The organism is Lysobacter sp. A378, assembly GCF_054052125.1.
In genome coordinates, this window is record NZ_JBSVRK010000001.1 from 1 (window position 1) to 55,908 (window position 55,908).

Annotated in this window: 55 protein-coding genes and 1 pseudogene (1 of these 56 only partly in view); 23 read left to right on the top strand and 33 right to left on the bottom strand. The window is 64.7% G+C overall.

Annotated features, from left to right (window positions below):
• Window positions 1–235 precede the first annotated feature (235 nt).
• Window positions 236–1,462 carry a tyrosine--tRNA ligase gene (gene tyrS, locus ACW7G1_RS00005; RefSeq protein WP_456977725.1) on the bottom strand — a complete coding sequence of 409 codons (1,227 nt, stop codon included), beginning with the start codon at window positions 1,460–1,462 and terminating at the stop codon, window positions 236–238.
• Window positions 1,463–1,646: 184 nt separating this feature from the next.
• Here tyrS and ACW7G1_RS00010 point away from each other — a divergent pair, with 184 nt between their 5' ends.
• Together ACW7G1_RS00010 and ACW7G1_RS00015 are read left to right on the top strand one after the other, a co-directional pair.
• A complete protein-coding gene (locus ACW7G1_RS00010) occupies window positions 1,647–3,086 on the top strand; it encodes a peptidoglycan DD-metalloendopeptidase family protein (RefSeq protein ID WP_456977726.1) in 1,440 nt (479 codons plus the stop codon).
• An 84-nt stretch (window positions 3,087–3,170) separates the two neighbouring features.
• The gene (locus ACW7G1_RS00015) at window positions 3,171–4,283 is read left to right on the top strand and encodes an anhydro-N-acetylmuramic acid kinase (RefSeq protein WP_456978787.1); all 1,113 of its coding nucleotides are present in this window, start codon (window positions 3,171–3,173) and stop codon (window positions 4,281–4,283) included.
• On the opposite strand, the gene ACW7G1_RS00020 is transcribed toward ACW7G1_RS00015, so the two are convergent.
• From ACW7G1_RS00020 to ACW7G1_RS00030, 3 genes are all read right to left on the bottom strand, one after another.
• Complete coding sequence (locus ACW7G1_RS00020) at window positions 4,268–4,618, bottom strand: hypothetical protein (protein ID WP_456977727.1); 351 nt, start codon at window positions 4,616–4,618, stop codon at window positions 4,268–4,270. The two genes, ACW7G1_RS00015 and ACW7G1_RS00020, sit on opposite strands and share 16 nt — an antisense overlap.
• A gap of 81 nt (window positions 4,619–4,699) precedes the next feature.
• Window positions 4,700–5,995, bottom strand: a complete 1,296-nt coding sequence (locus ACW7G1_RS00025; RefSeq protein ID WP_456977728.1) for an AmpG family muropeptide MFS transporter — start codon at window positions 5,993–5,995, stop codon at window positions 4,700–4,702.
• Entirely contained in the window at window positions 5,992–6,801 is an 810-nt protein-coding gene (locus ACW7G1_RS00030; protein ID WP_456977729.1) for an exodeoxyribonuclease III, read from the bottom strand. The genes ACW7G1_RS00025 and ACW7G1_RS00030 overlap by 4 nt, the downstream gene beginning before the upstream one ends.
• A 105-nt stretch (window positions 6,802–6,906) precedes the next feature.
• Here ACW7G1_RS00030 and ACW7G1_RS00035 point away from each other — a divergent pair, with 105 nt between their 5' ends.
• The 3 genes from ACW7G1_RS00035 (at window position 6,907) to ACW7G1_RS00045 (ending at window position 8,865) form a co-directional block, all read left to right on the top strand.
• Window positions 6,907–7,443, top strand: coding sequence for a GNAT family N-acetyltransferase (locus ACW7G1_RS00035; RefSeq protein ID WP_456977730.1), 537 nt, complete (start codon window positions 6,907–6,909; stop codon window positions 7,441–7,443).
• Window position 7,444: 1 nt separating this feature from the next.
• Window positions 7,445–8,107: an orotate phosphoribosyltransferase gene (pyrE, locus tag ACW7G1_RS00040; protein ID WP_456977731.1), complete on the top strand. Its 663-nt coding sequence runs from the start codon at window positions 7,445–7,447 to the stop codon at window positions 8,105–8,107.
• Window positions 8,108–8,178: 71 nt separating this feature from the next.
• Window positions 8,179–8,865: a hypothetical protein gene (locus ACW7G1_RS00045; protein ID WP_456977733.1), complete on the top strand. Its 687-nt coding sequence runs from the start codon at window positions 8,179–8,181 to the stop codon at window positions 8,863–8,865.
• Here ACW7G1_RS00045 and ACW7G1_RS00050 read toward each other — a convergent pair.
• The 3 genes and pseudogenes from ACW7G1_RS00050 to coaBC all read right to left on the bottom strand — a co-directional run bounded on the left by ACW7G1_RS00050 (window position 8,827) and on the right by coaBC (window position 12,897).
• On the bottom strand, window positions 8,827–11,148 hold the full coding sequence (locus tag ACW7G1_RS00050) for a phosphomannomutase/phosphoglucomutase (protein ID WP_456978789.1): 2,322 nt from the start codon (window positions 11,146–11,148) through the stop codon (window positions 8,827–8,829). The genes ACW7G1_RS00045 and ACW7G1_RS00050 overlap by 39 nt on opposite strands.
• A gap of 41 nt (window positions 11,149–11,189) precedes the next feature.
• On the bottom strand, window positions 11,190–11,663 hold the full coding sequence (gene dut / locus ACW7G1_RS00055) for a dUTP diphosphatase (RefSeq protein ID WP_456977734.1): 474 nt from the start codon (window positions 11,661–11,663) through the stop codon (window positions 11,190–11,192).
• Window positions 11,663–12,897, bottom strand: a pseudogene (gene coaBC, locus ACW7G1_RS00060) (bifunctional phosphopantothenoylcysteine decarboxylase/phosphopantothenate--cysteine ligase CoaBC). Before coaBC ends, dut begins: the two are co-directional and overlap by 1 nt.
• Before the next feature lie 234 nt (window positions 12,898–13,131).
• Between coaBC and radC the strand changes: the two are divergent.
• From radC to ACW7G1_RS00075, 3 genes are all read left to right on the top strand, one after another.
• Complete coding sequence (gene radC, locus ACW7G1_RS00065) at window positions 13,132–13,806, top strand: RadC family protein (protein WP_456962890.1); 675 nt, start codon at window positions 13,132–13,134, stop codon at window positions 13,804–13,806.
• Window positions 13,807–13,905: 99 nt separating this feature from the next.
• Window positions 13,906–15,594 carry an arginine--tRNA ligase gene (argS, locus tag ACW7G1_RS00070; protein WP_456977735.1) on the top strand — a complete coding sequence of 563 codons (1,689 nt, stop codon included), beginning with the start codon at window positions 13,906–13,908 and terminating at the stop codon, window positions 15,592–15,594.
• On the top strand, window positions 15,595–16,395 hold the full coding sequence (locus ACW7G1_RS00075; RefSeq protein WP_456977737.1) for an SPOR domain-containing protein: 801 nt from the start codon (window positions 15,595–15,597) through the stop codon (window positions 16,393–16,395). It abuts the gene before it with no gap.
• A gap of 24 nt (window positions 16,396–16,419) precedes the next feature.
• On the opposite strand, the gene ACW7G1_RS00080 is transcribed toward ACW7G1_RS00075, so the two are convergent.
• Window positions 16,420–17,274: an NAD(P)-dependent oxidoreductase gene (locus ACW7G1_RS00080; protein ID WP_456977738.1), complete on the bottom strand. Its 855-nt coding sequence runs from the start codon at window positions 17,272–17,274 to the stop codon at window positions 16,420–16,422.
• An 8-nt stretch (window positions 17,275–17,282) separates the two neighbouring features.
• Window positions 17,283–19,181: an arginine decarboxylase gene (gene speA / locus ACW7G1_RS00085; protein ID WP_456977740.1), complete on the bottom strand. Its 1,899-nt coding sequence runs from the start codon at window positions 19,179–19,181 to the stop codon at window positions 17,283–17,285.
• Window positions 19,182–19,430: 249 nt separating this feature from the next.
• Here speA and speE point away from each other — a divergent pair, with 249 nt between their 5' ends.
• The gene (gene speE, locus ACW7G1_RS00090; protein WP_456977741.1) at window positions 19,431–20,282 is read left to right on the top strand and encodes a polyamine aminopropyltransferase; all 852 of its coding nucleotides are present in this window, start codon (window positions 19,431–19,433) and stop codon (window positions 20,280–20,282) included.
• 11 nt (window positions 20,283–20,293) lie between these two features.
• Here speE and ACW7G1_RS00095 read toward each other — a convergent pair whose 3' ends face one another.
• On the bottom strand, window positions 20,294–20,632 hold the full coding sequence (locus ACW7G1_RS00095; protein ID WP_456962884.1) for a P-II family nitrogen regulator: 339 nt from the start codon (window positions 20,630–20,632) through the stop codon (window positions 20,294–20,296).
• Between the two features lie 190 nt (window positions 20,633–20,822).
• Here ACW7G1_RS00095 and ubiK point away from each other — a divergent pair, with 190 nt between their 5' ends.
• Together ubiK and ACW7G1_RS00105 are read left to right on the top strand one after the other, a co-directional pair.
• Entirely contained in the window at window positions 20,823–21,125 is a 303-nt protein-coding gene (ubiK, locus tag ACW7G1_RS00100; RefSeq protein ID WP_456977742.1) for a ubiquinone biosynthesis accessory factor UbiK, read from the top strand.
• 9 nt (window positions 21,126–21,134) lie between these two features.
• Window positions 21,135–22,649 (top strand): YifB family Mg chelatase-like AAA ATPase, encoded by a 1,515-nt coding sequence (locus ACW7G1_RS00105; protein WP_456977743.1) that lies wholly within the window; start codon window positions 21,135–21,137, stop codon window positions 22,647–22,649.
• Window positions 22,650–22,657: 8 nt separating this feature from the next.
• Here ACW7G1_RS00105 and ACW7G1_RS00110 read toward each other — a convergent pair whose 3' ends face one another.
• Entirely contained in the window at window positions 22,658–22,951 is a 294-nt protein-coding gene (locus ACW7G1_RS00110; protein WP_456977744.1) for a hypothetical protein, read from the bottom strand.
• 85 nt (window positions 22,952–23,036) lie between these two features.
• Window positions 23,037–24,203, bottom strand: a complete 1,167-nt coding sequence (locus ACW7G1_RS00115) for a putative peptide maturation dehydrogenase (protein ID WP_456977745.1) — start codon at window positions 24,201–24,203, stop codon at window positions 23,037–23,039.
• 135 nt (window positions 24,204–24,338) lie between these two features.
• Here ACW7G1_RS00115 and ACW7G1_RS00120 point away from each other — a divergent pair, with 135 nt between their 5' ends.
• Window positions 24,339–24,659 carry an NHLP-related RiPP peptide gene (locus tag ACW7G1_RS00120; protein WP_456977746.1) on the top strand — a complete coding sequence of 107 codons (321 nt, stop codon included), beginning with the start codon at window positions 24,339–24,341 and terminating at the stop codon, window positions 24,657–24,659.
• Between the two features lie 48 nt (window positions 24,660–24,707).
• Here ACW7G1_RS00120 and ACW7G1_RS00125 read toward each other — a convergent pair whose 3' ends face one another.
• The 6 genes from ACW7G1_RS00125 to aceB all read right to left on the bottom strand — a co-directional run bounded on the left by ACW7G1_RS00125 (window position 24,708) and on the right by aceB (window position 31,656).
• Window positions 24,708–27,218 carry a putative peptide modification system cyclase gene (locus tag ACW7G1_RS00125; protein WP_456977747.1) on the bottom strand — a complete coding sequence of 837 codons (2,511 nt, stop codon included), beginning with the start codon at window positions 27,216–27,218 and terminating at the stop codon, window positions 24,708–24,710.
• The gene (locus ACW7G1_RS00130) at window positions 27,215–27,691 is read right to left on the bottom strand and encodes a Crp/Fnr family transcriptional regulator (RefSeq protein WP_456977748.1); all 477 of its coding nucleotides are present in this window, start codon (window positions 27,689–27,691) and stop codon (window positions 27,215–27,217) included. The genes ACW7G1_RS00125 and ACW7G1_RS00130 overlap by 4 nt, the downstream gene beginning before the upstream one ends.
• A gap of 129 nt (window positions 27,692–27,820) precedes the next feature.
• A complete protein-coding gene (locus ACW7G1_RS00135) occupies window positions 27,821–28,033 on the bottom strand; it encodes a DUF2945 domain-containing protein (protein WP_456977749.1) in 213 nt (70 codons plus the stop codon).
• Between the two features lie 37 nt (window positions 28,034–28,070).
• Complete coding sequence (locus tag ACW7G1_RS00140; RefSeq protein ID WP_456977750.1) at window positions 28,071–28,565, bottom strand: hypothetical protein; 495 nt, start codon at window positions 28,563–28,565, stop codon at window positions 28,071–28,073.
• Window positions 28,566–28,653: 88 nt separating this feature from the next.
• Complete coding sequence (gene aceA / locus ACW7G1_RS00145) at window positions 28,654–29,952, bottom strand: isocitrate lyase (protein WP_456977751.1); 1,299 nt, start codon at window positions 29,950–29,952, stop codon at window positions 28,654–28,656.
• 39 nt (window positions 29,953–29,991) lie between these two features.
• Window positions 29,992–31,656, bottom strand: a complete 1,665-nt coding sequence (gene aceB, locus ACW7G1_RS00150) for a malate synthase A (protein ID WP_456977752.1) — start codon at window positions 31,654–31,656, stop codon at window positions 29,992–29,994.
• A 160-nt stretch (window positions 31,657–31,816) separates the two neighbouring features.
• On the opposite strand from aceB, the gene ACW7G1_RS00155 reads away from it, so the two are divergent.
• On the top strand, window positions 31,817–32,785 hold the full coding sequence (locus ACW7G1_RS00155; RefSeq protein ID WP_456977753.1) for a LysR family transcriptional regulator: 969 nt from the start codon (window positions 31,817–31,819) through the stop codon (window positions 32,783–32,785).
• Window positions 32,786–32,805: 20 nt separating this feature from the next.
• On the opposite strand, the gene ACW7G1_RS00160 is transcribed toward ACW7G1_RS00155, so the two are convergent.
• The 10 genes from ACW7G1_RS00160 to ACW7G1_RS00205 form a co-directional block, all read right to left on the bottom strand.
• The gene (locus ACW7G1_RS00160) at window positions 32,806–34,254 is read right to left on the bottom strand and encodes a glycosyltransferase (RefSeq protein ID WP_456977754.1); all 1,449 of its coding nucleotides are present in this window, start codon (window positions 34,252–34,254) and stop codon (window positions 32,806–32,808) included.
• A 196-nt stretch (window positions 34,255–34,450) separates the two neighbouring features.
• Window positions 34,451–35,071, bottom strand: coding sequence for a 1-acyl-sn-glycerol-3-phosphate acyltransferase (locus ACW7G1_RS00165; protein ID WP_456977755.1), 621 nt, complete (start codon window positions 35,069–35,071; stop codon window positions 34,451–34,453).
• Between the two features lie 96 nt (window positions 35,072–35,167).
• A complete protein-coding gene (gene arfB, locus ACW7G1_RS00170; protein WP_456962869.1) occupies window positions 35,168–35,590 on the bottom strand; it encodes an alternative ribosome rescue aminoacyl-tRNA hydrolase ArfB in 423 nt (140 codons plus the stop codon).
• 9 nt (window positions 35,591–35,599) lie between these two features.
• Window positions 35,600–36,466, bottom strand: coding sequence for a pseudouridine synthase (locus ACW7G1_RS00175; protein WP_456977756.1), 867 nt, complete (start codon window positions 36,464–36,466; stop codon window positions 35,600–35,602).
• Window positions 36,379–38,076, bottom strand: a complete 1,698-nt coding sequence (gene ubiB, locus ACW7G1_RS00180; RefSeq protein WP_456977757.1) for a ubiquinone biosynthesis regulatory protein kinase UbiB — start codon at window positions 38,074–38,076, stop codon at window positions 36,379–36,381. The genes ACW7G1_RS00175 and ubiB overlap by 88 nt, the downstream gene beginning before the upstream one ends.
• On the bottom strand, window positions 38,073–38,768 hold the full coding sequence (locus ACW7G1_RS00185) for a ubiquinone biosynthesis accessory factor UbiJ (protein ID WP_456977758.1): 696 nt from the start codon (window positions 38,766–38,768) through the stop codon (window positions 38,073–38,075). Before ACW7G1_RS00185 ends, ubiB begins: the two co-directional genes overlap by 4 nt.
• Window positions 38,769–38,777: 9 nt before the next feature.
• A complete protein-coding gene (gene oleD, locus ACW7G1_RS00190) occupies window positions 38,778–39,806 on the bottom strand; it encodes a 2-alkyl-3-oxoalkanoate reductase (protein WP_456977759.1) in 1,029 nt (342 codons plus the stop codon).
• Between the two features lie 119 nt (window positions 39,807–39,925).
• Window positions 39,926–40,447 carry a hypothetical protein gene (locus ACW7G1_RS00195; protein ID WP_456977760.1) on the bottom strand — a complete coding sequence of 174 codons (522 nt, stop codon included), beginning with the start codon at window positions 40,445–40,447 and terminating at the stop codon, window positions 39,926–39,928.
• A gap of 264 nt (window positions 40,448–40,711) precedes the next feature.
• Window positions 40,712–41,545 carry a S1 family peptidase gene (locus ACW7G1_RS00200; RefSeq protein ID WP_456977761.1) on the bottom strand — a complete coding sequence of 278 codons (834 nt, stop codon included), beginning with the start codon at window positions 41,543–41,545 and terminating at the stop codon, window positions 40,712–40,714.
• Between the two features lie 857 nt (window positions 41,546–42,402).
• A complete protein-coding gene (locus ACW7G1_RS00205) occupies window positions 42,403–43,035 on the bottom strand; it encodes a hypothetical protein (RefSeq protein WP_456977762.1) in 633 nt (210 codons plus the stop codon).
• Between the two features lie 245 nt (window positions 43,036–43,280).
• Here ACW7G1_RS00205 and ACW7G1_RS00210 point away from each other — a divergent pair, with 245 nt between their 5' ends.
• Window positions 43,281–43,427 carry a hypothetical protein gene (locus ACW7G1_RS00210; protein ID WP_456977763.1) on the top strand — a complete coding sequence of 49 codons (147 nt, stop codon included), beginning with the start codon at window positions 43,281–43,283 and terminating at the stop codon, window positions 43,425–43,427.
• A 32-nt stretch (window positions 43,428–43,459) separates the two neighbouring features.
• Here the strand turns inward: ACW7G1_RS00210 and oleC are convergent, their stop codons facing one another.
• Entirely contained in the window at window positions 43,460–45,160 is a 1,701-nt protein-coding gene (oleC, locus tag ACW7G1_RS00215; RefSeq protein ID WP_456977764.1) for an olefin beta-lactone synthetase, read from the bottom strand.
• A 27-nt stretch (window positions 45,161–45,187) separates the two neighbouring features.
• Window positions 45,188–46,120 carry an alpha/beta fold hydrolase gene (locus ACW7G1_RS00220; RefSeq protein ID WP_456977765.1) on the bottom strand — a complete coding sequence of 311 codons (933 nt, stop codon included), beginning with the start codon at window positions 46,118–46,120 and terminating at the stop codon, window positions 45,188–45,190.
• A gap of 165 nt (window positions 46,121–46,285) precedes the next feature.
• On the opposite strand from ACW7G1_RS00220, the gene xth reads away from it, so the two are divergent.
• On the top strand, window positions 46,286–47,074 hold the full coding sequence (xth, locus tag ACW7G1_RS00225) for an exodeoxyribonuclease III (RefSeq protein ID WP_456977766.1): 789 nt from the start codon (window positions 46,286–46,288) through the stop codon (window positions 47,072–47,074).
• Between the two features lie 121 nt (window positions 47,075–47,195).
• Here xth and ACW7G1_RS00230 read toward each other — a convergent pair whose 3' ends face one another.
• A complete protein-coding gene (locus tag ACW7G1_RS00230) occupies window positions 47,196–47,465 on the bottom strand; it encodes a GlsB/YeaQ/YmgE family stress response membrane protein (protein ID WP_456978790.1) in 270 nt (89 codons plus the stop codon).
• A gap of 99 nt (window positions 47,466–47,564) precedes the next feature.
• Window positions 47,565–48,872, bottom strand: a complete 1,308-nt coding sequence (locus tag ACW7G1_RS00235; RefSeq protein ID WP_456978791.1) for an AMP-binding protein — start codon at window positions 48,870–48,872, stop codon at window positions 47,565–47,567.
• 287 nt (window positions 48,873–49,159) lie between these two features.
• On the opposite strand from ACW7G1_RS00235, the gene ACW7G1_RS00240 reads away from it, so the two are divergent.
• The 8 genes from ACW7G1_RS00240 to ACW7G1_RS00275 all read left to right on the top strand — a co-directional run bounded on the left by ACW7G1_RS00240 (window position 49,160) and on the right by ACW7G1_RS00275 (window position 55,854).
• Window positions 49,160–49,594 carry a 4'-phosphopantetheinyl transferase family protein gene (locus tag ACW7G1_RS00240; protein WP_456977767.1) on the top strand — a complete coding sequence of 145 codons (435 nt, stop codon included), beginning with the start codon at window positions 49,160–49,162 and terminating at the stop codon, window positions 49,592–49,594.
• A 38-nt stretch (window positions 49,595–49,632) separates the two neighbouring features.
• A complete protein-coding gene (gene rsmG / locus ACW7G1_RS00245; RefSeq protein ID WP_456977768.1) occupies window positions 49,633–50,334 on the top strand; it encodes a 16S rRNA (guanine(527)-N(7))-methyltransferase RsmG in 702 nt (233 codons plus the stop codon).
• 60 nt (window positions 50,335–50,394) lie between these two features.
• Window positions 50,395–51,222, top strand: coding sequence for a ParA family protein (locus ACW7G1_RS00250; protein WP_456977769.1), 828 nt, complete (start codon window positions 50,395–50,397; stop codon window positions 51,220–51,222).
• Window positions 51,219–52,196 (top strand): ParB/RepB/Spo0J family partition protein, encoded by a 978-nt coding sequence (locus ACW7G1_RS00255; RefSeq protein WP_456977770.1) that lies wholly within the window; start codon window positions 51,219–51,221, stop codon window positions 52,194–52,196. Before ACW7G1_RS00250 ends, ACW7G1_RS00255 begins: the two co-directional genes overlap by 4 nt.
• 104 nt (window positions 52,197–52,300) lie before the next feature.
• Entirely contained in the window at window positions 52,301–54,133 is a 1,833-nt protein-coding gene (locus tag ACW7G1_RS00260) for a DUF885 domain-containing protein (protein WP_456977771.1), read from the top strand.
• 435 nt (window positions 54,134–54,568) lie between these two features.
• Window positions 54,569–54,805 carry a 50S ribosomal protein L28 gene (gene rpmB, locus ACW7G1_RS00265; RefSeq protein WP_036191474.1) on the top strand — a complete coding sequence of 79 codons (237 nt, stop codon included), beginning with the start codon at window positions 54,569–54,571 and terminating at the stop codon, window positions 54,803–54,805.
• Window positions 54,806–54,818: 13 nt separating this feature from the next.
• Window positions 54,819–54,983, top strand: coding sequence for a 50S ribosomal protein L33 (gene rpmG, locus ACW7G1_RS00270; RefSeq protein WP_036191471.1), 165 nt, complete (start codon window positions 54,819–54,821; stop codon window positions 54,981–54,983).
• Between the two features lie 196 nt (window positions 54,984–55,179).
• The gene (locus ACW7G1_RS00275; RefSeq protein WP_456977773.1) at window positions 55,180–55,854 is read left to right on the top strand and encodes an ECF-type sigma factor; all 675 of its coding nucleotides are present in this window, start codon (window positions 55,180–55,182) and stop codon (window positions 55,852–55,854) included.
• Between the two features lie 15 nt (window positions 55,855–55,869).
• Here the strand turns inward: ACW7G1_RS00275 and ACW7G1_RS00280 are convergent, their stop codons facing one another.
• Window positions 55,870–55,908: the 3' end of a DUF4019 domain-containing protein gene (locus ACW7G1_RS00280; protein ID WP_456977774.1), read on the bottom strand. Its footprint extends 453 nt past the window's final position; only the last 39 of its 492 coding nucleotides appear in the window; its start codon lies beyond the right edge, outside the window; its stop codon occupies window positions 55,870–55,872.

A 55,908-nucleotide genomic window follows, 5' to 3' on the forward strand; every position in this document is an offset into this window, starting at 1 on the left:
GCGGATCCGGAGAACGTCAACACCTTGTTCGCCTGATTTTTTCCCGCTGCCCCGACCCGGTGTTGCTGCGTCGAGCCGACCATCTTAACCGGTTTTCAGGGCACGTCAACACCTCGTGAACCCCGCAACCCATCAACCCGCTCCGCCGTCCTGCTCATCCGGGTCAGCGCGGCCGCGTAGTCTGCACCAGTGGAGATGAACAGGGAAGCGGTTTCGCGAAAACCGGCTCCTGCTCTCAGGCTGCAACCAGTCGCACTCTGGCAAAGGTCCGTTTACCCACGGCAAGGACACCCTCGAAACCGGGGGCGAACGTACGTCCCGCGTCTTCCACTACTTCGCCATCGACCCGCACCGCCCGCTCCTTGAGCTTGCGATTGGCCTCAGAGTTGCTTGATGTCAATCCGGCAGCGGTCAACGCCGCGGCAATGCGCAGCCCTTCGGCCGGCACCACCAGGTCCCGAAGCGGCAATTGGGCGGTATCCCCCTGTCCGCGAACCACCGCGTTCCAGCCGGCGATGGCAAGATCGGCCGCGGCCGCATCATGGAACCGTGTGGCCAGCTCGCGGCCGAGCCGCAACTTCACGTCACGCGGGTTCAGCTGCCCCGCCTGGATCTGCGCCTTCAATGCGGCGACCTCGGCAATCGATATCTCGAAGCTGAGCAACTCGATCCAACGCCACATCAACGCGTCATCGATCTTCATTACCTTGGTGACGATCTCCAGCGCCGGCTCGCTGATGCCTATGTAGTTGCCAAGCGACTTGCTCATCTTCTGCACGCCGTCGATCCCTTCCAGCAACGGCATGGTCAGCACCACCTGCGGCGGCTGACCGTGGGCTTCCTGCAAGCCACGCCCCATCAGCAGGTTGAACTTCTGATCGGTACCGCCCAACTCGACATCGGCCTCCAGCGCGACCGAGTCATAGCCTTGAACCAGCGGGTACAGGAACTCGTGGATCGCAATGGGCTGTTGTGCGGCGTAACGCTTGGCGAAATCATCGCGCTCGAGCATCCGCGCCACGGTGTGGCGAGACGCGAGCTTGATCATGTCGGCCGCCGTCATCCTGGAAAACCATTCGGAATTGAAGCGTATTTCGGTCTTGTCTCGATCGAGCACCTTGAACACCTGCTCGGCGTAGGTGTCGGCATTGGCCAGCACGTCCTCGCGGGTCAGGGGCTTGCGGGTGACGTTCTTGCCACTGGGATCACCGATCATCCCGGTGAAGTCACCGATCAGGAAGATCACCTGATGACCGAGGTCCTGGAACTGCCGCAACTTGTTGAGCAGCACGGTATGACCCAGATGCAGGTCCGGCGCGGTAGGGTCAAAGCCGGCCTTGATCCGCAACGGGCGGCCAAGTTGCAGACGGGTAGCCAGCTCGTCGCGTTTGAGCAGCTCGTCTGCGCCGCGCTCGATCAAAGCCAGTGCGGCGTCCGGGGAGGGTGTGGGTTGTGCAGACACAAGGAATCTCGCTGGCTGGATCATGACCGTGTTGCAATCACGATCATAAATGTGAAATAACTTGCCGATCGGGAACCCCGTGGGGAAAACCCTATTCAGCTCAAGGGTTTGACGCATACTCCTCGCGTCCTTATCGTAACGCCGTGACAGCGTCTTCACACACTTGCGCGCAGGTAGCCTCCGAATGACAGCACCAGATTCCGGTCCAGATCGGCGCCAGCGCCTCAAAAAGCTCCGCGACGCCGCCCTCTACCGACCGGTCCTGGCCCGACACCTGCCCGACGGATTCACCGGCCGCTGGACACGACGCCAATGGATGCAGGCAAGTCTGTTTGCCACCATCGGCATGCTCGTGGCGGCAATCGTACCCGGGTTCGGAAACCTTGGGTCTGATACCTCGCAGGCGCCACGGCATCTCACTGCGCTGCCGCTGCCGCCGCTGACATTGAAACAGGCCCACGCGCATCCGGACGACGAATGGCAACTGGTGCAGGTGCAGTCGGGCCAGACCTTGGGCGCGCTGTTCCAGCAGGTCGGGGTTCCGGCCAGCACCATGTACCGGATCCTCGACCTGCCTGATACCAAGCAGGTGCTGACCCGGCTACGCCCGGGCGCGGAGCTCGCTTTCGAGCTGGACACCGACGGTGCGTTGCGCGGGCTCCGTTATGATCGCGACGCCAGCCACCGCATCGAGCTCCGGCTGGACGGTGAGCAGATCGAACAGACGGTGATCAAGCGGCCCAGCCAGCGCCGCAGCACCGTGGCCACCGGCGAGATCAGCAGCTCGCTGTATGCCGCGGCACGCAAGGCAGGCCTGTCCCCGAACTCGATCGCCACCTTGACCGACGAGATCTTCCAGTACGACATCGACTTCACCGATGCACAAAAGGGCGACCGTTTCAGCGTTGTCTACGACCAGATCTGGCGCGAGGGCGAGCGCATCGGCAACGGCGACATCCTCGCGGCGACGTTCACCACGGGCGGCAAGACCTATTCCGGCTTCCGCTTCGAGCGCGATGGCAACATCGGCTACTACACCGCCGATGGTCGACCGCTGAAGAAGGCCTTTATCCGCATGCCCATTCCCTATGCGAGGGTCACATCGGGCTTCACCACGGCACGCAAGCACCCGATCCTGGGACGCACCCGCGCCCACCAGGGAGTCGACTACGGTGCCGGCAGCGGCACTCCGATCATGGCCGCCGGCGATGCCCGGGTGAAGTTTGTCGGCTGGAAGAGTGGCTACGGTCGCACCGTGGTACTGGACCACGGCAAGGGCTACACCACGCTGTATGCCCACATGTCGCGCTTCAGCAAATACAAACGCGGCGCCAGCGTCAAACAAGGCACGGTGATCGGCTATGTCGGCAGCTCCGGACTGGCGACCGGTCCGCACCTGCATTACGAGTTCCGGGTCAACGGGGTTCACCGCAATCCGCTGACCGTGACCATGCCGCCGCCGGAACCATTGAAGGGCGCCGCCTTGATTGCGTTCCGCGCCCAGACCGCACCGGCGCTGGCCCGGATTCGCCAGGTCGAGGAGCTGCTGGAGGGCAACGCACGGGTTGCCTCGACGAAGACGCCCTCGCCCAAGCCAACGGCCGGGGCCGACCAGAAGGCTTGAGCCAGGATGGCAGGCAACGCCCGCACGGGCCCGGTTGACCCGACCCCGGTCGCCTTGGACAGCAACGAGCTGTTCATCGGCCTGATGTCCGGCACCAGCGCCGATGGTATTGATGCGGCATTGGTCCGCTTCCACGGCTCCAACTGCTCCCTGCTGCTGGGCCGCACCTATCCCTGGGATGCCCTGGTACGCTCCCGACTGGTTGCCCTGGGCCAGGGCGGCGCGGCTCAATCGGTCGAAGAACTTGGCACCCTGGATGTGCAGGTTGCGGAAGCCTTCGCAGACGCTGCGGTACAACTGGTGAGCGATGCCGGCATCGCACCATCGGGAATATGCGCCATCGGCTCGCACGGACAGACCGTGCGTCATCGCCCGAACGGGGCGCTGCTCGATGGCAACCAACCCTTTACCTGGCAACTCGGCGACGGCAACCTGATTGCCGAGCGCAGCGGCATGACCACGGTGGCCGACTTCCGACGCCGCGACGTGGCTGCCGGTGGCCAAGGCGCGCCATTGCTGCCCGGCCTGCATGCGGCGATGTTGCACTCGCCCTATGAGGATCGTGCGGTTCTCAACCTGGGTGGAATCGCCAATTTCACCCTGTTGCCCGCCGGTGATCCAAGCGCAGGCGGCATGAGTGTTCGCGGCTTCGACACCGGTCCGGCGAACGCGTTGATGGACGCTTGGTGCGAACAGGAGCTGGGCCAGCCGTACGACGCGGGCGGCGCGTTCGCCGCGCGCGGAACGGTCGACGTCGCGCTGCTGGAACGTTTACTGGCCGATCCCTGGTTTGCACTGCCACCACCCAAGAGCACCGGCCGCGAGCAGTTCCATCTGGGATGGCTGTTGGGCCGTCTGGCGGGCACGGAACGGCCCGAGGATGTCCAGGCGACCTTGCTGGAGCTGAGCGCGGCCACCATTGCCGATGCACTGCTCACGCTTCAGCCGGAAACCCGACGGGTACTGGTTTGCGGCGGCGGCGTACACAACGCTCGCCTGCTCGGACACATCGGTGCGCGGCTGCCAGGGATGCTGATCGAGTCCACCGCCGCGCATGGGTTGGACCCGGATTTCGTCGAGGCGATGGGGTTTGCCTGGCTGGCCCGACGGACCCTTTCCGGCCAACCCGGCAACCTGCCCGGCGTCACCGGCGCGAGGGGTCCGCGGGTACTGGGCGCAATCTACCCTGCCGCTTGAGGCAGGGCGTCACCTGGCGCCTCGACCGGCGCACCACCACGACCGTCATCAAGCGCATCGCTCGCGGCGTCTGCTTCCGCGCCGGAAGACTCAGCACGGCCGATCAACGAAAAGCCCGGATCGTTGTCGATCTGCTCCAGCGCCATGATCGCCGCCTGCAGCGCATCGGCGTCGGAGTCATCAAACCCCGGCCCCACACCTGCTTCACAGGAAAACAATCCGTGTTCCAGCAAATGGATAAGCGTCTGCTTCTGGCTCCATCCGTTTGCACTGGCAACCCGGCGGATGCGCTCCAGCAACAACATGTCGATATCGAGTAGCACGGTTTCGCTCATGACAACCTCCTTCGACACGGTAACGCCGTGGCCCGATCCTGCATGAACGCGTACCGCCCGTGGCCGAGGATCATCGCGCCGTCACTCCCTGGATTCGAACAGATAGGTATGCCGCCACAGCCAGGCCAGCAACATCAGGGTCGGCACGATCGATAGCGAACTGAACACGAAGAAGCCGACGTAGCTCCATTTCTCGACCATGAAACCCGACATCCCGCCGATGATCTTACCCGGCATGTTGGCCAGGGAGACCAGCAGCGCGTACTGGGTTGCCGTGAATTCCCGGCTGGTCAGCCCCGACAGGAACGCGATCAGCACCACGCCGGCATATCCCAAGGCCAGATTGTCGCCGGACAACGCCGCCACAAACGCCCAGGTCTGGCTGGGGTTCATGGCCATCAGCAGGTACAGCAGGTTCGACAACGACAGTGCCAGCGCGCCAATCAAAATGGAGCGGCGCATGCCCAGCGCCGCCACCGACACGCCGCCCAGGAAGGCGCCGGCAATCCCGATCCAGACCCCGTACAACTTCGATACGGTCGCGATCTCGGCCTTGCTGTAGCCGGTGTCGATATAAAACGGTCCGGCGACCACGCCGAGCATCTGGTCGGGCAGCTTGAACAGGCCGACGAACACCAGCAGCGCGATCGCCACTACCACCCCGTGGCGGCGAAAGAACTCGTTGAACGGGCCGACGAATGCCTCGCCAAAACTCTTGCGCTCACGCACCTGGATATCTACCGGTTCGCGCGCCAGCAGTACCGCCACCAGCGGCAACAGCAACACCACGGCCATGGTCAGGTAAGCGATCCGCCAGCCGCTGAACTCGGCGATATACAGCGCGCCCGCGCCCGACACGATCAATCCGATGCGGTAACCGAGCGTATAGGTGGCGGCCAGCGCGCCCTGGGCGTGGACCGGTGCAATCTCGATCCGGTAGGCATCCACCACGGTGTCCTGGGTGGCGCCGGCAAACGCGGTCAGCGCGGCCAGGCCGACAAAGGTGGCCAGTTGCACCGGCCCGGTGAAGGCCATCCCGGCCAAGGCCGCGATCAGCACCGCGATCGCCAGCACCAGCCAGCCGCGGCGCCGGCCAAGCACACCCAGCAACGGGGCGTTCCAGCGGTCGATCAACGGCGCCCACAGGAACTTGAACACATAGAACATGCTGACGTAGCTGAGCAGGCCGATCGTGCTCAGCTCCAGCCCGTACTCGCGCAGCCAGATCGACAAGGTGTAGCCGACCAACAGGAACGGCAGGCCACACCCAAATCCCAGGAAAAACATGGTCCCCGCCGATGGCGTGCCAAACGCGGCCAGGATGCCGCGCCAACCCTTGGGCCTGGCCGGAGCCGGGGCCGCTGCGGCAGCGCTCAACCCAACTCTCCCCGGTAGTCCACGACGAATGGCGCGTGATCGGAGAACCGCGGCTCACGCAGGATCGAGCACGCCTGCACCCGCGTCGCCAGCGCGGGCGTCACCAGCTGGTAATCGAGCCGCCAACCCACGTTGTTGGCATAAGCCGCGCCGCGGTTGCTCCACCAGGTGTAATCCTGACCCTCGGGGTGCAGTGCCCGATAGGCGTCGGTCCAGCCAGGGCGGTCGCCCTGACCCGGCCCGCACAGGCCGTTGAGCCACTCACGCTCCGGTGGCGTGCAGCCGGAGTTTTTCTGGTTCGATTTCCAGTTCCGGATATCCAGTGCGGTGCGCACGATGTTCCAGTCGCCGCACAGCACGTAGTCGCGACCGCTGGCCAGCCACTCGTCCAGCGTTGGCTGGAGCCAGTCCATCACCTCGAACTTGAAACCCTGGCGCAGCTCGCCCGAGGAACCCGACGGTATGTAGAACGACACCACGCTGAGGTTGCCAAAACGCGCCTCGATGTAGCGCCCTTCCTCGTCGAAAGGCGCCCAGCCCAGCGCGGCACGGACCTCGTCGGGCTCACGCCGGCTGTAGATCGCCACCCCGCTGTATCCCTTTTTGGTGGTCGCATCGCGAAAGAAGGCACGATAGCCATCGGGCAGGAACGCCGGATCCAGGCCGTCGGGGCCGTGAAGTTGGTGCTCTTGCGCCTTGGTCTCCTGGACGCACAACACGTCGGCGTCCTGTTCGCGGAACCAGTCGAAAAAACCCTTGCGGGCCGCCGAGCGCAACCCGTTGGCGTTGAAGCTGATAATGCGCAAGGTGCGCTCCGCGATGGGGGATTGGCGATCATAACAATGCCGCCATGGCACGCGCAGCACCACGTCCCCGCCGTGAAGGCCAACGGGTGTCTTATCATCGGTCGCATGCACGAGCCGGCGGACATCCAGGTGGTGGTGGTGGCCGACGCCACCCACGTCGCCGCGATACGGCGCCTGCGGGTCGCCCCAGGACAATCGGCGTTTGTCGGTGACATCGTCTTCAACCTGGCCGATGCGCAGCGTGACCGGCTCAGCGATGCAATGGCGATCCTGCACGCGGGCCAGCTGGTCGGCTTTTATCGACTCGATCGCGCGCCGCGCGCCGTTACCGGTCGTCGCCTCGACCGGCCACACCTGGGCTTGCGAGCATTCGTGATCGATCGCCAGCATCAGGGCCGGGGTTTGGGTACACGCGCCATCCGGGTGTGTTGCGCCGATGCATTGCGGCGTTACCCGCTGCGTCGGCTGTTGGCGTTGACGGTGAACTGCGACAATATTGTCGCCCGCGCCGCGTATGCCCGCGCCGGGTTTCGTGACACCGGCGAGCTCTATCCCGGCGGCCCTGCGGGACCTCAACGGCTGATGCTCTGTCATTTGGACAAACCCGCCACCGATCCACCCTCCCTGCCTGGACCCAGCTGACATGAACGACCATCGCACCCGATTCCTGCAACTTGGGTTGCGCGTAGACGCGCTGCGCTTCGGTGAGTTCACGTTGAAATCCGGTCGCGTCAGCCCGTACTTCTTCAATGCCGGGCGGTTTGATTCCGGTGCCTCGATGGCCACGCTGGCCGGCTGCTACGCCGACGCCATCGATGCGGCGGGGATCGAGTTCGACCTGATCTTCGGGCCGGCCTACAAAGGCATCCCGCTGGCAACGGCGCTGGCCTGCGAATACGCCCATCGTGGGCGTGACCTGCCGGTGGCCTTCAACCGCAAGGAGCCCAAGGCCCACGGCGAAGGCGGCAGTCTGATCGGTGCTTCGATGGAAGGCCGGCGGGTGTTGGTGATCGATGACGTGATCACCGCCGGAACCGCGATCCGTGAAGCGCTGGGCATTATCGACCGCGCCGGCGGCACCACGGCCGGGATCGTGATCGCACTGGACCGGCAGGAAGCCGTGGACCCGGCGCACAGCCGACGCTCGGCGGCACAAACTGTCGCTTTGGAGCACAGCCTCCCGGTCGTCGCGGTCGCCAGCCTGGACGACCTTCTCGCCCTGGTGTCCGGCTCGGGAGCGCTGGGCGACCACCACGAGCGCCTGTTGGCCTATCGCGCACGCTACGGCGGCGGCCCGGACGACTGAGCTGCGGGGCGCACGGCTTGGCCCGACTCTTGCGTTATCTGTCAGGTGATAGCGACAGGTAGATGCCCGACATGAACAATCTTCCGCCCCGATCCATCATCCAGGCGCTCGCCGTCGGCCTGCTGTTGGTGACCGCGCCGGCGCTGGCCCAGAAAACGGAAGCCAAGAAGATCTATTGCTGGCAGACCGAAACCGGCAAGGTCTGTGGCGACGCGCTGCCCGCCAGCGCGGTCGACAACGCACGCACCGAATTCAGCGTCAGCGGCATGGCGACCAAGCAGGTGCAACGTGCGCCGACCGAGGCGGAACTCAAGGTCGCCCGGGCGCAAGCCTTGCTTGGCAAGGAGGCAGCGCGCGTCAACGCCTCGCAGACCCGACAGGAAAACGCCATGGTGGCGTCGTTCGCCACGGACGTGGAGCTGGAGCAGAACTTCAAGAACCGCATCGAGGTGATCGAGTCGAACATCGAGACTTCCCGGATCGGGATAAAGAGCACGCGGCGAAGCCTGCTGAACCTGTTACAGCGGGCAGGACAAGCGGAACTGGCGGAAAAGCCGGTCGCCAAGACGCTGGCGGGCAACATCGCGAGCCAGCACCAGGCGCTGCGCGGGCACCAGCAGTTGCTGGAGGCACGGCAACGTGAGCTCGGCACGATCGACGAGGAGCTCAGCGCCGCACTCTCCCGTTACCGGGAACTGAAGCCGGCGGGCCCTGCCGGGTCAGAAGGGCAGCTCGAGGTCCTGGTCAACCGCCAATAGCTTCTCCCGGAAGACGCCCTTGATCCGGGCCATCGCCGCCTGGCTGTCGGCATCGAACCGCATCACCAGTACCGGCGTGGTGTTGGAGGCACGCACCAGCCCCCATCCGTCGGGCCAGTCAACCCGCAGGCCATCAATGGTGGTCAACCGCGCGGCATCGAAACTGGTACTGGCAATGAACTGATCGACAAACGCGTGCGGGTCGTCGTTCGGCGCGGCGACCTTGATCTCGGCCGTGGCCACGCCATCGGGCAATGCATCGAGCAGGTCGCTGGGACGGTCGGCTTGTCCACCCAGGATTTCCAGCAGGCGGGCGGCCGCATAAATGCCGTCGTCAAAGCCGTACCAGCGCTCCTTGAAGAAGAAGTGACCGCTCATCTCGCCGGCCAGCTCGGCCTGGGTCTCGCGCATCTTGGCCTTGATCAGCGAATGGCCGGTCTTCCACATCAGCGGGCTGCCGCCGTGGCGCAGGATGTAGCCTGGCAGTCGGCCGGTGCACTTCACATCGAAGATGATCTGTGCCCCGGGGTTGCGTTCCAGCACGTCGGCGGCGAACAGCATCAGCAGCCGGTCGGGGAAGATGTTGTGGCCGTCGCGGGTAACCACGCCCAGCCGGTCGCCATCACCATCGAAGGCGATGCCCAGGTCGGCATCCAGCCGCTCGACCATCTGCACCAGGTCGGCCAGGTTCTGCGGCTCGCTGGGATCGGGATGGTGGTTGGGGAAGGTGCCGTCGATCTCGCAATACAGCGGCACCACCTCGGCTCCGATCGCCGTGAGCACCCTCGGCCCGAGCTCGCCGGCGACGCCATTGCCGGCGTCAACCACCACCTTCAGCGCGCGATCAAGCTGGATGTCGGAGGCGACCCGCCGGACATAGTCATCGTCGATGGTGCGCTGTTCCAGGCTGCCTTCGACCGGCGCGACATGCAGCCGGTCCTCGGCAATGCGCGCATACAGGTCAGTGATCGCCTCACCCGACAAAGTCTCCTCGCCGACCACGATCTTGAAGCCGTTGTAGTCCGGCGGGTTGTGACTGCCGGTGACCGAGACGCAGGAGCCGGTCTTCAGGTGATAGGCGCCAAAATAAACCAGTGGCGTGGGTGCCAGGCCGATGTCGATCACATTGCGGCCCGCCCTGCGCAGCCCCGCGATCAACCCGGTGACCATGTCGGGGCCGGACAAGCGCCCATCACGGCCCACCACGATTTCTTCCAGATTCTTGTCGTGCATCAACGAGCCAATGGCATGGCCAATCAGCTCGGCCACGCCCAGGTCAAGGCTCTGGCCGACAACGCCGCGGATGTCATAGGCCCGGAAAATGCCCCGATCCAGTGCAACCGGCGCGCAAGCAATGCCAGCCGCCTTTGTCGTGGCGGTGCCGGCGTCCGGGGACGCGTTCTCCCCCATCGATTCCGCCAGGGTCAGCGTCGACTCCCCGGTATCGTCCTGCTCGTCATTTCCAGCCGCCTGACGCCGCGCCACTATCGCCGGCCCGCGCCAGCACAGCACACCCAGCAATGCCAGCAATGCGGCGAGGATGCCGCAACCCAGCGGGCCCAGGCCGAAAGGCGCAGCGGCAACGCGCGGGGCGGCGGCGGCGATGCGCATATCGTTGCCCGGTACCTTGACCGCCAGAACCTCGGCGCCGCCGGCCAGGCCGACGTCACCGCGTTCAACAATATTGTAGTTGCCCTGGCGCAGCGCCAGGTAGGTGTCATTGGCCACCGATACCGCCACCAACGGCGAGGTGAGCCGCTCCAGTGGCAGGTAGACCAAAGCCACGGCAACCGGCTCGCCGTCGCGGTTTACCGGCGCCGCCAGCGCCAGCCGGTTCTTGCCATCACCACGAATGACAGCATTGACCGGCTGGCCCTCCGCCAATGCCGACTCCAGCACCGCCAGACGGCCGTAGCCCCCTTCCGGCAGGGCGGCGTAGCCGGAATCAAGCGCCGGATTTACCAGCGCCGCGTCGCTGGCACCGGGCCAGTCCTTGACCAGCAACTCGGCCGCGTGATCGAGTTGGCCAGCTGCCACGGCGGCCGCCAGCACCGGGTCGGCCAACCGCTGGGCGAAGCGCTCCCGCTCAGCCGCCAGCGTGGCCGCTGTCGCCTGCACCGCCGTGTCGCGCGATTGTTCCAGCACCATCCGGCGGTTGGCGTCGCCATGCTGCTGCCAGCCACTCCAGGCAAACCACAGCGCCAGCAGCGCGCAGACCCCGGCCACCAGTGGCAAAAACGGTTTGAGCGGCTCCAGCGACAGCTCGGGCCGGGTAAATTTCATATCAACCATGACTTCCCCTTCAGTACCTAACGCGAGTGCGCCTAGCGGACGCCGGTGTGGCCAAAGCCACCGGTTCCACGGACGCTGTCGCCAGATTCATGTGCGGCGAATTCCTCCACCACCTGCAGCTGCGCCCGCACCACCGGCAGGACCACCAGTTGGGCGATACGATCCCCAGGCGCCATCGTAAAAGGCTGATCGCCCCGGTTCCAGACGCTGATCATCAACGGACCCTGATAATCGGCATCGACCAGACCGGTGCCGTTGCCCAGCACTATGCCGTGTTTGTGGCCCAGCCCGGAGCGGGGCAGGATCACCGCGCACAAACCGGGGTCGCCAATGTGGATGGCCAAGCCTGAAGCAACCAGCGCCGTAGCGCCCGGCAACAGGGTGAGCGCGTCGTCAAGCGCCGCACGCAGGTCCAGACCGGCGCTGGCGGGGGTGGCGTATTCGGGTAGTGGCCAGCAATCGCCAAATCTTGGATCAAGGATCTTCAGTTCCAGGGTGTGGTGCATCAGATAATCCGCGATGTCTGTGGAGGTATCGCCGGCAACTGCCTGACGACCAGGTCCAGCAGGCGGTCGGCCAGTTCGTGCTTGGATGCGGTGCCCAACGGGTACTCAAAGCCGGCGCCGTAAACGACCAGGGTGTTCTCGTCCGCCGCGAAACCCGAGCCGGGCAAACCGACCCGGTTGGCAGCGATCAGGTCCAGCTGCTTGTCGACCAACTTGGCGCGTGCATGGCGCTCGACATCATCGGTCTCGGCCGCGAAACCGACCAGCAGGCGAGGCCGCAATGGACTCCCAACCAGGTCGGCCAGGATGTCCCGGGTTCGCACCAACTGCAGGGTCAATCCTTCACCGCCGGCTTGCTTCTTGATCTTTGCCGTGGCGACCTGCGCGGGGGTGAAGTCGGCGACGGCGGCGGCGGCGACATACACCTGCGCCGGCAAGGCCTGCATCACCGCAGCGTGCATCTGCGCGGCCGAGCGTACGTCCACCCGGGTGACCTGGGCCGGGGTTGCCAGCGCCACCGGTCCGGCAACCAGGGTGACCTGGGCTCCACGACGGGCGGCGGCGGCGGCGATGGCAAAACCCATCTTTCCGCTACTGCGGTTGCCCAGGAAGCGCACCGGATCGATGTCCTCATAGGTGGGACCCGCGCTCACCACGACATGACGCCCCGCCAGCGTCCCGGGCTTCACGCTGAGGCCCGGGCCAGCTCGGCAACGATTTCATCGGGCTCCAGCAAGCGACCTTCGCCCACCTCGCCGCAGGCCTGATCACCCGCGCCGGGGCCCAGAACCATCACCGAGCGTTCGCGCAGGGTTTCAACGTTGGCCCGGGTCGCCGCGTTCGCCCACATCAGCCGGTTCATGGCCGGTGCGATCGCCAGCGGCGCATCGGTCGCCAGGCACAGCGTACTGACCAGGTCGTCGGCGAATCCGTGGGCCAGCTTGGCGATGATGTTGGCGGTGGCCGGTGCGATGAGGATCCGGTCGGGCCATCGCGCCAGCTCGATATGACCCATCGCCGCTTCGGCGGCCTCATCCCACAACGACGTGCGCACGGGACGGCCCGACAGCGCCTGGAAAGTGGCTGCGCCAACAAACCGCCGGGCATTGTCGGTCATCACCACCTGCACCTGTGCACCCGATGCACCGAGCCGGCGGACCAGCTCCGCCGCCTTGTACGCGGCAATGCCGCCGCACACGCACAGCAGGATCTTTTGTCCTTGGAGCGCTGACACGTTGGGGAAATTCCTACTGCGGGACCAAGCCTTAGCTTACCCGACGCGAAGGGCGGTTCCGATGTCAGGCACCGGGACAATGCGGCACGGTGAATGCGTCCCGAAGCGGGGACGGAAAAATGCCCGGCGCGATCCCCCAATCCGCCGGACGCCTGGGCTGTGGACCTGGTTCGTCCCAGTGGTTCGTCCCAGTGTTCCGTCCCCGCTTCACTTTTCCAGCCTTCGAGGCCACCCATGCATATACGAGATTGGCCCGCCTCCGAACGCCCACGGGAAAAACTGCTGGCGCGCGGTGTCGGGGTGTTGTCCGACGCGGAGCTGCTGGCGATCTTCCTTGGCTCCGGCCTGCGCGGACGCGACGCGGTGACCACGGCGCGCGAACTGTTGACCGCGCATGGGCCACTACGCGCCTTGCTGGAGCGCGCACCGGCGGAACTGGCAAAGCTTCCCGGGTTGGGCCCGGCGCGCGCGTGCATGCTGGCGGCAGCACTGGAGCTGGGTCACCGGCACCTGTCGGCGGAACTGGAGCGCGGTATCGCACTCAGCGATCCGCAGGCAGCCGGCCGCTACTTCGCCCAGCGCCTGCGCGGGTTGCCCCACGAGGTATTCGCGGCCCTGTTCCTGGATACCCGGCATCGGGCGATCGCCTTCGAAGAGTTGTTCCGGGGCACGATCGACGGCGCCGAGGTACACCCGCGCGAAGTGGTGCGGCGGGCGCTGGCCCACAACGCTGCGGCGGTGATCGTGGGCCATAACCACCCCAGCGGGAATCCCGAGCCCAGCGCCGCCGACCGCGCGGTGACCGCCCGCCTCAAACAGGCACTGGCGCTGGTCGATTTGCGGTTGCTGGATCACTTCGTGATTGCCGATGGCCCGCCGGTATCGCTGGCGGCGCGCGGCTGGGTCTGACGGCAGGGCAGTGATGGGATCCGCGTGAACGTCGGCAACGCCGACGACACGTTCAATTCCGGGTAAAATGACCGGTTCTGCCGCCTTTCCAGAGTTTTCGTGAAAACCACCCTCCGCGCCCTGGTCATCCAAGCCATCGAAGCGATGCGTTCCGCCGGCAGCCTTCCGGCCGATCTGGAAACACCCGACTTCGTGATCGAACGCCCGAAGACGCGCGCGCAGGGTGATTTCTCGACCAACGCGGCGATGTTGCTGGCCAAACCGGCCCGAGCCAATCCGCGCGCAATCGCACAAGCGATCGTGGAGGCACTGCCGGCCAGCGCCGACATTGCCAAAGTCGAAATCGCCGGACCGGGGTTCATCAACTTCCACCTCGACGAGGCGGCCTGGCGTCGCCAGCTCGGCGAAGTGTTCCACCGCGGCCAGGCCTATGGCCGCAACGATTCCGGCAACGGCCATCACGCCGGCGTGGAGTATGTCTCGGCCAATCCGACCGGCCCGTTGCACGTCGGTCATGGCCGCGCGGCGGTGATCGGCGATTGCATTGCCCGGGTGCTGGATGCCAACGGCTGGGACGTCGCCCACGAGTACTACTACAACGATGCCGGCGTGCAGATCGAAAACCTGGCCTTGTCGGTCCAGGCGCGAGCGCGGGGCATCCAGCCGGACGACGCCGGCTGGCCCGAAAATGGCTACCGCGGCGACTACATCGCCGACGTGGCACGTGCTTACCTGGATGGCGCCGGCGTGGAACTGGACGGCCAGACCGTCACCGCCGCGACCGACCCCGACAACCTCGCCGCGATCCGCCGCTTCGCGGTGGCGTGGTTGCGCCGTGAGCAGAACGACGACCTGCAGGCCTACGGCGTCAGCTTCGACGTGTACTTCCTGGAGAGCTCGCTGTACTCCGACGGCAAGGTCGCCGAGACCGTCGCCGCCTTGACCGCCAACGGCCACACCTATGAGGAAGGCGGCGCGCTGTGGCTGCGCAGCACCGATTTTGGCGACGACAAGGACCGCGTGATGCGCAAGTCCGACGGCAGCTACACCTATTTCGTGCCGGACGTCGCCTACCACTTGAGCAAGTGGCAACGCGGCTATGAGCGCGCCATCACCGAGCTGGGCGCAGACCACCACGGCTCGCTGTCGCGTGTACGTGCCGGGCTGCAGGCGCTGGATCTGGGCATCCCGCAGGACTGGCCGGAGTATGTCCTGCACCAGATGGTGACGGTGATGCGTGGCGGCGAAGAGGTAAAGCTGTCCAAGCGCGCCGGCAGTTACCTGACCTTGCGCGAGCTGGTCGACGAAGCCGGCCGCGACGCTACCCGCTGGTTCCTGGTCGCGCGCAAGCCCGACTCGCAGCTGACCTTCGACATCGACCTGGCACGCAGCCAGTCACTCGACAACCCGGTGTACTACGTGCAGGTGGCGCATGCGCGGATGTGCGGGCTGATGCGCCAGCTGGACGAGCGCGGGTTGTCGTTCGACCGCGAGGCCGGACTGGCGCTGCCACTGGACCTGGAGGACGCCGCCACCCACGAGTTGGTGGTGACCGTACTGCGCTATCCCGACGTGGTCGACAGCGCCGGTCAGGACCTGGAACCGCACCAACTGGCAATCTACCTGCTGGAGTTGGCGCAAACCTTCCAGTCGTATTACAACGGCCATCAGTTCCTGGTCGACGATGCCGACCAGCGCAACGCGCGGCTGGTGCTGGCAATGGCAACACAACAGGTATTGGCCAATGGACTTGGCTTGTTGGGCATCAACGCCCCGGAGGTAATGTAGGTGGCAGCACGACGTGGCAAGACACAGGCGCGGCGCAACCAGGGCAACAACGGTTTGCCGGGTTGGGCATGGATGGTGCTGGGCATCGTATTGACCATTGCCGCAATCGCGCTCGCGCCCAAACTGTTGAAGTCGGATGGCGATGGCTTCTTCCGTCCCCAACCCAACCCGGACGCCCGTCCGGCGCCGGTTGTCAGTGGCGGCGATGAGGCCGCTCCGGCGTTGCCGAACGCCGGCGAGGAACCTGCCGTTAACGCCGACGGCCCCAGGTACGATTTCTACACGCTGCTACCGGGCAAGGAAGTGGCCGTCAGCGATGCCGAACTGGCCGCGACCGAACGTGCCGAAGCCGCACGCGCCGCCGCCCTGCTGCGCGGAGAGCAACCCGCCCAGGTCGTCGCCTCCGCCAACCCCGACGCCGCCGACCTCGCGTTGCCAACCCCCGTTGATCCGGCGCCACAACCCGCGACGACGGCTCCCGCGACGCCGTCGTCCGCAAGCCAGCCCGACCGCGACACCGCTTCAGTCGCCGCACCCAAGCCGACCACCGCCACTGCCGTCGCCGATGGCGTCCGCTATTTGCTGCAGGCCGGTGCCTTCCAGGGGGCGAGCCAGGCGGAAGAGCTCAAGGCACGCATCGCCATGGTTGGCTTGAGCGCAAGAGTCGAGCCGGCCCAGATCAATGGCCAGACGATTTATCGCGTGCGTATGGGCCCCTACGACTCCGCCGGCGACCTGGCGGATGCCAAGCGCAAGTTGGGCAACAGCGGATTGCCGGCCATGGCGATCAAGGTCAAGTAGACCCCGCACCGCCACCGGGCGCGGTCAGTCGCCGCGCTTGAGCTTTATCAATACCGATGTATCGGCGTCCCCGTGTCCGCGTTCGGCCAGGGTGGTGTAGTCGGCCAACGCCAGTTCCAATGTCGGCAGGCGGACTCCCGCCTCACGCGCGATATCGCGCACGATGCGCAGGTCCTTGAGCATGTGCGCGCTCTTGAAACCCGGCGCGAACTCCCCGCGCAGCATGGTCGCGCCGCGCTTGTCGAGGAACCAGTTGCCGGCCGCGCCCGCCATCAGGGTCGGCAGCAGGCGTTCGGGGTCCAGGCCGAGCTTCTCACTCAACGCCAGCCCCTCGCAGACCGCTTCGTTGATGCCGGCCACCAGCACCTGGTTGACGGCCTTGGTCGCCTGTCCGGCACCGGTATCGCCCATGTGGCTGATCCGGCTGGCGTAGGCCTGCAGCACCGGTTGCACCGTCTGGAAGTCGGCCTCCGTGCCGCCCGCCATGACCGACAACTTGCCGTTGCGCGCACCTTCAACACCGCCCGACACCGGCGCGTCGATAAAGCCAATCCCCTGCGCCTGCAAGGTGGCCGCTGACCGCCGCGCCGTCTGCACCGACACGGTGGAATGGTCGACCACCACCGAACCGGGCCTGAGCACCTGCGCCAGTGCGTTGACGTTTTCCAGCACGTCGGCGTCCAGCGACACGCACAGCGCGACCACGCCGCAATCGGCGAAGTTGTCGGCCGAGCGTGCGGCACGGATACCCAGCTCGGCGGCCAGCGCATCGGCCTTCGCCTGCGTGCGGTTGCCCACGGCGGTCAGCAGGCCGCGTGAGTGCAGGTAGCGCGCCATCGGTGCGCCCATCGCGCCGAGGCCAATAAATCCGGTTTTCATGCAGTTCCTCATGCCAAAGGCGCGTCGTCGAGATAGGTGTAACCGGTCAGGCCCGCTTCCAGCGTCGCATTCAAGTGGTCGGCCTCATCCGCGGGCAGGTTGGCGGCAGCGACCTTCTGCCGGTAGTTCGCACGCAAGTCGTCCACCTTGTAGCCGACGTAGTCCAGCATCACGTCGGTGGTGTCGCCACGACGTTGCTGGGCCAGCCGGTAGCCGCCGTCGGCCGCGCCGTCCACCCGCACCTCGACCGCATCGGTGTCGCCAAACAGGTTGTGGATGTCACCGAGGATCTCCTGGTAGGCGCCTACCAGGAAGAAGCCCAGCCGGTAGCTTTCGCCGGGAATGAGCGAGTGGATCGGCATCGAGGTGTCCAGCGTCTCGTTGCCGACATACGTGTCGATGCGGCCGTCGGAATCGCAGGTCAGGTCGGCGATCACGCCGCGGCGCTGCGGCGCCTCGTCCAGCCGCTCGATCGGCATGATCGGGAACACCTGCTGGATTGCCCACACGTCAGGCATCGACTCGAACACGCTGAAATTGACGAAGTACTTGTCGACCAGCCGCTGGTTGAGCTCGTCCAGCACCGCCTGGTGGCTCTTCTCGCCGGCATTGAGGCGGTCGCGCACGCCGTGGGCGATCAGGTAGAACAGGTCGTCGATGCGGGCGCGGTGGGTGAGGTCGATCTGGCCGAGCGCGTACGCGGTCAGGCCTTCGTTGTGGAAGTGCACGGCCTCGTGAAACAGCTCGACCGCCGGGCGCGCGTCCAGTTCGGCGTGGATCTCGCGCAGGTGGCGGATCACCGCCGGCTCGTCGTCGTGCAGGTCGGGCACGCGGCCTTCCGGCGCCGGCTCCACCTCGGACACGTTGGCCACCAGCACCGCGTGGTGCGCGGTCATCGCGCGGCCGCATTCGGTGACGATCCGCGGCGGCGTGAGGCCGTGCTCGGCGCAGGCATCGGCCAGCGGCTGCACGATGTTGCTGGCGTACTGCTGGACGCCGTAGTTGATCGAGTAGTAGCTGCGCGAACGGGTGCCCTCGTAATCGATCCCGAGGCCGCCGCCGACGTCCATGTAACGCACGTTCGCACCCAGCTTCGACAGCTCGACCAGGTAGCGCGTGGCCTCGCGCATGCCACTGGCGATGTCGCGCACGTTGGAGATCTGCGAGCCCATGTGGAAGTGAAGCAGGCCCAGGCAATCGGTCATGCCGGCCTCGCGCAGGCGCTTCCACAGGTCCAGCACCTGGCGCGGGGACAGGCCGAACTTGGCCTTGTCGCCGCCGCTGTTCTGCCACTTGCCCGCGCCCAGACTGGCCAGCCGCATGCGCACGCCCAGGCCCGGCGTTACACCCAGTGCCTTCGACTCCTCCATCACCAGCGACAGTTCGGACGGCTTCTCGATGACGATGAAGGTTTCCATCCCCAGCTTGCGGCCAATCAGGGCCAGGCGGATGTACTCGCGATCCTTGTAGCCGTTGCAGACGATCAGCCCGCCCGGCCGGCTCAGCGCCAGCACCGCCATCAGCTCCGGCTTGCTGCCCGCCTCCAGCCCGAAACCCTCGCCGTGGTGCGAGGCCAGGGTGCCAGCGACGCCTTCGTGCTGGTTGACCTTGATCGGGTACACCGCAGTGTAGCCACCGGCATAGTCCGCCTCCGCCATCGCCTGCACGAACGCGCCCTGCAGCTTGCCCAGCCGGTCGCCCAGGATGTCCGGGAACCGCACCAGCAGCGGCAACCTGGCCCCCCCGGCACGGGCCTGATCGACGACCTCGGGCAGCGCGACCGCCGGACCACCGGCACCCGTCGGCAGCACCGTGACCCGGCCGGCCTTGTCGACGTCGTAATACCCCTCGCTCCAATGCGGAATCGAATAGGCTTTGCGGGCCTGATCCATCGACCAGTGGGACATCGGTTTGCTACCAGCAGTGTGGGGGATTGGCATTCTATCGTCCCGGTGACCCGTGGGCGTCACAACGGAAGCCGGTTTACCCTGCCGTCATCAGGCACCGACCGCTGATCATGGGACTGTCGCACAACGATCCGTCACGAAAGGACAGAGGGCGGTTCGCTATAATCGGGGTTTAATTTCGATCCCACCAAATGGCGCCCCGACCGGGACTGCCCGATGGCGGCCTCCCCGAATACTGGACGAACCGCAATGACCCCCAAACCCTCCTGGCATTACGAGAACTTCGAGCCGTCGGGCTCGGCGATCGGTTTCCGCATCAACAAGAAGCTGGACGAGGTGCAGTCACCGTTCCAGAAGATCGAGATCTTCGAGACGACCGACTGGGGCAACCTGATGCTGATCGACGGCGCGGTCATGCTGACCACGCGCGACAACTTCCTGTACCACGAGATGATGTCGCACCCGGCGCTGTTCACCCATGCCGATCCGAAGCAGGTGGTGATCATCGGCGGCGGCGATTGCGGCACCCTGCGCGAGGTGCTCAAACACCCCGGCGTGGAGCGCGCGGTGCAGTGCGATATCGACGAGCAGGTCACCCGCATGTCCGAGAAGTACTTCCCCGAGTTGTGTGAGTCCAATGCCGATCCACGCGCGCAGTTGCTGTTCGACGACGGCATCGCCTACATGAAGAACTGCACTCCCGGCAGCCTCGATATCGTGATCGTCGACTCGACTGATCCGGTCGGCCCGGCAGAGGGATTGTTCAACAAGTCGTTCTTCGAGTCCTGCTTCCATGCACTGAAGGATGACGGCATCCTGGTGCAGCAGTCCGAGTCGCCGCTGGTATTGCTGGACCTGATCAAGGCGATGCGCGCGGAGATGGGAAAAGCCGGCTTTACGTCGTTCCAGACCCTGCCGTTCCCGCAGCCGTGCTACCCCACTGGCTGGTGGTCGTGCACATTGGCAAGGAAGTCCGGTGGTTTCGACTTCCGCGAGGCCGACGCGCGCGCCAAATCCTTCGACAGCCATTACTACAGCGCCGATATCCACAAGGGCGCGTCGACCCTGCCGCCCTTCGTTGCCGCGGCACTGGGCGAGTAACCCCGATCTGCCTACAGCGCGTCGCCGTCCAGCTCGCCGGTACGGATCCGGACCACCCGGTCCAGGTCCCAGACGAAGATCTTGCCGTCACCGATCTTGCCGGTGCCGGCGGCCTTCATGATCGCCTCCACCACGGTGTCGGCCTGGTCATCGGTGATTGCGACCTCCAGCTTGATCTTGGGCAGGAAGTCGACCACGTATTCGGCCCCGCGATACAACTCGGTATGGCCTTTCTGGCGACCGAATCCCTTGACCTCGGTGGCCGTGATCCCGGCCACGCCGGCCTCTGCCAGTGCCTCGCGGACATCGTCGAGCTTGAACGGCTTGATCACCGCCATCACCATTTTCATCCGCTGCCTCCGGGGTTGGGTCGATTGCCGGCAAGAATAACGCGATCTCCCGCGCTGCCTGCGCTAGAGTAGCGGTTCCGCAGAGTCGGCCATCAGGGGTCAGACTAATCTGACCCCTGACCGCGGCACCGGCTGATGGCGCCGGACCGACCGGCACGCGAGGCTGGGAGCATTGTTGCAGGAGCCCACCATGATCGATCTGAACCACATCGACGAACTCGCCCGCCGCCTCAGTGGCCTGGTCCCGGAAAGCGTGCGCGAGACCCGTGAGGAACTGCAGCAGAACATCAAATCGGTGCTGCAGACCGGACTGTCCAAACTCGACCTTGTCACCCGCGAGGAGTTCGAGGTGCAGCGCGCGGTGTTGCTGCGTACCCGCGAGAAGCTCGAGCAACTGCAACGCACGGTGTCCGACCTGGAGGCGCAGGTCGAGCGCGGCTCCGGCGGTGCAGCGCCGTCGTCGTTTGATACTCCCGCCCAGCCGCGCCACTGAGTCGTCCCGATGAACCTGGCACTCGTGCACAGTCGTGCGCGATCGGGGGTGCGTGCGCCTGCGGTCCGTGTGGAGGTCCACCTCGGCGGCGGCCTGCCGTCGATGTCGATCGTTGGCTTGCCCGAAGCTGCCGTGCGCGAAGCCAAGGACCGGGTTCGCGCGGCGATCCAGTGCGCGCAATTTGAATTTCCGACGCGTCGGATCACCGTCAACCTGGCACCGGCCGACCTGCCCAAGTGCGGCGGCCGCTTCGACTTGCCTATCGCCCTTGGCATTCTCGCCGCCAGCGGCCAGATCCCCCTTGAGGCGCTCAGCGAGTATGAGTTTCTCGGGGAACTGGGGCTGACCGGCGAGTTGCGCGCCATCGACGGCGTATTGCCGGCGGCATTGGCAGTCGGCAGTGCCGGACGCAAGTTGATCGTCCCGCTTGGCAATGGCGCCGAGGCGGCACTGGCCAGCCAGGTCGAAGTACGCACCGCGCGTACCTTGCTGGAGGTGTGCGCGATGATGAGCGGGACCAAGTCGCTGCCATCGGCGATCGCGATGCCCACCTCGCGCACCCGCGGCCCCGACCTCAGCGACGTTCGCGGGCAAACCCATGCCCGGCGTGCACTGGAAGTCGCTGCCGCCGGCGGCCATCACCTGCTCCTGGTCGGCCCGCCGGGATGCGGCAAGACCTTGTTGGCATCGCGGTTGACCGGCCTGCTTCCGGACGCGACCCAGGACGAAGCGCTGGACTCGGCCGCGATTGCCTCCATCAGTGGTCGCGGACTGGATCCGTCACGATGGCGCGAACGTCCGTTTCGCGCGCCCCACCACACCGCCAGTGCGGTGGCACTGGTAGGCGGCGGCGCCGAGCCCCGACCCGGTGAGATTTCCCTGGCCCACAACGGCGTGCTTTTCCTCGACGAGCTACCCGAATGGGGGCGGCACGCGCTTGAGGTCCTGCGCGAGCCGCTGGAGTCGGGCGTGGTCACTATTTCGCGGGCCGCGCGCAGCTGCGAATTCCCGGCCCGGTTCCAACTGGTGGCGGCGATGAATCCGTGCCCCTGTGGCTGGGCCGGCGATCCCAGCGGTCGCTGCCGCTGCAGCCCCGACACGGTGTTGCGCTATCGCGCACGCATCTCCGGCCCGTTGCTGGACCGGATCGACTTGCACGTGGAGGTTCCAAGGTTGCCGACATCGGCGCTACGCCCGGACGCACCCGACGGCGAGCCAAGCCAAAAGGTGCGCGAGCGCGTGCTGCATGCCCGAAGCCTGCAATCCGATCGTGCCGGGAAAGCCAACGCACACCTCAGCCAACCGGAAACCACCGCGACCTGTCGACTGTCCAACGCCGATCACGATTTGCTGGAGCGGGCCATCGATGCACTCCAGCTATCGGCACGCTCGATGCACCGGATCCTGCGGGTAGCCCGGACCATCGCCGACCTCGCCGACAGTCCGCACATCCGCACGCCGCACCTGAGCGAAGCGATTGGCTACCGGCGAATGGACCGCGGCCAGGCTAACCAGGTCGCCTAGAAGCCAGCTCAGTCGCCGCCGCAGTTCGCACAGATGGAACGGCCTTCCATCGCGGCTCGCGATAACTCGCGTTCGCGTTCCCGCACCCGCGCGGTTTTGCAGATGCGGGTCTTCATGTTGCTGCCGATTCTCTTCTCGTATTCGCAGACCATCCGGTCACCGTCATCGTCCGCGTTGGTTACTGCCACGTCCTTCGCTACGGCTGCAGCGTCGGCCGGGGCACTCACCTGCCCCGCGTGGACAACCGACCCGGCCAGCAGAAGACCGGAAAAGAGCAACACAATTACACCTTTGGCTTGCATGAATATCCCCCTTTAAAGACACGCCAATTGGAAGTGTTTACGCGCGCATTCCACAACGGTCAAGACTGCGTCGTCGCGTCGGATGTTATTCCGGCTGCCATACCTCATGGCCCGGGTCGAACTCCGCGGTCTCCATGGTCCCGGCGCGCCAGCCAAAGCCGCAGATCGCCAGCGGTCCTTCCAGCAACGGGTCGAGACCGAAGCCACGCTCGATGTCGACCTCGTTGATCGCCGAGGTCACGAATGCCCCCAAGCCCAACTCGGTTGCCGACAGGTAGAGGGTCTGCGACAAATGCCCGCTGTCGAGCACCAGCGCCCGGTAGGCCTTGGCGTGGTGGCGGTATTTCCAGAAGCTGCGGCCAAAACGTGGCGTCAGCACCACCAGCACCGGCGCATTGGCGAACCAGTGCTGCCCGGCCAGGGCGAGTTTGGCGAATTCCACCAACGGCAGCGCGGGCGCCGGCAACGGCGCCAATGCGTGATCGACCGGGTGGTAGTGGTACAGCCCGGGCGAGATACCTTCCACGTCCTGCACGATCAGGTACGCCTCGGTCGGGTGCAGGCCGCCGCCGGAGGGACTGGTTTTCTTGAGGAACGCCGTGTCGTGACTGACCCGCACCTGCGCCTGCGCGGAGAACACGCGTTGCAGCATCCGCGCGAACAGGGCCTCCGGCAAAGGCCGTTCGGCATCGAAATTTCGACAGGTGGCCCGGCGCGCAAGCACATCGTCGAAATCGTTCGCCGCGGCACGAGGCAAAAACAGGCGTGGTGCGATACAGGCTTGCCCGCCCACTTCCGCGGGAGGCGCACCAAATCGTTGGCGCAATTTATCCGCGGTCACCAAGTCGTTGTCCTGCATGGCCCGCACGCCATCAATCCCGTGCCAACGACTCTGCCGATGGATGAGCGCGGCCAGGGGCCACCAGTACGAGGCGCGAAGCACATCATCACGCTCCCAGTGCACCGTGCGCTGCTCATCGGCAACCACCAACCCCTCAAGCAGCAAACGGTCGAGAGCCCCGGGCGCGTGGTCCGACAAGGTGTCGGCATCCACCCACTCGACAGGACTCAGGCTGCCGAGCAATTCGCGTTGCACAGCATCCACCTCGACCTCGTGATCCAGATGCGGCGCCAGTGCCAACCAACGCGACACGCGACTTAGTCCCGCGCCCCCCGTCAGTAGCGACGCCAGGCTGAAGCTGGCGTCCTCCCGCAACTCAAAAAACAGCACTGCGCAGCGACGCACCCGCATGCACCTGCCCCCCCGGTAATCATCCGGATCCAAGATTCACCGAGTATGTTATGAATCCGGTTCCATACGAACCGTCCACAGCGCGGCAAGACTTCAGGCCGGCCGCCAGCAGCGATTTTCAGGAAAGGGGAAACCATGACTAACCTGCACGATGGATCAGGGCACCCGCCGCTGGATCCCAGCGTCGCCGACAAGCTTCTCGAACTACTGAGCACCGACGATGAATTTCGCACCCTCTTCAAGCAGGACGCGGAGAAAGCGCTGAACCAGGCCGGCTACTTCCTGCCCGCCGGGGCGTCGCCCTTGCGCTGTACCCAGGTCGACCACCTGGCCTCGAAACATGAAGTTGCCGAATCCCGCGAAGCACTCAAATCGCACCTCACGGCAGCAGGTCCACTGACCGTGGTTTTTTGTTTCGAGGCAGGCAAGGTCTCGTCGTTTCTTCGCAGCAAATAATCCGGCTGCATCGACTCCACGAAAGCCCGTCAGAGCCTTCAGCTTCGATCAGTTGCCGTCACTGAGGGCCTGCCGCACATCGGCGACATTGATCGGCTGCAACAGCTGGCTATGTCCGATCTCCGCGTAGGCACGGCCCAGGTGGGCAGCCAGCCATCGCGTTTGCTGCCGTGCCTGCTGATCCTTTCCCGCGGCCTCGTACCCTGCGAGCAACGCCGAATGCGCCTGCAGCAGCTCGAATCCGTCAATCTGTGGCTCCAGCAAGGCGATCGCAGCCTCATGATCTCCCTTCAGGCGCAGTTGGGTCGCCTGCACGATAACCAGCAGCTTGCTGGTATTGATGTCGTCCAACGCGTTGATCGCCGCCGCGGAGTGTTCCAGGACGTCCCCGGAAAGCGCACTGTCACCACTGCGCTGGGCCAGGTAGGCCGCCATCAGCAATCGGAAGGCGTCGCCTTGGCGCACGGGTGAGTTCACGTCCTGCAACCTCGCCTCGGCCGCACGTGCAACCCGTCTCAGGCTCGGGATGGACACTTCACCGGGCTTGTCTGCCAACGCAGCCGATTGGGCGATCAATTCAAAATTGTGCCGATGGAATTCATCCAACTGAGCGGTGGCAGCCATCGCCTCGGCGGCTTTCTTGCGCGCAACCTCGAAGCGCTGCTGGTCGAGCGCGACCGATACCCGCTCCAGGTTCATGTAGAAACTGGACGGCTCGCCTTCGCGGGGCTTCAGGACGTCCAGAATCTGCCAGGCCTCGTCGTATCGGCCCAGTGCTGCCAGCGCGGCCGCAGAATACCGGGTGGGCTGACCGCTCCCGAGCCTTTCCGCAAGACGGTACTGCTCGAGCGCGGCCGCCGGATCGCCCAGGGCGAACCGTATGTGCCCGATATGCCGGATCGGAAATGCACGCAACGGATCCTGCGGCACTGCGGCCGCCTCTGCATAGGGAAGTGCTTCCTTGAAGCGATTGGCTTCCAGCAGGTACCAGGAAGCATTCGCCGCACCGGCAAAATAATCCGGATACAGCGATGCCAACATGCGCCATTCCTCCAGTGCCGTGCCGGTGCTGGCTGTCTCGGCCTTCCATGCTTCCAGATACAGGCGGTCGCGTGGTGGCAGCGCGGCGCGCAGGGACAGCGCCTTGTCCAGGTAGGGCAATGCCGCCTTGTAATCGATCGATGACCAATGCAGTCGCACCAGCCCCATGTAGGCCAACGCGAATCCGTTATCAAGCTCGATTGCGTGCTGGTAAAGCTGTTTGGCATCCTCCCAGCGTTGCTCCGCGGTTGCCTTCTGGGCCAATGCATAGGTCCGAAGCGCGTCGAGGTTGCCGGTCGTCACCTCCGGCAACGGTATTGAATCGCGCTGCACTACCTCAAGGGCTTCGCCAAGGCTTTCACGCAACGCGGCTGTCACCTCGTCGATCGACGCCAGTGCGGACAACGCCCCCTTGCCGTCGGCGTATTCGGCATACACCGTGGTCTGGCTGTGAGGGTCGATCACCTCGGCGCTGACCCGCACGCGGCCACCAACTTCGGCCACCGTGGGCAGGATCACGGCGCGGGCACCATCACGAATGGCAATCTCGGAAGCGAGGCCGCGGTCGAGCGCGGTACCGGGCTTTCGCTGCATCCGTGCCAAGGTGGCTTGGGTCTTCAGATCACTGAGTACGTTGACGTGGCGGGACTGCTCCAGGCTGATCCGGAAGGCCTGCTCAAGCGACGCGTCGAGCAGCGGTTGGTCAGTCAAGTTGCGCAGGTCGGCCAATACCACCCAGTCGCGCTCGTTGAAGGCAATGGCCGGTTGCGGCTTGGCCATCACCCACAGCCCTACGCCCAGCGCGAGGACCATTGCCGCCTCGGCCACCAAGGCCGCCGGCCTGCGCCACAAGGCGACGTCCCGCCAGGCCTTGGCGCTACTGCATGGCGACCGCAATGGCGCCAATCCCGCCTCACCTACCTCGAACACCTCCTGGGATTTTGACACCCCCTTGAACCGCCAGCGCCCGTGCGACTGCCAGGACAGGCGTTTCCCACGCTCGCCCAGCTCGCGCGCTGCACGGTGGGTCAATGACTCGGCGGTGGCCGACAACAGGATCTGTCCAGGCCGGGCCATCGTCATCAATCGTGCTGCCAGGGGCTTGGCCAGCCCTTCGACTTCGACCGGCTTGGCACCCATCGATACCGCTTCATCGCTATTGCGCCAGCTCAACACTTCGCCAACATGCAGGCCGGTGCGAGCCTCCAGTACGACGCCATGTGAAGTGCCCAGTCGGGCCAATCCACGGTTGTAATCGAGCGCAAAGGCGAGCCCGTCGACCGGTCTTTCGAACAGCAGCAGCAAGCCGTCGGAACGATCGATCAGGCGACCTGACCATTGCTGCAACAGTTCCAGTGTCAAGCGGTCGTGGGCACGGAACAGGTCGGCCGCGGCGCCATCACCCAGCCGCTCGACCCAGGCGGTCGAATCGACCAGGTCGGTCAGCAGGATCGTGCACAGCCTCGGTGCGCCGCCATTGGACGCCGCCGGAGCCGACGAGGCGGGATCGGAGATCATCTGGAAGGCTCGGACCGGGATGGAAGCTGCTGGCTGGTCGCCCGCAAACGGTCCATCGCCGCCTGCAAGTCCTGGTTGCGACGACGCAAGCGTCGAATCAACTCCCGTTCGTTGAACACGACACGCGTGATCGCACGCCGCAGGAAATAGGAGATCAGCTTCGGACTGGTGTCGACCAGTCGCTGGAACTCCTCGTGGCGCAACTCCAGCAGCTCCCCACCGGTGACGATATTGGCATCAGCGCTGCGAGCGTGATCGCCGATCAACAGTCCAAGCTCGCCAAAAAACTCGCGCGGACCGAAGCACTTCGCAATCAGGTCGTCGCCGAAATCCAGCTCGACCAGACCGCTGGCGATGACATACATCGTGGTACCCAGGTCGCCCCGACGGAACAACGAGGTGCCGGCTTCCACGCGACGGGTGCGCGCGAGGGACGCGAATAAAGCGTACTCGTCGCTGGATAACTCGCCCATGTCCGGACCTCGTCCTTTGACTGCGCCCATGCCCATTGCAAATTCCACGTCCGCCATTGGCAGTGCTGGAACAGGCAATCAGCATAGCACCCAGCTGAACAGGCCATGCCACTCATCGGCGACGCTTCGTCAATCTTTCAACTTGTGCAGTGCGCTGCCTTTATGCGCGGCGACATGGTCGGTTTTGTCGCTCTTGATCTCGTACTGGGGATCGTCCCGGGTGGCGCGATGGGTGTGACCCTTGTAGTCGAAGTCGCTGGTGTGGACTTTGCTGATAGTGCCACTCACGTGGCCGGCTTCCGAGTTCCAACTGACGTGGTCTCCGACTTTGTAATTGGACATGAGTCTCCTCGGATGTTTGTAGGGCTAGAACCGCTACCTACCTGTCGCCGCTCATCGCGTTCGCCGTCGTGCACCCATTCGGGTTGGAACAAGGATTGCCGGTTCCCCACAGTTTTCTCGAGTTTTCCAGATCCTTGCGCCGCTCCGCGACGGTTCTGCACACGCGCTCTTTCATGTGGGTGCCTACACGCGTTACGCGCTTGCAGATCAAGCGGTCTTCCTCGGCGCCGGAAATCTCCGCCCGGATCCACTCCAGAGAGTTGATGGCTTCGGTCCGGCCTCTTTCGTCCAGATCGAGCAACGAAGCCTTGCCCTCGATCAGGTGCAGAAAGTCGTCCTGCCGTTGCACCAGACGCTCCCGGTCGCGTTGTGACATGTCGTCGTAGGGAGACCTGTTGGCGTCCACGTCCGCCCGGACCTCTATTTGCTGTTCGCGGATTTCGGAGAATGACAGCGGCTCGTCAGCAGCTGACACCGAGAAACTGACGAACAGGCTCAACACTGCCGATGAAACCAGAATGAAAAAACGCATGACCCCGTTACCCCTTGTCTCCGGATGTTGTAAATCCACAGTATCATCAAGGGGTAATGTCAATGCGCATCCTTCAGAACGCGCCGGGTCATGCCACCACGGCGCGCATGGGTGCGAACTGCTCCTCCTCGGTCGAACCCTTCAACGCGACGGTCGAGGATTGCCCGCCCTGGATCACCTGGGCCACCGCATCAAAGTACCCGGTACCCACTTCACGCTGGTGCTTGACCGCGGTGAAGCCTTCCGCGGCAGCGGCGAACTCGGCCTGCTGCAACTCGACAAACGCGCTCATCTGGCGATCGGCGTACCCGCGGGCAAGGTGGAACATGCCGTAGTTGAGTGCGTGGAAACCAGCCAGGGTGATGAACTGGAACTTGTAGCCCATCGCGGCCAGCTCAATCTGGAACTTCGCAATCGTCGCGTCATCCAGGTTGCCCTTCCAGTTGAAACTCGGTGAGCAGTTATAGGCCAGCAGTTTTCCGGGAAACTTCGCGTGGATCGCTTCGGCGAATTTACGTGCGAACGCCAGGTCCGGCTTGCCGGTTTCGCACCAGACCAGGTCGGCATACGGCGCGTACGCCAGGCCGCGGCTGATGGCCTGGTCGATGCCCTTGCGGGTCTTGTGGAAGCCTTCGACGGTGCGCTCGCCGGTGACGAACGCGGCGTCGTTGGCGTCGATGTCGCTGGTCAACAGGTCGGCGGCCTCCGCGTCGGTACGAGCGATGATCAACGTCGGAACACCCATGACATCCGCCGCTAGGCGCGCGGCGACCAGCTTCTCGACCGCCTCGCGGGTCGGCACCAGCACCTTGCCGCCCATGTGGCCGCACTTCTTCGCGCTGGCCAGCTGGTCCTCGAAATGCACGCCAGCGGCACCGGCTTCGATCATCCCCTTCATCAGCTCGAAGGCGTTCAGAACGCCGCCAAAGCCGGCCTCCGCATCGGCCACGATCGGCTGCAGGAAGTCGATATCGCCAGCACCTTCCGCGCACTGGATCTGATCGGCACGCAACAGGGTGTTGTTGATGCGCTTGACCACCGCCGGCACCGAGTCCGCCGGGTACAGCGACTGGTCGGGGTACATCTGGCCGCCCAGGTTGGCGTCGGCAGCGACTTGCCAGCCCGATAGATAGATCGCCTTCAGTCCGGCCTTGACCTGCTGCATGGCCTGGTTGCCGGTCAATGCGCCCAGGGCGTTGACAAAGCCGGTGCTGTGCAACGACTGGAACAACTTGTCGGCACCCAACGTGGCCAGGCTGTGTTCCACCTTGACGGTTCCGCGCAGGCGCACCACCTCCTCGGCCGAATAGGGGCGCTGGATGCCGATCCAGCGCGGGTTGGTGTCCCAATCGTGGCGTATCTGGTCCGCGGTCGGTTGCATGGTCATGGTCTGATCCTCTGGTGGTATGGGGGTGGAAGCCGGCGTTCAGTCCAGTCGCCGGTAAGCAGGAATGGTCAGGAAGGCTTCCAGGGCGTTGGCGTGACAGAGTCGATCAAGCATCCCGACCGCCTCGCTGATCCGGCTGCCGCCAATCAGTCGTGCCGGGTCGCCAAGCCGGGCCGGCAGGCCGATGAAAGCGCGCTCAAGCAAGGTGAAATCGATCGGCGTGCCGTCGTCCAGGTGCAACGGGTGACCGTCGTGATGCAGCCACTGCCATAACTGCGCTCGAGCAATTTCGGCCGTCGCCGCGTCTTCCATCAGCCAGTGGATCGGCACGCAGCCGGTGCCATCCAGCCAAGCCGCGAGGTAACGGACGCAGACCTCGACGTTGTTGTCGAAGCCCGCGCGCGTGACCGTTCCCAAGGGGGGAGTGACCAGTTGATCGCGCAGCTGGCGCTCGGTGAAGGCCTCTACGTCCGCGCGCTGCACGTGGTGCTGGTGCGGTGTCGGCATGCGCTCGTCAAACACGTCGCGGGCAATCGGGATCAGCCCCGGGTGCGCGACCCAGGTGCCGTCGTGGCCGGCGGTGACCTCGCGTATCTTGTCGGCGCGCACCTTGGCCATCGCCGCTGCATTCGCGGCCGGGTCGTTGCTGATCGGAATCTGCGCCGCCATGCCGCCCATCGCATGGGCGCCGCGACGATGGCAGGTATGGATCAACAGCTCCGAATAGATGCGCAGGAACGGTTGATCCATCGTCACTTGGCCGCGCTCGGGCAGGACCTTGTCGCGGTGGACACGGAAGGTCTTCAGGTAGCTGAAAATGTAATCCCAGCGCCCGCAGTTCAGGCCGGCGATGCGCCCGCGCAGGACGTGCAGGATCTCGTCCATCTCGAACACCGCCGGCAAGGTCTCGATCAGCACGGTGACCTTGATCTGACCTGCCGCCAGCCCGAGTGACGTCTCGATGTGAGCGAGCACGTCATCCCACAAGCTCGCCTCCTCCATGCACTCCAGCTTGGGCAGGTAGAAGTACGGGCCGCGATCCTTCGCCGCGAGCAGGCGTGCGCTGTGGAAGGCAAACAGTCCCAGGTCAAACAGGCTGGCCGATATCGGCTGGCCATCGACCAGCACGTGCTTCTCGTCCAGATGCCAGCCCCGCGGACGCACCAGCATCACCGCTTGCTCCGGCAACGGCTTGAGTGCGTAGTGCCTGGCCGGCTTGCCGCCGACTTCGGGGCTCGTGTATTCCAACGTGCCTGCAGCGGCGGCGCGCAGGGCGTGCTGGCCGGCCACCAGGTTTTCCCAGGTCGGCGAGGTGCTGTCCTCGAAATCGGCCATGAAGCAATTGGCGCCGGAGTTGAGCGCATTGATGACCATCTTGGGGTCGACCGGGCCGGTGATCTCGACCCGACGATCCAACAGCGCAGCCGGCAATGGCGCGACTCGCCAGTCACTTTCGCGAATGGAGCGGGTGTCATCGCGGAAATCCGGCAGCTGGCCGGCATCAAACGCTGCCTGACGCGTTATCCGGTGGGACAGGCACGCCTGGCGAGCCGCTTCAAAGCGCTGGTGCAGGGCGGCGAGGAACTCGACCGCTTCAGGCGTCAGCACGCTTTGCTGAAGCATGCTTTGCTGATCGTTGGCCGTCGCGGTAATGGTCACCGTTGCGGTGGGATCTCGCGGGGCAAGAGGCTGTGCTGCCGACATGCCGGTACTCCGTTGGGATGGAGATCGACCATGCGGTGGCGTACCTGTATTTGACAACACAGATATTTCAATGTCTTGTATAAGATCTACATATAACTGGATCGCAACTGTTACCCAGCCTGCCGATCAGACCTCCAGCGCGTCCCCGACGAGAGTGCAAATGACTGCCGAGTCGCCCACGGTTCCGCGCTTTTCCTACAAGGGCGACCGGCTGAAGCCGCTGCGGGCGTTCTGCCAGACCGTGCGACTGGGTTCGGTTTCGCGCGCCGCCGAGGCGCTATACCTGAGCCAGCCCGCTGTCAGCCTGCAGTTGCAGGCACTGGAGCGCGACATGGGCCTGCGGCTACTGGAACGCAGCGGCCGACGATTGGTAATGACGCGCGAAGGCGAGGCTCTGTATGAACTGGCCCGGCCGCTGGTGGAGGGGTTCGATGCGCTCCCTACGGTGTTCCGGGAACGTGTGCGCGGGCTGGATGCCGGCGAACTCAACATCGCCGCCGGCAGCTCCACGATCCTCTACCTGTTACCCCGGATCGTCGCAGCCTTCCGTAGCGCCCAGCCAGAGGTGCGGCTGAACCTGCACAACGTCACCGGCGCCGGCGGCCTGGAATTATTGCGATCCGATGCGGTGGACCTGGCGGTGGGCTCGATGCTCGACGTGCCTGGCGACCTGGATTACGCGCCGGTGGCGCGTTTCGAACCGATGCTGATCACCCCGCTTGACCACCCGCTGGCCTCGCTGAAGAAGCTGAGCTTGCAGGACCTGTCGCCCTACGGCCTGATCCTGCCGCCACAACGGCTGACCACCTACCGGATGGTCGATCTGGTGTTCCAGCGCAATCGCGTGCCCTACACCGTCGCGCTGGAGGTTGGCGGCTGGGAGGTGATCAAGCAGTACGTGGCCATGGGGCTGGGGATCAGCATTGTCACTGCGATCTGCCTGGGTCCTGCCGATGACGCCCGTTTGGCGGCCCGTTCGCTGTCGGACTACTTTCCCGATCGCAGCTATGGCGTGGTGGTGCGCAAGGGCAAGTACCTCAGCCCCCAGGCGCGTGCGTTCACCGAACTGATCAAACCGGACTTGTTCATGCGCCAGGATTACGACGCCACCGGGCAATCCCTACGCTGAGGCGACTCGACGACGATGCATCAGCGACCACGCCGGAGCCGGACGCCGTCCACCTGTCGACGCACGAACCAGCGGTAGCGACCCCATAGCCACAGCCGGCCGGCAAACCACGCCATGGCCCATGGCCCAGTCAGCATCAGTGCATAACGCAGTGGCGTGACAAACGCGGCCCGTCGCAGGGCACGCCAACGATCGGCGCCCGCGACCCACCAGGCCAACAAGAGCGCGGCGCCCACCTCCAGCCCCACCACACTGGCCAACAGGCTCCAGTGCCCAGTCAACGCCAGCGCGTACAACGCCGTCGGGTACCCAAGCTGTTCCAGCGCCATCAACATCAGCGTGGTGCCGGCGGGCCGCCCCTGGTGCCGGGTCAGACGCTCACCGAACGGTTGTCGATACGCCTCGTGCACCCGGCGCAAGTCGACTTGCAGATCATCGCCATCGCCGCGCGTACGTGACGGTGGCTTACCGCGCCTTTGCGTCCATCGTTGAGCAACGCGCAGCGGACTGCGCAGCAATACATCGAAGTAGTGTCCGCACTGGAGCAGCCCGATACTGACTTGCCAGCACCGGCGTGGCAGGTGCTGGAGTTCGGGATACTCGGTGCGCGCCACGACATCGGCGACGCGGATATTGCGATAGCCCTCGGTGGCCAGTGCCAAAGCAATGAACTGATCCTCAACGGCAGTCAGGTCATCGCCACGGATCGGCTCATAGCGGTCGAACATATCTTCCAGGTAGCGGCGTCGATAGGCGACCGCGCCACCAGAGGCGCATGCGACGCCGCCTTGGCTGCGCATCAGCCCGCTGTCGACAACCCCTTGCTGGATCTGCGCGAGGTGCTCGTAGTACGCCACGCCGAGCGCATGCCACCAACGCCGGTAAGCCGGCCAATGTGCCCTCGGGTCGCGATAGCCGTCCTCGCCCAGCCAATACTGGAACGGGGTCGTGCTTGCCAGCGCGACTCGGTCGTCCTGCCGTAACGGCTTGACGCTCCCGCGGGCACTGGCAATTCCCACGCCCTGGTACAGCTCACGGACACAACGCTCGATGTAGTCCGGCGATTGAAGCACCGTATCGGCATCCAGCACGCACATCACGTCCCCGGTGAACTGGCGCGCCTGCCACTTCAAGGTCGCGGCCCGGCCGATGGACCAGGCACGCACCACGATCTGCAGATCGATCCCATTCGCGCGTGCGAACTCCCGCGCAAACTGGATGGCGTGGTCACGACCAACCCCGGCATCATCGACCAGCACCACGCGCCTTGGCAGACGGGTCTGACGCAGCAATGACGCCAGGCAATGAATGATCGTGTCCTGGTTGCGGTAAACCGGGATGACGACGTCCACGATCGCCCGGCGCCAATCCTCGGCCGGCGTCGGCACGGCCGGATCGCCCGCGCTCCAATAACCGGATACCGCCAGCCAGGTGCTCGGACCGATCACGAACCAGGGCACACAGGCCATGGCTCAGCGCCGCCCGATCCACAGTCGGGATCTCGTGACACGGGCAAGACGGAAGACAGCGTCGAAACGGCGCATTGCGGCACTCCGCGGCCGTGATCTGGACGGCCAACTGGTTCGTTTGTTGGGAAATACCACCCCAGACAAAGACAAACGCCATTACCATGCCAACCCGGCAAACCACGTGCCGGAGACCGCCTCAGGCGTCGTGATGCTTGCCCCGCGATACGCCGCGATACCACTCTCGGATGCGTCCGATGTCGGCGCTCATATCCTCACTCAAGCTGATGGGAGCCGCCACCACCAGCACCTTGTCGGGATAGTGGAAGTACACCGGCAGTACCGGCACCTGGGCGGCATGGGCAATCTTCCAGAAGCCGGTCCGCCAATGCTCCACCGGCTTGCGGGTCCCTTCCGGTGCCAGACCGATCCAGAACCGGTCGGCCTGCTCCAGCATTTCGGCCACTTGTCCGACCACCCCGCTGGCGGCACTGCGATTGACCGGGATCACCCCGAGCCGGTTCAGCACGAGCGCCACCAACGGCACCCGGAACAACGAGTCCTTGCCCAGTATCTTGATGTCCAGTCCAAGCGCCAACTTGGCCGCAAACCCCCAGATCCCGTCCCAATTGGACGAATGTGGTGCCCCGATCAGGACCACCTTGGGCAGGTCCGGGAACTCGCCCAGCATCCGCCAGCCGCCCAGCCGCAACACACTACGGCCCAGCCAACGCTGGAAACGGCTTGGCTTCGTCCGCGGCACGCTGGCTGGCAACGTCGGCACGATGTCTGCAGCAGGAGCATGGTCTGGTCGACGCATCGGCTGGATATTTCCCCGTGTTCTAGTTACCTATGTTTCCGTCGCCCGTCTTCAACTCGCCGCGAGATGGTCTCCGGCCACCGACCGGAAAACCCGTCAGTCCCACTCCTGCCGTGATCGCCCCCGTCCCTGCTTGATCGTACTGCGCTCGCGCTTGCCTGCCAGCCGTCGCTCCTTCGATCCCCGGGTCGGTTTGGTTGCCACACGCTTCTTGGGCGGCTGCAGCCCGTGACTGACGAACGCCGCCAGGCGCTCACGCGCATCCTCGCGGTTGCGATCCTGGGTGCGAAACCGCTGTGCATTCAATACCAGCACGCCGTCCAGGGTAATCCGGCGATCCCGGCGCGCCAGCAGGCGTTCGCGCACCGGCTCGGGCAGCGAGGGCGAGTTGACGATGTCGAAGCGCAGCTCGACCGCAGTCGCGACCTTGTTCACGTTCTGCCCGCCGGGGCCGGCAGAACGCACGAAACGCTCGACCAGTTCGGACTCGGGAATCACGATGCTGCCGATCTCGACCATGGCTCGAGTCTAAACGCCGCGGCGCCCGGGTTCGCTCCGACACTCCTGCGGCAGCCCCTGGAACAACTCCAGCACCTTGCCGAACGGCGGATCAACCGGCGCGGTCACCTGCAGCACGTCCCCCGAATCCGGGTGAGCGAATGCCAGCCGCTGCGCATGCAGCAACATGCGGTGCACGCCGATCATCCGGAACGCCCGGTTGTGTCGCCCATCACCATGACTGGTGTCACCAATGAGGTGGTGCGACATGTGCTTGAGGTGACGACGGATCTGGCGGAAACGACCGGTCTGCGGCTGCGCGCGCAACAGCGCGTAGCGCGAGGACGCAAAGCTCGTGGAAGGCCAGTCGCACTCGGTTTTCGCCAGCAGCTGGAAGCGGGTCGTGGCGTCCTTTTTGACCGGCTTTCCCGGCCCCCCGTCAAGCGGGTGATCCACCTGGAAGTCGCCGTCTGGCCATCCCCGACAGACTGCCCAATAGTCCTTTTCGATCTCGCCCGCCATCACCGCCTTGCCCAGCATCGAGGCACTGTCGCGATCAAACGCCAGCAGCAGGCAACCACTGGTCGCGCGGTCCAGGCGATGGACCAGAAACACCCTGCGACCGAACTGCTCGCGCAGGCGATCGGCGGCGAAGTCTGTCTCACCGCGCGCCAGGGCGCTGTCGTGCACCATCAGTCCGGCCGGCTTGTTGACCACGGCCAGGTGCTCGTCGCAATACAGCACGTCCAGCGCGAGTGCGGACGCGACCGGCACGCTGTCCGCTACGTCACCGTCGATGAACTCACCGGTCACCGTCGTGGACGCCGCGGCCACGCCATCAGCATCGCGACCAGCCCGGCCACGCCGGCGACCCAGGACGCGACCGGGATCGACCATAGCGTCGGCCCGCCCGCCTCCAGCCCATACAGCACCGCCGCCACGATCAGCAGGCCACTGCCAAGGATCGCCGCGACGGTATGTTTTTGCGCATCGCGAACGCTGCGACTCAACTCGGCCAGATCCTGCGAGCGCATCTGCAGCTCATGTTTGCCCTCGATCTGCTGGGTCAGCCAGGCGTGCAGCAATCGCGGCATTTCCGGGGCGTGGGTAACCAGCTCCGGCAGGCGCTTGCGGAACTCGCCCAACAAGCGCCTGGGGCTGTAACGGGCGACCAGGATCTTTTGCAGCACCGGCTTGGCCACGCCCCAGATGTCGATCTTCGGATCCAGCTGCCGGCCGACGCCCTCAATGTTGAGCAGGGTTTTCTGCAGCAGGATCAGTTGCGGTTGCAGGGTCAACTGATGCCGCTGCGCGGTGCGGAACAGCTTGACCAGCACCTCGGCCAGCGAGATCTCGCTCAGCGGCCGGGTGAAGTACGGCTCGCACACCGCGCGCACCGCGGCTTCCAGCTCGTCCACGCGGCTGTCAGCAGGCATCCAGCCGGCACGCAGGTGCAGCTCGGCGATGCGGCGGTAATCGCGGTTGAAGATCGCCATGAAGTTCTCGGCGAGGTAGTACTGATCTTCATCCGAGAGCTGGCCCATGATGCCGAAATCCAGCGCGATGAAGCGCGGGTTCGCCTTGCGCGCCGGGTCGGTATCGACCCAGATATTGCCGGCGTGCGCATCGGCGTGGAAGAAGTTGTCGCGGAACACCTGGGTGTAGAACACCCGCACGCCCTTGGCCGCCAGCGCGGGGCGATTGATGCCGGCCGCGTCCAGCGCCTCGATGTCGTCGGACGGAATGCCGTGCACGCGCTCCAGGGTCAGCGCGCGGCCGGCCGTGTGCGACCAGATCACCTCGGGTACGTACAGGTCGTCGCTGGGGGTGCCGTCGGGCTTGGTCCAGAAGCGCCGCAGCACGCTGGCATTGGCACCCTCACGCTCCAGGTCGAGCTCCGCGGCCAGGGTGTTCTCGATCTCGGCGACGACCTCGCGCGGGCGGATCTTGTCGGCGCGCGGATGGGTGCGCTCGACCACGCCGGCCAACGCGCGCAGCAACCGGATGTCGGCGGCAATCTGCGCCTCGACCTGGGGCCGCAGCACCTTGACCACGACTTCGCGACCGGGGGTGGTGTCAGGCGACGGCAACGTCGCCGCGTGGACCTGGGCAATCGATGCCGACGCCAGCGGGGTGACATCGAAGCGCGCGAATGCCTCGGTGACCGGGCGGCCCAATGCCTCTTCGACGATGGTGCGCGCGAGCTCGCCATCGAACGGCGCAACCCGGTCCTGCAACAACGCCAACTCGGCGGCGATGTCCGGCGGCACCAGGTCGCGACGGGTGGACAGTATCTGGCCGAACTTGACGAAGATCGGGCCAAGCTCCTGCAGCGCCAGCCGCAACCGGGCGCCGCGTGACTGCATGGCGATCGAGACAGGCGCACGCGGCACGAACGGGCGCGCCAGCTTCAGCCAACGCTCCGCCGCGGTGCCATCAAGCAGGTCGTCGAGGCGATGGCGCAGCAGCACCCGGCCAATCCGCCAGGCGCGGAAAACCGACTTCATGGTGTTGCGTCCCCGGCCGAGCCGCTACCCGCAGCAAGCTTCGATGCGCTGGTGTGCAGCCGGGCTATGCGCGCGGCAATCCGCTCCACGTCATCGCGCAAACCATCCACGTCGTCATGGAAGGCATTGAGCTCAGCGCGTGGCACCACGTCGCGCGATTCCTCGGTGACGAACTCGGCCGCACTGCCGGCGAGCTGCCCGGCCACGACCTGTGCGCGGCGCAATCCGGCCGCCAACGCGTTCGCGATCTGTACCCCCAGCACGTCCCCGAACACCTTTGCGAAGGGCCGCTGCCAGTCCGGGTCGAACCGCTCGGCCAGTCGCTGCAGTCGCCGCGCAAGGTCGGCATCGCCTTCGATCCGCAATTTCCCGACCGGCGGTGCATCGTCGTTGCGCAGGAAAGGCAGCTGCGAAATCAGCCCGCCCAGGGTGCTGCGTACCGACAAATCCGGCTCGGGTTCGCCCTCAATCGGCCCGACCTCAAGTCGCTCACCATTGACGCGAACCTGCAGTGCCAGCGGCGGCGAGCTCAGGCGCAGCGCGACCCGTCGACCATCCAGCGCGCGCAGGCTGTCGCGGGTATCGGGGTCCAGTGCCAGCGCACGGTTGAGCGCGGCTTCCAGCGCGCGCCCGGCCGCGGGCTTGAGTGCGCCCAGGAGCGACGGGCTGGACGGGTGTGATGGCTCGGTCATTCGCGCATTCTACTGGGCTTGGCCAATCCCGCCGTGGTCATGGCTGGAGCCGGAATACGCGGCGGCAACGCGCGCGAGCCCTTCGTCGAAGCTCACCGATGGCCGGTAGCCAAAGTCGCGCCGCGCCGGACCCATGTCATACCAATGCGCGGTAGCCAGTTGCTCGGCAAGAAAACGCGTCATCGGTGGCTCGCCCTCCAGCGGCAGGGCTCGCCACAAACCTTCGCAGGTGGCTCCGATCGCATAAGCCAGGCCAAACGGCAGGGTCTTGTTCACCAACGGCGCACCCGCCGCGGCGAGCAGGCCATTGACCGTCTCGCGCATGGTCCGGGGGTCATCGTTGCTGATGAAGTACGCCCGTCCGGCGCACGCAGCGCCGGGCTCAAGATGATCGAACGCATCGAAATGGGCCTGCGCGGCGTTGTCGATATAGGTGGTATCGACCAGGTTGCTGCCGTCGCCGACCAGGCGCAGCCGGCCGGCGCGAGCCCGCTCGACCAATCGCGGCAGCAGCTGGTTGTCACCCACGCCCCAGATCAGCCGTGGCCGCAATGCCACCGTAGCCAGCGATGCGTCGTTCGCGTCCAGCACGTCCTTCTCGGCGATCGCCTTGGTTGCGGCGTACGGCGCCTTGAGGTGCTCGCCGTAGGGCACGGTTTCCGCGCTGCCGCCTTCCACCGGATGGGTCGCCCGGTGGGTCACGCTCGGGCTGGAGGTGTAGACCAGACGATTGATGCCACGCGCCCGGCAGGCATCAAGCACATGCCGGGTACCGAGCACGTTGGCGCGGTAGTAGTCCTCGTAGGGCCCCCATGCACCGGCCTTGGCGGCGTTGTGGAAGATCGCCTCGCAACCTTTCGCGGCGTGGATGACCGCGTTGGCCGAGGCGAGATCGCCCTGGATCTGCCTGACCCCCAGCGCGTCGAGTTCGGGGTACAGGCCGCGGTTGAAACTGACTACATCGTGTCCGCGATCGCGCAAGCCGCGGCACAAGGCCTGGCCAAGAAAACCACCGCCACCGGTCACCAGGATTTTCATTCGCTCATCGTACGACACTGGCGCCGGGCTGCATGCCCTTGCCGGCAGGACTGAAACGGATCGCTAACGCCAACCCGCGAAGCGGGTTCGGCTTGGATGAATTGTTAGGTGCTGCTGGCCTAGTAGAACGACAGGTCACCATCGATTGGATTATTGCGTTTGACATCTTCATAACTGGCCAGTTCTTTGAAGTAAGGATGGCCATGTGGTTGGTCGATTTTCTGGGCAAACCAAAGTCTCTCGTATGGCTCGCCATTGAAGTCGAAGTGACAGTAGATATGAGGAAATATATAGTACTCATCGCCGTCGAAGTTGATCTCTGCGATCGAGTCATACGGAATGTTCGCCATTAACCATGCGACCGTATCTTTTTCTTCGCCGTTGATGTTGTCCACAAAACGATAGCCGTCTTCCGTTTGCTTCAGGCCACCGACCCGAAGGCAGACCACTATTCCTTTCTCGTAGGTGTCTAATAAGCCAACAAGGAACCAGGGGGAAATTCCCTTTGATCTTTCGTCGGCTTGCGGATAACTATCAACTCGCTTGACATCTCTTATGATCGCGTCTTTCCGGAGGTTTTCCGCTCGACATTTGTAAATTTCTTCTTTAACTGCTTTTCGAAGGCGCTCGCGATGCTTCATCTGCACGTTTGAGCTGCTGAATCGTGAGTTCTTATCTGGCAGGAGGTATCGCCTGTATAGGTCACAGATGAGTGAAAGCACTCCGCAGAGAGCGACGTAGGCCTCCCAATTGCTATCCCGATAAAAAATCCACAACCCAACAAACGCAAGGGTGGCTGCCACACCTAGTATTTCAATTACTTTGAGATTGCGATCATTTAGCACGGCAGCACCTAACGCCTGAGTTAAACCGTGCCGCGAAGCGGCATCGGCCTGAACGAATTGTTAGGCCTTAGCCAGTAGATCCGCTTTGAAGTCATAGATCTTTTGCGCCTTGACCACAAACCCCAAGTTGTTCGGGATTCTTGACATGCTGATGGAAACTTGTTGCAAAGGCACATCTATAGTTTGAACCTCGCCTTCTGCTACATGCTGAGGGCCTGCAAACAGGACTCCTAGCAGCAACACCCTGCCACCGCCAAGCACAATTCCGCCGCTCGCGTCTGAGTAGGCGCCTTGATTGAATATTAGAACAGGGCTCCCGCTAGAACCAGGAAAGCATGCGCAGTCGATTACGAAGATTGGAAGACCGTTGTAGTCATGTTTTGGATTGGTCGCCGTGATTCCACGCCTCACAATCGGCATGTTATTGCGCTGGTCCCAAATGCCATTTGGGTAGCCAATCATAGTGATGTCATCAATGCCGGTAAGGCCGGCGAGAACTTCCTCAGTGGGGATGAGTGATTCATCAAGTGGCGCGAAGAAGAACTTCTTTCCGAGCCTCTCCGCTTCGTTAAGCAAAGGCCCCAACGGAAAGACCGCCAGATCAACGTCCTCATCCGGATGCTTGATCCACAGGCTCTCAAAGTCGTCGAAGCTTACCGGCTCGTGCGACCCAATCTCGGGGTCTCCGCTCTCTCCACGGAGGGTAAGTACGAATGTGCCTGACGTGCTTCCAGAAATCACATGCTTGTTGGTCACAAGCAAGGGGATGATTTTTTGATCATCCACCTTGAACGAAAAGAAGAAAGCCGTTCCGGTGGAACTGCGGCCATCCCCTAGACGGCACTCAAGTCTCACCGTGGTCAGCGCAAGTCGCTCTGCTGAAGATAGCGGCACAGTCTCTCCTAGGGCCTAACGCCAGAGTTAAGCCGACCTGCGTAGTGGAAGCAACGGCGTGGCAAGCTTTTTCTGACACGCCGGAGCTGTAACGAAGCGGGTTCGGCTTGAATGACTTGTTCGGCGGTGCCGCCCGGTCTCTGCACGAAGCTCCCAGAGACCGACCCCACAGCACTGCCGCCAGTCGAAACAGTACCAGATACGAAGCTTTGGATGCCGCCGAAGGACGAGAGTGAATGGCACCAGGAACCCAACGTGAGACAACTTACCGAAGCCGCGCCAACCGGGCGAACCCACCCGACGATGTGTCCGAAGACCGACCCACCGGAGCCGGGCTCATGAAGGCGCGACAACGCAGTGGCCGCCGCAAGCAACCGGAGTCAGCCGGCACGCCGCGGCATTATTCCCGAAGACCGAAGCGATGCAGAACTATCAACAGCAACCGCCTAACTCTCAGTAGGTTGTTCATCCGAGGTGATCCCGAGATTCTGGAGGGGCGATCCAACCAGCACACCAGCAGTCCCGGCCTCTTCTACCCGCAATCCGTGCTTGAGCACCCGTTCAAAATTCAATGCGTCCAAATGCCCCTGTGTAGCCTCTCTCGGTCACACGCGTTTCGGCAACCTCGGCGTTGCAAGGATTCCCAAATCTATTGGTCGGAGTCTCTCAAAACTAGTGTGGTGTCCCACAAATTTTTTGGCTCGTCATTCCCGCGCAGGCGGGGACGACGGATGAAAGTTCCTTGCGGGACACCAGACTAGGTGCTTGTTGTGCTCGGTCAATCGGCGCCAATGAACTCCGGTTTCTACCCCATGGCATGTCGGCTTACAGAAACAACGCGTCATGCATATCTTCTGTCATTGCAACTCGCTCGCATCGATGTCCCACGCGTACGCTTTGGTGTTAGCGATAAGGGATGCACCGAATTTCTCCGCGAAATAGGACACCCCGGGAGTGCCAGCAGCGACATGCGCTTCGACTTCAATGAACCCGTCCAGCAGTTCCCTGGTCCGAGCGTCGATACTTTTCGCAGCTTCGCCGAGCTCATCCTTACTCAGTTCGCCGCGAACCAACGCTTGGGCCACTTTCGAGCTCTCGCGGTACACATCGGCCATCTCCGGCCAATCCGCTGCCTCGGCAACCATCTTGAGCGCGGCGGCTTGGACGGCGCCTAGCTTGAGGGCGTCTGTCAGCGCTTTCCCACTGGTCCCAGGCTGGGCGTTGGCTTCCATGACCATCTGGAAGTTCTTCTCAACCTTTGCACGAACCAGAACGAAGACGGCCTTCTTCTGCTCCGCGCGGAGCATCTTGAGCTTGCTCAGGAAGTCGCCAACCGTTTGGAGCTCATCAACCCCCGTGATCGGTGGTTTGCTTAGCTGGGCCGGGCGACTGGTGGGGCTCCCTTCCGCACACCCGGTAGAGACAGCCGTTGCGCCGATGAGGACAGCAGTAAGTAAAAGGCTCTTGGTCAAAACAACTTTCGGAAACATTGATGCTCCATCCGTACCAATTGGGATCATTATCACCCCGCTGTGCGCGGCGAGGACGGGCTGAAAGAAGGGCTCGCGACAGGTGCTCTTCCACAAAGTATCGACCCCTAGCCGCTCCTTTGAAGGCCCGTTCGCGCCGGAAGCTAGATGTGATCGTTCAGCAGGTTATTCACCCGGGGCGAACCCGGGATTCTGGAGGTGCGACCCAACCAGCACACCAGGAGCCTCGGAAAACCTGCATAAGCATGCCCGTCTTACGCTTCACGGTCGAGGCCCTGCTTGTCGGGGGTTACACCCGTCTCGAAACCTACGAATATCGCGCCTGCGAGCTGCCGCACTGGTTGGGGTACCACGCCAGCCTTGCCTATCGGCCACCCATCAGTCGCATCTAGATCCCGCTGAACAACGTACTGAACTTACATAACTAACGCTTGCCAGCGGCCCACCGCGCCAGGGCAGGTCGCCCAATCTTTGCGTTGTGGCGGATATCGACCGGAAAGCCCGGGTGATGCAGGAATCGGACGATGCCTGCCGTGTGCGGATTGCTGGCCGCCATGGCGCCCAGCTCACGCTCGATCCGGGGCCATTGCTTCGCGTTGACCCCTGGGGCCAGCTCCACGCAGAGCACCGGTTGGCTCGCGCCCGCCTCGCCGATCCCGACCAGCGCGGTGCGCCGTACCTCCGGGTGGGAGTTGAACACCGGCTCGACCTGCTCGGTATACAGCGGTCCGGCCGAGGTCTGCAGCCGATCGGACTTGCGGCCACAGAACCACAACCTGCCGTCGGCATCCAGATAGCCAAGGTCACCCATGCGATGGACGGTGCGCGCCTGCGACTCCTCTCGAATCTTGGCCAACCGGGTCTGCGCGACACGATGGAAGTAGCTATCGGTCGTGGTCGGACCCGTCACGGTGATCTCGCCCACCTCGCCGGTCGGCACGCACAGTGCGTCCGACCATTCGCTGATCGCCTCGTCGGTGATACGGATAATCCGCACCACGTTCGGCGTCACCGGCCGACCGACGCAGGTGCCGGCGCCGGACGCGGTGGCCACGCCGGTCGTCTCCAGCTCACGGCCCTCGATCATCGACACCGGCAAGCACTCGGTCGCGCCGTAAGGGGTCCAGAAACACGCATCCGCGGGCAGCAAGCGTTGCAGCTTGGCAACCAGATGGGCCGGCACCGGCGCACCGGCCGACATCACCCGCTTCAACGTCGGCAACGGTTGGCCATGCCGCGCGAGCACCGCCATCAAGGCCGGTGACCCGAACAACTGGTTGACGCCGAAACGAGTGATCGCATCACACAGCTTGCGCGGGTCTGCGTTGGCCGGCCGGGTCGGGTCCATGTCCGGAATGATCGACGTCACCCCCAACGCGGGGTCGAACAAGGCAAACGGCGGAAAGGTCGCCAGGTTGACGCCGCCGGGCACGATGCCGAACGCATCGCGCAGCATCTCGAGCTGGGCGATGAAATGCCGATGCCGGTAGACCACGCCCTTCGGGATTCCGGTCGAGCCGCTGGTGAACAGGATCGCGGCAACGTCATCGGGAGCCGTCGCGGTCAGTGCCGCGAACGGGGTCGGAGTATCGCCGTTGTCGGAACGACGCGACGGGGCATCACCGCTCCGGGCGAGCGCGTCGGCGCCCTCCTGCTCGACCTCGTCCAGCGTTGCCTCACTCAGCCAGGCGCGCCTGCCGGTGGTGATGGTGACCCGCACCGACCTCGCCCAGCCCAGCAGCTTGCGCCCGACATGCGCCAACGGAACCCCGATGAACGCCTGCGGCTCGGACTCGGCCAGGCACTGTTTCAGCGCGCGCTTGTCGATGCCCGGATCCACCAGCACCGGCACCGCACCGGCCTTGAACAACGCGAACATCAACAGGAAGAATTCCGGCGACGGCCGCACCATGACCACCGTACGGCTGCCGCGCACCACGCCGCGCAGCGCCAAGCCCGCCGCGATGGCATCGCTGCGCACGTCGAGCTCAGCGTAGGTCAGGCTGACGTCATACCGCGCCAGCCCATCCGGCCCACGCGAGCCCGGGCAACGCATCGCGACGCGGTCGGGTTGCTCGGCGGCCAGCCGCGGCAATGCCGCCGCGATGTTGCACGAATCCGTCATGCCCCGATTGTAGGCGTCGCCCGGCAATCAATCCGCCAACGGGTGGGCATCCAGGAACTGGCGTATCGCCGGCACCAGTACCTCGTGCTTGTCCTCCAGCACGTAATGCCCCGCATCCTCGAACGCCTGCACCTGCGCCTGCGGCAGCGCATCGGTGAAGCCCTTCAAAAAGTGTTTGTCGAACACGAAGTCGCGCAACCCCCAACCGATGAACACCGGCCGGTCCCCATACTCCGGCAACCGCCGCCCCGCCTCGGCCACCAGCGGCCACGCCGCATCGCCCTCGCCCAACGGAATGTCCTGCATGAAGCGCAGCGTGCTGATCGCGTTGGCCCACCCGCTGTACGGCGCGATGTAACCACGGCGCACGTCCGCCGGCAGCGACCGTCGTGTCCCCATCCACGCCGCACCGCACGCAAACAGGTTGAACCTGCGGATCAGCCAACCGCCGAGCTTCGAGTCCCGCCCCAGCGACAACCGCCACGGCATCGGTTTGGCCGATGGCAACGGAAACGCAGCGGTGTTCAACACCACCAGTCGCTTGACCTGTGGCATGTGCCGCAACGCCCAGCCAAAGCCGACCATCCCGCCCCAGTCGTGCACCGCCAGCGTGACCGGTCCGGTGATGCCCAGGTGTGTCAGCAGTGCCTCGACATCATCAATCCGCGACTGCAGCGTGTAGTCGTAGCGCGGCGACGCCCCCGGCGCATCGTCGGGCTTGTCCGACAATCCCATGCCGACGTGGTCCGGCACGATGCAGCGGTAGCGGTCCGACAGCCCGGCCACGAGATGCCGCCAGTAGAAGCTCCACGACGGATTGCCGTGCAGCATGACGATCACCTCCGGCGCCGCGCCCCCATCATCACGTGGGCCCTCGTCGAGGTAGCTCATCGCGATGCCGGGGCGGACGTTGAAACGCTGCGGCGTGAAAGGGTAGTCAGGCAGGTGCGTTGGCGTCATTGGAAAGGGAACGGCGACTGGGACCGCCATTGTCGCCTCGCCGCTCGCGCAACGCACGGCAAGCCTTGATGTGACGTCGCGGAAAATCGCATCACGAGTAAGCGTCCGCTAGTAGCAGGCATTGGCGCGGATGATGGAACCGGCCGTGCCGGCTAGACTGGTTGCATGAAAATCGCCAGCTGGAACGTCAATTCGCTCAACGTACGCCTGCCGCACCTGGAGCAATGGCTGGCTGCGGCCCAGCCCGATGTGGTCGGGCTGCAGGAGACCAAGCTCACTGACGACCGCTTCCCCGACACCGCCTTGGCGGCACTTGGCTATCGCAGCGTTTTCAGTGGTCAGAAAACCTACAACGGCGTGGCCATCGTGTCGCGGCAACCGGCGACCGATGTGCAGATCGGCATCCCCGGATTCGACGATGAGCAGAAGCGGGTGATTGCAGCGACCGTCGACGGCGTGCGCATCGTCAACCTGTATGTCGTCAATGGGCAGGACGTGGGCACCGACAAGTACGCCTACAAGCTGCGGTGGCTGGCGGCGGTACAGGCATGGATCGCCGCCGAGTTGCAGGAGCATCCGCAGATGGTGGTGCTGGGCGATTTCAACATCGCGCCGGACGACCGCGACGTGCACGACCCGGCGGTGTGGGACGAGACCCACATTCTGACCTCGACCGCCGAGCGCAACGCGCTGCGAGGGTTGCTGGCGCTCGGCTTGCATGATGCCTACCGGCTCCACCACGACGATGCCGGGGTATTCAGCTGGTGGGACTACCGACAGGCGGGATTCCGCCGCGACCTCGGGTTGCGGATCGACCTGACCCTGGTATCGGATGCGTTGAAGCCGCGATGCGTGGCCGCCGGTGTGGACCGTGAGCCGCGCACGTGGGAGCGGCCGAGTGACCATGCACCGGCGTGGGTGGAAATCACCCCAGCGATGGATGGCGCCGGGTAGTCGGGCGCGAGCCGATTACAAATGGCAAATGCCCGGCGGGTACCGGGCATTTGCCTGTCACTATTACTGCCTGTATCGAACCGTTTATCAAACCGTTTGTTCGGGCATCAGCGCGCGACTATCAGCGCGGACGACCGCGACGGAACAGGTTCACGATCGCCAGCAGGATCACCGCACCCACCAGGGAAATCAGGATGCTCGGGATGCTGATCCCATCACCGATGCTGCCGCCGGCAATACCCAGGACACCGGCCAGCCAGCCACCCAGGAACGCGCCGACGATGCCGACGATGATATTGAGAAAGATCCCCTGTTGACCGTCGGTCTTCATGATCATGCTGGCGATCCAACCGATGATGCCGCCTACAATCAACCAGATAATAATGCCCATCATGTTTGTCTCTCCTGTCCATTCAGAGGTTTAAATGCTCCCCTGCTTGGGGGCGATCCCAGTCTGTATAGGGCGGCGTGACGAAGGTGTCAGCAGGCCTCAGCCGGCAGCCAGCAGTGCCAACACCGCATCGCGTGGCAACTTGCCCGTGTCGTTGCGTGGCAGACCGTCAACACAGCGCAGGCGACGCGGCAGGAACACCGGATCCATCTGTCCGCGCAATGCGAGCAGGATGGTCGCCTCGTCCTGTCCCGGGGCGACCACCAGTGCGGCAATCCGGCGCACGCCGGCATCGTCCGCGGCATCCAACTGCACCATCACCCCATCCACGACTCCGGGTACGGCGAGCAACTTCCGGTTCAAGTCGCCCAACGAGGCGCGCTTGCCGGCGATTTCCAGCAGGTCGGCGTTGCGTCCACGCAGTTGGAAGCAACCTTCCGGATGCAACTCGACCAGGTCAGCCAGCTTTACCGGCTGTGCAAGGTGCGGCGCATGCACCGCCGTACCGTCGGGTTGCGGCTCCAGCCGCACGCCGGGCAACGGCGTCCAGGCGCTTTCCACCGCGGTGCGGCGACGGGCAATCACACAGGTCTCGGTTGAGCCGAACAGTTCGCGCACTTCACAGCCAAAGCGCTTCTCGGCAGCGGCAGCCAACTCAACCGGCAGCGGTGCGGTGGACGACACCACTCCGCACAACCGCGGCAGCTTGATCCCCGAGTCCAGCAGGATGCGCAGGTGCACCGGGCTGGTTACCAGCAAGGGGGGCGTGGCGGCGTCGGCCAGTGCCTGCGCCACGTCACCCGGAAAGAACGGGCGCGCCGAATGCATGGCAACCGGGCCGAGCAGCGGCAGCAGCACGGACATCTCCATTCCGTACATATGTTGCGGCGGCACCGTTGCGACCAGGGGCGTAACGCCATCCCGGTCAAGCAGTCCGGCCAGCGCGGCCAGGTTCTGCGCGGTGCTGGCCTGGAACGAACCCCAACGCTTGGCCGTCGCGGTGGGCTCGCCGGTACTGCCGGAGCTGAAGCCGATCGCGACCAATGCCTGCTCTCTTATCGCCGGCAACGCCCCATCCAGCTGGGGAAGCCTGTCGGGCAGCAGTTGGACGCCGGCCCACAGCGGACCGCAGGTACTGTCGCCAATGCAGTAACTGCCCGGATGCCGCGACTGCGCATGCTCGATCACCACCCGTGCACGCGACGAAGGCAGCAAGGTGGTCTGCCCACGCATCACGGCGGCGCAGAAAGCGACCAGGAAGCGGTAACGGTCCTCGCACAGGTTGATCACGTACGGGGCGGACGGCAAGCTCGCGGCCACGGCGCATACTTCACGCTGGAACGTCGCCAGCGAAATCACGCCATCGGCGTTGAACGCGATCACCCGATCAGGCGCACCGGCAACCATGGCCGACGCATCCGGCGGGATGACTTCATTGGCAGAATTATCGATAACCGCAGACATAGGCCGATCCTGCGGCAACGCCGCTCCCCTTGCATTAGCTTACGCTGACCGACCATGGTCAGATCAACAGCGAGTTCATGTTCCTGTCCGATCCCCCCACACCTCGTTGGACCTGGCTGCCGCTGCCACGGAGACAGGCGGCCGAGCCGGTCGTGCGGAAATGGCTATCGGAACAACTCCACTATCCAGCGGCAGATCTGCGGATCGAACGCACGCCATATGGGCGCCCCATGCTCGGCGCACCGTTCGACCGCTGGGACTGCAACTGGAGCCACAGCGGTGAAGGCCTGTTGGCCGCACTTGCGGAAGGCCGCCGGGTCGGCGCCGACCTGGAGTGGCAACGCCCACGCCCGCGCGCGCAGATGCTGGCCCGGCGCTTCTTCAGCGCGCAGGAGGCTCAATGGCTCGACCACCTGGACCCCACGGTGCGTGAGCACAACTTCGTGCGTTTATGGTGTGCGAAAGAAGCGGTCCTGAAGGCGCACGGGCGCGGTCTGGCATTTGGCCTGGACCGGCTCGCGTTTACGGACACCGCGGCCGGGCTGCAACTGGCCACCTGTGACCCGGCACTGGGACGCCCCTCGCAGTGGGGCCTGCGTGAACTGTCACCCGCCCCTGGCTACACCGCAATGCTTGCCTGGCGTGACCACTGGCCGTCGACGTGACGGCTACCAGCCGTCTAAGGCCGTCATACTCTCCGACGATGATCAGCCCAACCGTCCCTGCCGCAGCGCCCCCCGAGCGCCTCCAATCTCGCCTGCAAGCGGGCCTGGAGGCCCTCGCCCTGGATCGTGGCCTGGCCGTGCCGCTGCTCGATTACCTGGGCCTGCTGGTGCGCTGGAACCAGACCTACAACCTCACAGCCGTGCGCGACCCGCTGGAAATGGTCGACAAACACCTGCTCGACTCGCTGGCGATGCACGCGTATCTGGACGACATCGCCGGTGCGGGCGGGGCATTGGCCGACCTGGGTACCGGTGCCGGCCTGCCGGGCATCCCGTTGGCCATCGCCAAGCCCGGCCTGCGGGTCACGTTGGTGGAGAGCAATGGCAAAAAGTGCCGGTTCATGCGCGAGGTGGTGCGCAAGCTGGGCCTGCGGGACGTGCAAGTGGTCGAATCGCGGATCGAGGCACTGGATCGGCCTGGCGCCTTCGACGCGATTACCGCCCGCGCGCTGGCGACGCTGCCGTTGATCCTCCAGCTCGGCGGCCATCTGCTCAGACCCGACGGCTGCCTGTTGGCAATGAAGGGCGTGTATCCCGCGCAGGAGATCGCCGAATTGCCACCGGGCTGGGCCTTGAGTGCGTCGCATCCGCTGTCGGTCCCGGGCCTGGACGCCGAGCGCCACCTGGTCATCGTGGGACGAAGCCACGCCCTCGGCAGGCAACCGCCGAGGCGGGCATAATCCCCAGTCCGACCGGCGCACCGCGCCGCCTTTGCAACCTTGAGCCAGGGGACGAGCCGCATGGCCCGCATCATCGCCGTCGCCAATCAGAAAGGTGGGGTCGGCAAGACCACCACCGCCGTCAACCTGGCCGCCGCATTGGCGCGCACGCCGCAGAAGGTGTTGTTGGTCGACCTGGACCCGCAGGGCAACGCCACCACCGGTAGCGGAGTAGACAAGCGCGAGCTGGAAACGTCGATCTGCGAGGTGCTGCTGGGCGAGGACACCGCCGCCGCCGCGATCGTGCGCACCCAGGAAGACTTCGACCTGCTGCCGGGCAACATCGACCTGACGGCCGCCGAGCTGCGGCTGATGACCACCGATGCACGCGAACAACAACTGAAGCTGGCACTGGCGCCGATTGCCGACAACTACGACTTCGTCCTGATCGATTGCCCTCCGGCACTGTCCTTGTTGACGCTCAACGCGCTGACCGCCGCCGATTCGGTGATCGTGCCGATGCAGTGCGAGTACTACGCGCTGGAAGGCATCAGCGCGCTGATGGATACCATCGAGGCTATCCGTGGCAACCTCAACCCGCAACTGGAGATCGAGGGCGTGTTGCGGACCATGTTCGATGTGCGCAACAACCTGGCCAACGCGGTCTCGGCCGAGCTGACCACTCATTTCGGCGACCAGGTGTTCCGCACCATCGTCCCACGCAACGTGCGCCTGGCCGAAGCCCCCAGCCATGGCCAGAGCATCGTCGGCTACGACGGTGCGAGCCGTGGCGGGATTGCCTACCTTGGCCTGGCCGGGGAAGTATTGCGCCGCCAGCGCGAGCGCAGCCGGGCGGTCAAACAAGCGCAGCCGGGGATCACGCCACCAACCACGGAGACCGTCGCATGAGTGCCGTAAAGGGCGAGCCCGGCAAGCAAGCCGCCGCACAGGACCCGGCAGCCAAAAGTCCGGCAAGCAAGGCGGCCACGGCAAAGAAGCGGGGGCTGGGTCGCGGGTTGGAGGCGCTGCTTGGCCCGAAGGCCGGCGCGACCGTGCTGGAGGCGGGTATCGGCGATAGCTTGCGCTACCTGCCCGTGGATGCTCTCGCGCCGGGCAAGTACCAGCCGCGCAAGCACTGGGACGAAGACAAGCTGGAGGAGTTGGCGGAGTCGATCCGCGCCCAGGGCGTGATCCAGCCGATTGTCGCGCGCGAAACCCGCGAGCACGGCGGCAAGACCTACGAGATCATCGCCGGCGAGCGCCGCTGGCGCGCCTCGCAACTGGCCGGGCTGGACGAGATCCCGGTAGTCGTGCGCGAAGTGGACGATCGCACCGTGATTGCGATGGCCCTGATCGAGAACATCCAGCGCGAGGACCTCAATCCGCTGGAAGAGGCCTCCGCGCTGCAGCGGCTGATTGACGAGTTCGACCTCACCCACGCCCAGGCCGCCGGCGCCGTGGGGCGTTCGCGCGCATCGGTTTCCAATCTGCTGCGTTTGCTGGAACTGCCGCCGGCGATCCGCGCGCTGGTCGAGACCCGGCAACTGGAGATGGGGCACGCGCGCGCGCTGCTTACTTTGTCGCCAGAGCTTGCCAGCAAGCTCGCCAGCGATGCCGCCGAGCACGGCTGGTCGGTGCGCGAGGTGGAGCATCGCGTCCAGCAGTACGCGTTGGGCAAGGTTCCCGAAGGCAAGCGCGCACGCCCGGCCAAGGCGCGCCCACAGGCCGACATCGTCACCTTGGAGCGTGAGCTGTCGGAGTCGCTCAACACCAAGGTCAATGTCCTGCACGGTCGCGGCGGCAAGGGTCGGCTGGTGATCCACTACAGCGACCTGGATTCACTCGACGGGGTGCTGGAGAAGCTGCGCGGCCGCGGCGAGTAACACCGACGGACCCGACCGGCGCCGTCAGCCCGGTACTTTTGGCCCGTGGGCAGGCATCGGGCGCGAATGCGAAGATCAGGAACCTTCCCGTATCCGTGGCCGCCGTGAACCTACTGCTCCCCGCCCTCCTCGCCGCCCACCTGGCGCTTGCCGCCGTGCCCGCCCACGCCGGACCGGCCGCTGCCGGAGCGACGGCCACCACGCCCGGCGCCGAGCCAGCGGCCGAAGCCTCGGCGGCTGACGCCCGTTTCCAGGCGATCCACGAGCGCGAATGGACCTGGCGGCAGAAGCAATTCGGCAGCGCCGACGAGGACAGTGACGGTGCCAACCAGCACCAGCTTCCATCGGTCGACGCGGCCAGCCAGGCCGCGCGGCTGAAGGTCTGGGAGGAAGTGCTGGCCGAACTCGACACGATCGATCCCGACGCACTGTCGGCGGACAACCGTATCAACCTGGCGGTGTATCGCCCCCAGGTCGAGAACCTCGCCGCTGAGGTCCGGTTCCGCAGCTACGAAATGCCGTTCAACTCGGACTCCTCGTTCTGGTCCAACCTGGGTTTCATGACCCGGCGCCCGATGCATACCGCGGAAGACTACCAGGCCTACATCGACCGCCTGGCCGACGTGCCGCGCTACTTCGACCAGCAGATCGCCAACATGCGGGCCGGGCTGGACCGTGGCTTCAGCGTGCCGCGGATCGTGCTGGACGGGCGCGATGTCTCGATCGCCGCCATCGCCGAACTCGACGACCCGACCCAGTCCAGCTTCTACGAGCCATTGGAGAAGCTCCCCGACACCATCCCTGCCGCCGAGCAAGCCAGGCTGCGCGAAGCCGCGCGCGCTGCGATCGGTGAACAGCTGATCCCCGCCTACGGCCAACTGCTGAGCTTCTTCCGCGAGCAATACGTGCCGCGCGCACGCACCACCCTGGGCGCCTCCGAGTTTCCCGATGGCGAAGCGTTCTATCGCCAGCAGATCCGCAAGTACACGACCCTGGACCTCACCCCCGATGAGATCCACCAGATAGGTCTGGATGAAGTCGCCCGGATCCAGACCCAGATGGATGCAATCATCGAGCAGGTCGGCTTCGAAGGCAGCTTTGCCGAGTTTCTGGAGTTCCTGCGCACCGACCCGCAGTTCTACGCCAAGACCCCACAGGAACTGCTCAATCGCGCCGCCTGGATCGCCAAGCGCATCGACGGCGTCGTCGGCAAATACATTGGCACCCTGCCACGCGGCCGCTTCACCATCATTCCGGTACCGGAAGACATCGCCCCGTTCTGGACCAGCGGTCGCGGTGGCAACGGCACCTACTGGCTCAACACCTACGACCTGCCCTCGCGCGCGCTGTACAACCTGCCGGCCCTGACCCTGCACGAAGCCTCGCCCGGCCACGCCCTGCAGGGCGCACTGGCGGAGGAGCAGACCGACCTGCCCGACTTCCGCCGCAACACCTACATCTCCGCCTTTGGCGAAGGCTGGGGGCTGTATGTGGAAAAACTGGGCGAGGAAATGGGCATCTATCAGACCCCCTACGAACATTTCGGCCGACTGACCTACGAGATGTGGCGCGCGGCGCGACTGGTGATCGACACCGGCGTGCATGCCCAAGGCTGGACCCGCGACCAGGCCCTGGCCTACCTGCGCGACCGCACTGCGCTGAGCGAGCACGAGATCACCACCGAGGTCGACCGCTACATCTCATGGCCCGGCCAGGCACTGAGCTACAAACTGGGCGAACTGGCGATCGTCCGCCTGCGTGGCGAGGCGGAGAAAGAACTGGGCAACCAGTTCGACATCAAGGCCTTCCACGACATGGTGCTGGCGCTGGGCTCGGTTCCGCTACCGGTGCTGGAAACCCAGGTACACGAGTTCATCGAGCAATCCAAGGCCGCAGATTCCACGCAACCCGCAAAGACCGAAGCCACAAGCGCCTGAGCACGCGCCACCCAAAGCGCCGACGCGGCGTCCGGTGTAGGGCCTGCGTATAGCGGACATGGATGTCCGCGGCGGCGAGTCGGCCATGGATGGCCGACCGAGCCGAAGAGCAGGCCCTGCACCGGGCGCCGCTCCCCCCGAAGCCCACGCCCTGCCGTTGCCGTTGCCGTTGCCGTTGCCGTTGCCGTTGCCGTTGCCGTGAATACTTGCCCAGCCACCCCCAAGCCCGCATAATACTTGGCTCGCTGTGTCCTGCTTTCCCAATGGGTAAGCAAGGCGACTCCCGGAAGCGCGATTCCGGGTCGCCCGGTTCCAGCGTCCGTTCCCCGGGACGGCACCCTTCCCGTATCGCATGCCGCCCACCTGAACCGTGGACCCGGCGGGGCCGCCGCCTCCCTGGCCAAGGGAAGCATCAACATCCTTTCGAGGTGCGTAATGTCCCGTGTATGCCAAGTAACCGGCAAGCGAACGACGACCGGCAACAACGTCTCGCACGCCATGAACAAGACCCGTCGCCGCTTCATGCCCAACCTTCACGAGCGCCGCTTCTGGGTCGCCAGTGAAAACCGCTGGGTGAAGCTCCGTGTTTCCGCCAACGCCATGCGCACCATCGACAAGAACGGTATCGACTCCGTTCTGGCCGATCTCCGCGCACGCGGCGAAAAGATCTAAGGAGAATTGAACCATGGCTTCCAAGCGCGACAAAATTCGCCTGATCTCTTCGGCCAACACCGGTCATTTCTATACCACTGACAAGAACAAGAAGAACACGCCGAACAAGATGGAGATCAAGAAGTACGATCCCGTCGTTCGCAAGCACGTGATCTACAAGGAAGGCAAGATCAAGTAAGCCTTCCGGCTTGTCCAAAAAGAAACCCGCCTTCCGGCGGGTTTTTTTTTGCTTACCGGTGGCCAGTGGAAGCGGGGGAAGCCGCGTTCTTCGTGGTCACCTGGGCCGGGGAGCTGTCCATCGCGTAGGATTAAGACTTGGGGGGACCCAACCTGCTCGACCACTGTTGACCCCGTGACAAGGAGCACATGCGGCCATGGTGCACCGCGAGTCGGCAAAGCCGGAGCAAGGCGCCGCAACCCCGACGTCGGAAAGCTTCAACACCAGGACCGGCGGCGACACGCTGGAAACCGTCACCAAGCTTATATCCGAGGCCCAGGACGGGCGCGATGATGCGTGGGACCGTATCTACATGCTGCTCTACAAGGATCTGCACCAGGTCGCACGTTTCCAGATTCGGCAGCAGCAGCGCCGCTTAGTCCATTCCCCCACCTCGCTGATCAGTGAGACGTGGTTGCGGCTGGTCAGTGCCAACTTCGATGTCGGCACCCGCACACACTTGATCTCCCTGATCGCGCGCGCCATGCGCTTCGTCCTGCTGGACCAGGCACGGCGGGCATTGGCCGGGAAGCGCGGCGATGGCATCGAGGTCTGCGCACTGGACGACATTCACGAGCCCGGCGAGAGCTCGCAACTGGAGCAGTTGCTGATACTCGACGAGGCCTTGAACAGCCTTGCATCAGTGGACCCGCGCCTGGCCCGGGTGGTTGAGCTGCGCTATTTCGGCGGATTCAACGACCAGGAAATAGCCGGGGTGATGAACCTGACCGAACGAACCGTCCGCCGCGACTGGCGCAAGGCGCGTGCGTACCTGTTCAGTCACCTGAGCGAGGGCGAGCGCGCGTCGACCGACACACCGGACAGTGTCTGACGAGCGAACCGCCGGTTACTCCAGCACGTAACCGGTAAACCGCCAGATTCCGTC

Bases quoted from the DNA above. Each gene is read 5' to 3' on its own strand.
- ACW7G1_RS00210 (WP_456977763.1), top strand. From the start codon at position 43,281: ATGCCCGTCTTACGCTTCACGGTCGAGGCCCTGCTTGTCGGGGGTTAC.
- ACW7G1_RS00035 (WP_456977730.1), top strand. From the start codon at position 6,907: ATGCACGAGCCGGCGGACATCCAGGTGGTGGTGGTGGCCGACGCCACC.
- ACW7G1_RS00125 (WP_456977747.1), bottom strand. From the start codon at position 27,218: ATGATCTCCGATCCCGCCTCGTCGGCTCCGGCGGCGTCCAATGGCGGC.
- ubiB (WP_456977757.1), bottom strand. From the start codon at position 38,076: ATGAAGTCGGTTTTCCGCGCCTGGCGGATTGGCCGGGTGCTGCTGCGC.
- ACW7G1_RS00250 (WP_456977769.1), top strand. From the start codon at position 50,395: ATGGCCCGCATCATCGCCGTCGCCAATCAGAAAGGTGGGGTCGGCAAG.
- ACW7G1_RS00160 (WP_456977754.1), bottom strand. From the start codon at position 34,254: ATGGCCTGTGTGCCCTGGTTCGTGATCGGTCCGAGCACCTGGCTGGCG.
- ACW7G1_RS00050 (WP_456978789.1), bottom strand. From the start codon at position 11,148: ATGAAATTTACCCGGCCCGAGCTGTCGCTGGAGCCGCTCAAACCGTTT.
- ACW7G1_RS00255 (WP_456977770.1), top strand. From the start codon at position 51,219: ATGAGTGCCGTAAAGGGCGAGCCCGGCAAGCAAGCCGCCGCACAGGAC.
- radC (WP_456962890.1), top strand. From the start codon at position 13,132: ATGCATATACGAGATTGGCCCGCCTCCGAACGCCCACGGGAAAAACTG.
- aceA (WP_456977751.1), bottom strand. From the start codon at position 29,952: ATGACCATGCAACCGACCGCGGACCAGATACGCCACGATTGGGACACC.
- rpmG (WP_036191471.1), top strand. From the start codon at position 54,819: ATGGCTTCCAAGCGCGACAAAATTCGCCTGATCTCTTCGGCCAACACC.
- ACW7G1_RS00140 (WP_456977750.1), bottom strand. From the start codon at position 28,565: ATGCGTTTTTTCATTCTGGTTTCATCGGCAGTGTTGAGCCTGTTCGTC.
- xth (WP_456977766.1), top strand. From the start codon at position 46,286: ATGAAAATCGCCAGCTGGAACGTCAATTCGCTCAACGTACGCCTGCCG.
- ACW7G1_RS00015 (WP_456978787.1), top strand. From the start codon at position 3,171: ATGTCCGGCACCAGCGCCGATGGTATTGATGCGGCATTGGTCCGCTTC.
- ACW7G1_RS00095 (WP_456962884.1), bottom strand. From the start codon at position 20,632: ATGAAAATGGTGATGGCGGTGATCAAGCCGTTCAAGCTCGACGATGTC.
- pyrE (WP_456977731.1), top strand. From the start codon at position 7,445: ATGAACGACCATCGCACCCGATTCCTGCAACTTGGGTTGCGCGTAGAC.
- ACW7G1_RS00155 (WP_456977753.1), top strand. From the start codon at position 31,817: ATGACTGCCGAGTCGCCCACGGTTCCGCGCTTTTCCTACAAGGGCGAC.
- ACW7G1_RS00120 (WP_456977746.1), top strand. From the start codon at position 24,339: ATGACTAACCTGCACGATGGATCAGGGCACCCGCCGCTGGATCCCAGC.
- arfB (WP_456962869.1), bottom strand. From the start codon at position 35,590: ATGGTCGAGATCGGCAGCATCGTGATTCCCGAGTCCGAACTGGTCGAG.
- speE (WP_456977741.1), top strand. From the start codon at position 19,431: ATGACCCCCAAACCCTCCTGGCATTACGAGAACTTCGAGCCGTCGGGC.
- ACW7G1_RS00195 (WP_456977760.1), bottom strand. From the start codon at position 40,447: ATGAAGCATCGCGAGCGCCTTCGAAAAGCAGTTAAAGAAGAAATTTAC.
- ACW7G1_RS00105 (WP_456977743.1), top strand. From the start codon at position 21,135: ATGAACCTGGCACTCGTGCACAGTCGTGCGCGATCGGGGGTGCGTGCG.
- ACW7G1_RS00115 (WP_456977745.1), bottom strand. From the start codon at position 24,203: ATGCGGGTGCGTCGCTGCGCAGTGCTGTTTTTTGAGTTGCGGGAGGAC.
- ACW7G1_RS00080 (WP_456977738.1), bottom strand. From the start codon at position 17,274: ATGAAAACCGGATTTATTGGCCTCGGCGCGATGGGCGCACCGATGGCG.
- ubiK (WP_456977742.1), top strand. From the start codon at position 20,823: ATGATCGATCTGAACCACATCGACGAACTCGCCCGCCGCCTCAGTGGC.
- ACW7G1_RS00045 (WP_456977733.1), top strand. From the start codon at position 8,179: ATGAACAATCTTCCGCCCCGATCCATCATCCAGGCGCTCGCCGTCGGC.
- ACW7G1_RS00130 (WP_456977748.1), bottom strand. From the start codon at position 27,691: ATGGGCGAGTTATCCAGCGACGAGTACGCTTTATTCGCGTCCCTCGCG.
- rsmG (WP_456977768.1), top strand. From the start codon at position 49,633: ATGATCAGCCCAACCGTCCCTGCCGCAGCGCCCCCCGAGCGCCTCCAA.
- oleD (WP_456977759.1), bottom strand. From the start codon at position 39,806: ATGAAAATCCTGGTGACCGGTGGCGGTGGTTTTCTTGGCCAGGCCTTG.
- ACW7G1_RS00110 (WP_456977744.1), bottom strand. From the start codon at position 22,951: ATGCAAGCCAAAGGTGTAATTGTGTTGCTCTTTTCCGGTCTTCTGCTG.
- ACW7G1_RS00020 (WP_456977727.1), bottom strand. From the start codon at position 4,618: ATGAGCGAAACCGTGCTACTCGATATCGACATGTTGTTGCTGGAGCGC.
- speA (WP_456977740.1), bottom strand. From the start codon at position 19,181: ATGTCCCACTGGTCGATGGATCAGGCCCGCAAAGCCTATTCGATTCCG.
- ACW7G1_RS00205 (WP_456977762.1), bottom strand. From the start codon at position 43,035: ATGTTTCCGAAAGTTGTTTTGACCAAGAGCCTTTTACTTACTGCTGTC.
- ACW7G1_RS00165 (WP_456977755.1), bottom strand. From the start codon at position 35,071: ATGCGTCGACCAGACCATGCTCCTGCTGCAGACATCGTGCCGACGTTG.
- ACW7G1_RS00185 (WP_456977758.1), bottom strand. From the start codon at position 38,768: ATGACCGAGCCATCACACCCGTCCAGCCCGTCGCTCCTGGGCGCACTC.
- ACW7G1_RS00240 (WP_456977767.1), top strand. From the start codon at position 49,160: ATGCTCGGCGCACCGTTCGACCGCTGGGACTGCAACTGGAGCCACAGC.
- dut (WP_456977734.1), bottom strand. From the start codon at position 11,663: ATGCACCACACCCTGGAACTGAAGATCCTTGATCCAAGATTTGGCGAT.
- ACW7G1_RS00220 (WP_456977765.1), bottom strand. From the start codon at position 46,120: ATGACGCCAACGCACCTGCCTGACTACCCTTTCACGCCGCAGCGTTTC.
- oleC (WP_456977764.1), bottom strand. From the start codon at position 45,160: ATGACGGATTCGTGCAACATCGCGGCGGCATTGCCGCGGCTGGCCGCC.
- ACW7G1_RS00175 (WP_456977756.1), bottom strand. From the start codon at position 36,466: ATGGTCGATCCCGGTCGCGTCCTGGGTCGCCGGCGTGGCCGGGCTGGT.
- ACW7G1_RS00235 (WP_456978791.1), bottom strand. From the start codon at position 48,872: ATGGTTGCCGGTGCGCCTGATCGGGTGATCGCGTTCAACGCCGATGGC.
- ACW7G1_RS00010 (WP_456977726.1), top strand. From the start codon at position 1,647: ATGACAGCACCAGATTCCGGTCCAGATCGGCGCCAGCGCCTCAAAAAG.
- ACW7G1_RS00135 (WP_456977749.1), bottom strand. From the start codon at position 28,033: ATGTCCAATTACAAAGTCGGAGACCACGTCAGTTGGAACTCGGAAGCC.
- rpmB (WP_036191474.1), top strand. From the start codon at position 54,569: ATGTCCCGTGTATGCCAAGTAACCGGCAAGCGAACGACGACCGGCAAC.
- ACW7G1_RS00275 (WP_456977773.1), top strand. From the start codon at position 55,180: ATGGTGCACCGCGAGTCGGCAAAGCCGGAGCAAGGCGCCGCAACCCCG.
- aceB (WP_456977752.1), bottom strand. From the start codon at position 31,656: ATGTCGGCAGCACAGCCTCTTGCCCCGCGAGATCCCACCGCAACGGTG.
- ACW7G1_RS00230 (WP_456978790.1), bottom strand. From the start codon at position 47,465: ATGGGCATTATTATCTGGTTGATTGTAGGCGGCATCATCGGTTGGATC.